This window comes from Pandoraea sp. LA3 (assembly GCF_022696215.1).
GTDB classification, from domain to species: Bacteria; Pseudomonadota; Gammaproteobacteria; order Burkholderiales; family Burkholderiaceae; genus Pandoraea; species Pandoraea capi.
This window is the reverse complement of the sequence record NZ_PTPY01000019.1, coordinates 1-57,671: the sequence shown is the minus strand read 5'-3', so window position 1 is coordinate 57,671 and position 57,671 is coordinate 1. Positions and strand designations below refer to the sequence as shown.

The 57,671-nt window shown below is 63.7% G+C and carries 38 protein-coding genes (1 of these 38 running past the window's edge); 16 read left to right on the top strand and 22 right to left on the bottom strand.

Going from position 1 to position 57,671, the window contains the following annotated elements:
* From C5N93_RS03345 to C5N93_RS03335, 3 genes are all read right to left on the bottom strand, one after another.
* Window positions 1-206 carry the beginning of a DUF1501 domain-containing protein gene (locus tag C5N93_RS03345; protein ID WP_242558261.1) on the bottom strand. The gene continues 1,021 nt to the left of window position 1, outside the view, so the window shows 206 of its 1,227 coding nt (coding positions 1-206); it begins with the start codon at window positions 204-206; its stop codon lies off the left edge, out of view.
* 98 nt (window positions 207-304) lie between these two features.
* A complete protein-coding gene (locus C5N93_RS03340; RefSeq protein ID WP_242558260.1) occupies window positions 305-1,978 on the bottom strand; it encodes a DUF1800 domain-containing protein in 1,674 nt (557 codons plus the stop codon).
* A 92-nt stretch (window positions 1,979-2,070) separates the two neighbouring features.
* Window positions 2,071-2,397 (bottom strand): hypothetical protein, encoded by a 327-nt coding sequence (locus C5N93_RS03335; RefSeq protein ID WP_242558266.1) that lies wholly within the window; start codon window positions 2,395-2,397, stop codon window positions 2,071-2,073.
* A gap of 169 nt (window positions 2,398-2,566) precedes the next feature.
* On the opposite strand from C5N93_RS03335, the gene ompR reads away from it, so the two are divergent.
* The 4 genes from ompR to C5N93_RS03315 all read left to right on the top strand — a co-directional run bounded on the left by ompR (window position 2,567) and on the right by C5N93_RS03315 (window position 6,189).
* Window positions 2,567-3,292, top strand: coding sequence for a two-component system response regulator OmpR (ompR, locus tag C5N93_RS03330; RefSeq protein ID WP_010808867.1), 726 nt, complete (start codon window positions 2,567-2,569; stop codon window positions 3,290-3,292).
* 180 nt (window positions 3,293-3,472) lie between these two features.
* Complete coding sequence (locus C5N93_RS03325) at window positions 3,473-4,813, top strand: ATP-binding protein (RefSeq protein WP_139133111.1); 1,341 nt, start codon at window positions 3,473-3,475, stop codon at window positions 4,811-4,813.
* A gap of 240 nt (window positions 4,814-5,053) precedes the next feature.
* Entirely contained in the window at window positions 5,054-5,602 is a 549-nt protein-coding gene (locus C5N93_RS03320) for a peroxiredoxin (RefSeq protein ID WP_242558259.1), read from the top strand.
* A 59-nt stretch (window positions 5,603-5,661) separates the two neighbouring features.
* Complete coding sequence (locus tag C5N93_RS03315; RefSeq protein ID WP_242558258.1) at window positions 5,662-6,189, top strand: carboxymuconolactone decarboxylase family protein; 528 nt, start codon at window positions 5,662-5,664, stop codon at window positions 6,187-6,189.
* 276 nt (window positions 6,190-6,465) lie between these two features.
* Here C5N93_RS03315 and ispF read toward each other — a convergent pair whose 3' ends face one another.
* Window positions 6,466-6,987 carry a 2-C-methyl-D-erythritol 2,4-cyclodiphosphate synthase gene (gene ispF, locus C5N93_RS03310; protein WP_150720483.1) on the bottom strand — a complete coding sequence of 174 codons (522 nt, stop codon included), beginning with the start codon at window positions 6,985-6,987 and terminating at the stop codon, window positions 6,466-6,468.
* 79 nt (window positions 6,988-7,066) lie between these two features.
* The gene (gene ispD, locus C5N93_RS03305; protein WP_242558257.1) at window positions 7,067-7,789 is read right to left on the bottom strand and encodes a 2-C-methyl-D-erythritol 4-phosphate cytidylyltransferase; all 723 of its coding nucleotides are present in this window, start codon (window positions 7,787-7,789) and stop codon (window positions 7,067-7,069) included.
* Between the two features lie 109 nt (window positions 7,790-7,898).
* Between ispD and mfd the strand changes: the two genes are divergently transcribed.
* The 5 genes from mfd to C5N93_RS03280 all read left to right on the top strand — a co-directional run bounded on the left by mfd (window position 7,899) and on the right by C5N93_RS03280 (window position 16,646).
* A complete protein-coding gene (gene mfd, locus C5N93_RS03300) occupies window positions 7,899-11,363 on the top strand; it encodes a transcription-repair coupling factor (protein ID WP_242558256.1) in 3,465 nt (1,154 codons plus the stop codon).
* 345 nt (window positions 11,364-11,708) lie between these two features.
* Window positions 11,709-12,923, top strand: coding sequence for an acetylornithine deacetylase (gene argE / locus C5N93_RS03295; protein WP_150720486.1), 1,215 nt, complete (start codon window positions 11,709-11,711; stop codon window positions 12,921-12,923).
* Window positions 12,924-13,179: 256 nt separating this feature from the next.
* The gene (locus tag C5N93_RS03290; protein WP_242558255.1) at window positions 13,180-14,466 is read left to right on the top strand and encodes an MFS transporter; all 1,287 of its coding nucleotides are present in this window, start codon (window positions 13,180-13,182) and stop codon (window positions 14,464-14,466) included.
* 109 nt (window positions 14,467-14,575) lie between these two features.
* Entirely contained in the window at window positions 14,576-15,604 is a 1,029-nt protein-coding gene (locus C5N93_RS03285) for a threonine/serine dehydratase (protein ID WP_069341156.1), read from the top strand.
* Window positions 15,605-15,620: 16 nt separating this feature from the next.
* A complete protein-coding gene (locus C5N93_RS03280; RefSeq protein WP_242558254.1) occupies window positions 15,621-16,646 on the top strand; it encodes an ornithine cyclodeaminase family protein in 1,026 nt (341 codons plus the stop codon).
* Between the two features lie 6 nt (window positions 16,647-16,652).
* Here the strand turns inward: C5N93_RS03280 and C5N93_RS03275 are convergent, their stop codons facing one another.
* Both C5N93_RS03275 and C5N93_RS03270 read right to left on the bottom strand, forming a co-directional pair.
* Window positions 16,653-22,490 carry a hypothetical protein gene (locus C5N93_RS03275; protein ID WP_242558253.1) on the bottom strand — a complete coding sequence of 1,946 codons (5,838 nt, stop codon included), beginning with the start codon at window positions 22,488-22,490 and terminating at the stop codon, window positions 16,653-16,655.
* A gap of 138 nt (window positions 22,491-22,628) precedes the next feature.
* The gene (locus C5N93_RS03270; protein ID WP_242558252.1) at window positions 22,629-27,776 is read right to left on the bottom strand and encodes a hypothetical protein; all 5,148 of its coding nucleotides are present in this window, start codon (window positions 27,774-27,776) and stop codon (window positions 22,629-22,631) included.
* A gap of 248 nt (window positions 27,777-28,024) precedes the next feature.
* Between C5N93_RS03270 and C5N93_RS03265 the strand changes: the two genes are divergently transcribed.
* Together C5N93_RS03265 and C5N93_RS03260 are read left to right on the top strand one after the other, a co-directional pair.
* A complete protein-coding gene (locus C5N93_RS03265; protein ID WP_242558251.1) occupies window positions 28,025-28,591 on the top strand; it encodes an isochorismatase family protein in 567 nt (188 codons plus the stop codon).
* 59 nt (window positions 28,592-28,650) lie between these two features.
* A complete protein-coding gene (locus tag C5N93_RS03260; RefSeq protein ID WP_242558250.1) occupies window positions 28,651-29,658 on the top strand; it encodes a helix-turn-helix domain-containing protein in 1,008 nt (335 codons plus the stop codon).
* Between the two features lie 90 nt (window positions 29,659-29,748).
* Here C5N93_RS03260 and C5N93_RS03255 read toward each other — a convergent pair whose 3' ends face one another.
* Window positions 29,749-35,727, bottom strand: a complete 5,979-nt coding sequence (locus C5N93_RS03255) for a hypothetical protein (protein WP_242558249.1) — start codon at window positions 35,725-35,727, stop codon at window positions 29,749-29,751.
* Between the two features lie 449 nt (window positions 35,728-36,176).
* On the opposite strand from C5N93_RS03255, the gene serB reads away from it, so the two are divergent.
* The gene (gene serB / locus C5N93_RS03250) at window positions 36,177-36,998 is read left to right on the top strand and encodes a phosphoserine phosphatase SerB (protein WP_242558248.1); all 822 of its coding nucleotides are present in this window, start codon (window positions 36,177-36,179) and stop codon (window positions 36,996-36,998) included.
* Window positions 36,999-37,145: 147 nt separating this feature from the next.
* On the opposite strand, the gene C5N93_RS03245 is transcribed toward serB, so the two are convergent.
* The 8 genes from C5N93_RS03245 to phaC all read right to left on the bottom strand — a co-directional run bounded on the left by C5N93_RS03245 (window position 37,146) and on the right by phaC (window position 47,162).
* Complete coding sequence (locus C5N93_RS03245) at window positions 37,146-38,363, bottom strand: cystathionine beta-lyase (RefSeq protein ID WP_242558247.1); 1,218 nt, start codon at window positions 38,361-38,363, stop codon at window positions 37,146-37,148.
* A gap of 52 nt (window positions 38,364-38,415) precedes the next feature.
* Window positions 38,416-39,597: a beta-ketothiolase BktB gene (gene bktB, locus C5N93_RS03240; RefSeq protein ID WP_242558246.1), complete on the bottom strand. Its 1,182-nt coding sequence runs from the start codon at window positions 39,595-39,597 to the stop codon at window positions 38,416-38,418.
* A gap of 185 nt (window positions 39,598-39,782) precedes the next feature.
* A complete protein-coding gene (locus tag C5N93_RS03235; RefSeq protein WP_242558245.1) occupies window positions 39,783-40,727 on the bottom strand; it encodes a sugar kinase in 945 nt (314 codons plus the stop codon).
* Window positions 40,727-42,094 carry a 30S ribosomal protein S12 methylthiotransferase RimO gene (gene rimO / locus C5N93_RS03230; protein ID WP_150720495.1) on the bottom strand — a complete coding sequence of 456 codons (1,368 nt, stop codon included), beginning with the start codon at window positions 42,092-42,094 and terminating at the stop codon, window positions 40,727-40,729. The genes C5N93_RS03235 and rimO overlap by 1 nt, the downstream gene beginning before the upstream one ends.
* Before the next feature lie 246 nt (window positions 42,095-42,340).
* Window positions 42,341-42,928 carry a polyhydroxyalkanoate synthesis repressor PhaR gene (gene phaR, locus C5N93_RS03225; RefSeq protein ID WP_069341147.1) on the bottom strand — a complete coding sequence of 196 codons (588 nt, stop codon included), beginning with the start codon at window positions 42,926-42,928 and terminating at the stop codon, window positions 42,341-42,343.
* A gap of 162 nt (window positions 42,929-43,090) precedes the next feature.
* Window positions 43,091-43,831, bottom strand: a complete 741-nt coding sequence (locus tag C5N93_RS03220) for a 3-ketoacyl-ACP reductase (RefSeq protein ID WP_069341146.1) — start codon at window positions 43,829-43,831, stop codon at window positions 43,091-43,093.
* A 193-nt stretch (window positions 43,832-44,024) separates the two neighbouring features.
* Window positions 44,025-45,206: an acetyl-CoA C-acetyltransferase gene (locus tag C5N93_RS03215; RefSeq protein WP_242558244.1), complete on the bottom strand. Its 1,182-nt coding sequence runs from the start codon at window positions 45,204-45,206 to the stop codon at window positions 44,025-44,027.
* A gap of 96 nt (window positions 45,207-45,302) precedes the next feature.
* Complete coding sequence (gene phaC, locus C5N93_RS03210) at window positions 45,303-47,162, bottom strand: class I poly(R)-hydroxyalkanoic acid synthase (protein ID WP_242558243.1); 1,860 nt, start codon at window positions 47,160-47,162, stop codon at window positions 45,303-45,305.
* Between the two features lie 214 nt (window positions 47,163-47,376).
* Here phaC and C5N93_RS03205 point away from each other — a divergent pair, with 214 nt between their 5' ends.
* Window positions 47,377-47,559, top strand: coding sequence for a hypothetical protein (locus C5N93_RS03205; protein ID WP_069341144.1), 183 nt, complete (start codon window positions 47,377-47,379; stop codon window positions 47,557-47,559).
* A gap of 116 nt (window positions 47,560-47,675) precedes the next feature.
* Here C5N93_RS03205 and pgeF read toward each other — a convergent pair whose 3' ends face one another.
* Both pgeF and C5N93_RS03195 read right to left on the bottom strand, forming a co-directional pair.
* Window positions 47,676-48,497 carry a peptidoglycan editing factor PgeF gene (gene pgeF / locus C5N93_RS03200; protein ID WP_242558242.1) on the bottom strand — a complete coding sequence of 274 codons (822 nt, stop codon included), beginning with the start codon at window positions 48,495-48,497 and terminating at the stop codon, window positions 47,676-47,678.
* Window positions 48,478-49,491 carry an RluA family pseudouridine synthase gene (locus C5N93_RS03195; RefSeq protein ID WP_242558241.1) on the bottom strand — a complete coding sequence of 338 codons (1,014 nt, stop codon included), beginning with the start codon at window positions 49,489-49,491 and terminating at the stop codon, window positions 48,478-48,480. The genes pgeF and C5N93_RS03195 overlap by 20 nt, the downstream gene beginning before the upstream one ends.
* Before the next feature lie 156 nt (window positions 49,492-49,647).
* On the opposite strand from C5N93_RS03195, the gene C5N93_RS03190 reads away from it, so the two are divergent.
* Window positions 49,648-50,475 (top strand): outer membrane protein assembly factor BamD, encoded by an 828-nt coding sequence (locus tag C5N93_RS03190; RefSeq protein ID WP_242558240.1) that lies wholly within the window; start codon window positions 49,648-49,650, stop codon window positions 50,473-50,475.
* A gap of 121 nt (window positions 50,476-50,596) precedes the next feature.
* The gene (locus C5N93_RS03185) at window positions 50,597-51,316 is read left to right on the top strand and encodes a glutamine amidotransferase (RefSeq protein WP_242558239.1); all 720 of its coding nucleotides are present in this window, start codon (window positions 50,597-50,599) and stop codon (window positions 51,314-51,316) included.
* 106 nt (window positions 51,317-51,422) lie between these two features.
* Here C5N93_RS03185 and C5N93_RS03180 read toward each other — a convergent pair whose 3' ends face one another.
* From C5N93_RS03180 to C5N93_RS03170, 3 genes are all read right to left on the bottom strand, one after another.
* Window positions 51,423-53,645, bottom strand: a complete 2,223-nt coding sequence (locus tag C5N93_RS03180) for an ATP-dependent DNA helicase (RefSeq protein ID WP_242558238.1) — start codon at window positions 53,643-53,645, stop codon at window positions 51,423-51,425.
* A 140-nt stretch (window positions 53,646-53,785) separates the two neighbouring features.
* Complete coding sequence (locus tag C5N93_RS03175; RefSeq protein ID WP_069341138.1) at window positions 53,786-53,989, bottom strand: YdcH family protein; 204 nt, start codon at window positions 53,987-53,989, stop codon at window positions 53,786-53,788.
* Window positions 53,990-54,081: 92 nt separating this feature from the next.
* On the bottom strand, window positions 54,082-54,891 hold the full coding sequence (locus C5N93_RS03170; RefSeq protein ID WP_242558237.1) for a hypothetical protein: 810 nt from the start codon (window positions 54,889-54,891) through the stop codon (window positions 54,082-54,084).
* A gap of 204 nt (window positions 54,892-55,095) precedes the next feature.
* Between C5N93_RS03170 and C5N93_RS03165 the strand changes: the two genes are divergently transcribed.
* Window positions 55,096-57,453 carry a Tex family protein gene (locus C5N93_RS03165; RefSeq protein WP_242558236.1) on the top strand — a complete coding sequence of 786 codons (2,358 nt, stop codon included), beginning with the start codon at window positions 55,096-55,098 and terminating at the stop codon, window positions 57,451-57,453.
* A gap of 107 nt (window positions 57,454-57,560) precedes the next feature.
* Here the strand turns inward: C5N93_RS03165 and C5N93_RS03160 are convergent.
* Window positions 57,561-57,671, bottom strand: a 111-nt coding sequence (locus tag C5N93_RS03160) for an integrase core domain-containing protein (RefSeq protein WP_242558265.1), incomplete at its 5' end; no start/stop codon positions are given.

The following is a 57,671-nucleotide window of genomic DNA, read 5'->3' as shown; positions in this document are numbered from 1 at the left end:
GCGTACATCGGGTCGGCATAAGGGATGACAGTGTTCAACCCGTCGTTGCCCCCCTTCAATTCGATGAGGATCAGCAGGTTGTCGTAATGGCTCCCCACACCCGGCATGCCGCCGGACAGGCTTCGCGCCGCCGCCAACACCGGCGTCGGGGTCAGCCACGCCGCCCCAAGGCCACCGGCGAACGTCAGAAAATCGCGTCGTTGCATCTCACACCTCTCATGACTTACCCCGCATCACCTCGCCGCCCAACATCCGGTCTTGACGCAAGGCTGCCCTGCGAGAAAGTCGTCCATAGGCACCTCCCTCACTTCAACTGATACGCCGGATCCATCAGCAATGCCTGCAAAAAGGACGCACTGTTGACGCCCGCGGCTTGCGGCGTCGCCGGCGCAAACGGCAATACCCCACGCTGCAATGCCTCGCGCGACGCCTCGTCCGGAACATCGACCGGCCCAAGCCCGTAGGGTTGCAGCCAGCGAGACAGATCGAAGCGCACGCCCGCCACGGTTCGCGGCATCGGCTTGCCCGCACCGAACGCCGTGCGCTGAACGCCCGGGCGCGTCGTCGATGAGAGCGAAGACGACAGCGACATCGCCGACGCCCCACCGGCATTCGCCTTCTCGGTCGCACGGAACATGCGCTCGACGAACTGTTTGCGCGCCAGCAACGTCGTGCTGTCGATCCAGGCATCGCCGCCCGGCCACCCCTTCACATTGGGCGGACGGAAGATGTCCTGCCCCAACACACGCATCTGCTGCGCCAGCATTTGCGGATCGTCATAACCGATGTCGAACGCGCGCACCGTGTCAGTGACGAACTCGGATGGTGACTTAACCAGCGTGCCGCGATTACGCACGTCCCAAAACACCGGCGTCAGCAACAACGCCCGCATCGCTACCTTGATGTCGTAGCCGCTCGCGCGAAACGCATTGGCGATACGCTCGACCTGAGCGGGATCGGGCGTCGGCGACACGAACTCGCGCCACAATTTGCCCACGACGAAAGTCGCGGTCTCCGGACGCGCCAGCAGAATGTCGAGCATCTGGTCGCCGTCGAAATCGCCCGTCTGATTCAGCACGGTCTTCGTGCCACCGTCATGCACGTTGGCACGCCAGACATACGTCATCGTCGTCCGATCGATGCTCCACCCGGTGTAGGCACGCGCCGCTTCGCGCACGTCCTGCTCGGTGTAATGTCCCTCGCCCAGCGTGAAAAGCTCCATCACTTCGCGCGCGAAATTCTCGTTCGGACGCCCCTTCCGGCTGCCCGCGCCATCCAGATAGATGAGCATCGCCGGATCCTTCGACACCTCGTGCAGCATCACACCGAAGTTGCCCAGCGCGTTGGCGCGCAGCAGCACGTTCTGCCGATACAGCACGCCCGGCTCACGGACCTTGTCGTCACTCGACACGAAGTGGTTGTGCCAGAACATCGTCATGCGCTCGGTCAGTGGCGACGGCGTCGTCGCCATCTCCTGCGCCCACCATCCTGAGAGCGACGCCGCCATCCGGTTTCGCCGCTCATTCAGTGCACGACGTTCGTCGTCCGTCATGGTTTTCGGGGGAGCGCCGTAGAGCGGCGGATCGGCGGACCAGTCGGGAGGCGGGGTCACTGCCTTGTGGCGGGTTTGCGCCAGCAGCCGGTCGACGGCCTGTGCTCGGGTCATCCCGATGAATGGCGCCAACTCGCGAGCGTCCGGAGCATAGCCCGTGCGCGTGAGCAGAAAACGGGCATCGTCGGCGGTCAGTTCACGAGACGATGGATCCACAGTCGGTTTTGCGGACTTCGACGCCCTGACATGGGATGGGCTCGAAGCACGTGAGACGTTGGGAGCATGGGCGTCTGCCGCCTGAGCCAGAGGCGCCCCCAAGACCAGCGCCAGTCCGACAGTGGCAGCCACGCCCGAGCGGCGTCGCTTTTCAAAGGCACAAAAAAAGCCAGCGTCGGCAGAGGCTGGCGGATGTCGTTTCGGCTTCATGGCACGCTCGCGTCAAAATGAGATCACTGGCGTTTTCGGGGAAGCGTTATGCGTCGGACTTGGACGGCCGGAAGCGCTCGTCGTATCCAGTATCAGTGACTATATAGTTCACGCACGGCGTCCTGAATGTGTTGACGCAGCAATCGCCGGTCTTCCGGCGACATATGACCATTGGGACGGCGGCCGGGCGGCGTATTCGGGAGATCGTCGTTGCGACGGTCGGCCTGCGGATCGGGCTGCGGTGCCTTCTTCGACGGATTGCGCGGCGACGGTGCCGGCGCCGCATGCTGGACGCGCGAGCCACTCGCGCCGTAGGTCTGCGTACTGAAATGCGCTACGGGACGGGCATAGGTCACGCCCAGGTGTCCCCAGAGCATGATTCCCCCGAACAGTAACGTCAACTCAGCAGCCCATCTCATCTTGTGCGTATGTCCTTCATGCCATGCGGCTGTTTTTTGCCCCGGCAGGCGTGCAAGTGTACCCACTGCCTATGGTCAGCGCACAAGCCGTAGGGTAAATTGTGTAACCCTTTGTAACCCGCTTTGGCGGTCTCCTCAGTTCGCAACATTTCGGGCTAAGATACGTGGCATGGAAAACAAAAACTCTCCCAAAATTCTGGTTGTCGACGACGATCCGCGCCTGCGCGACCTGCTTCGTCGTTACCTCGGGGAACAGGGTTTCAATGTCTTTGTGGCCGAGAATGCAACGGCTATGAACAAGCTTTGGGTGCGCGAGCGTTTCGATCTACTCGTGCTCGACCTGATGCTCCCCGGTGAAGACGGTCTGTCTATTTGTCGCCGTCTGCGTGGCGCCAACGACCGCACGCCGATCATCATGTTAACGGCCAAAGGCGAGGATGTCGACCGTATCGTCGGCCTCGAGATGGGCGCAGACGACTACCTGCCGAAGCCGTTCAATCCTCGCGAACTCGTCGCGCGCATCCACGCGGTGCTGCGCCGTCAGGCACCGCCCGAACTTCCCGGCGCACCCAGCGAAACCATGGAGACGTTCGAGTTCGGTGACTTCGCCCTGAACCTCGCGACGCGCACGCTCACCAAGAACGGCCAGGAAATCGCGCTCACCACGGGCGAGTTCTCTGTACTGAAAGTCTTCGCACGTCATCCGCGTCAGCCGCTCTCCCGTGAAAAGCTCATGGAGCTCGCACGCGGACGCGAATACGAAGTCTTCGACCGGAGTCTCGACGTGCAGATCTCGCGCTTGCGCAAGCTCATCGAGCCGGATCCGGGCAGCCCCCGATTCATTCAGACGGTCTGGGGTCTCGGCTACGTGTTCATCCCGGACGGCGGCGCGTGATCCGCCGTCATCACGCCTCAAGCTTTGAAACGACGCCGGTCGCGATCCTGTCTCGCACCGGCGTCATGTCTTGCGTCTCATCGTCTCCCATGCCGTTCGACGTGGCTCCCCTGAGCCCCCGCCACACTGCGCTTCGGACGACCCGACACGCTCAAGCCACGCATTAGACGGAGCAACCCCATGCATCCGATACGGATGGTACGCGGGCTGTTCGGCGGTCTGTTCTGGCGTACCTTTTTCCTCATCGCACTGCTCATCGGCGTCAGCCTCGCCGCCTGGTACCAGAGCTTTCGCGTGATCGAACGCGAGCCCCGCGCGCAACGCGTCGCGCAACAGCTCGTCTCCATCGTCAAGCTCACGCGCACCGCCCTGCTCTACTCGGAGCCGGACCTGCGACGCGCGCTGCTCCAGGATCTGGAGAGCAACGAAGGCATTCGCGTGTACCCTCGCGAGCCGGCCGACGCCGTCGAGAAACCGCCCGCCGGCGTCGTGCAGGACCTGATCGTGCGCGACGTCCAGCGACGACTCGGCACCGACACAGTCATCGCCGCCGCCGTCAACGACATTCCGGCCATGTGGATCAGCTTCAAGATCGATGAAGACGACTACTGGGTCGCCATCGAACAAGACCGGATCGACACGGCCACCGGTCTTCAGCTATTCAGTTGGGGGACGTTCGCCCTCGCGCTCTCGCTCATTGGCGCGGCATTCATCACTGCGCTCGTGAACCGGCCGTTCGCAAGGCTCGCGCACGCCGCGCGCGCCATCGGCGAAGGCCAGCGCCCCGACCCCTTGCCCGAACGCGGCATGGGAGAAGCGGCCGAAGCCAACCGCAGCTTCAACCAGATGGTGGAGGAACTCGATCGCCTCGAAGCCGACCGCGCGTTGATGCTCGCAGGTATTTCGCACGACCTGCGCACGCCGCTCGCCCGCCTGCGACTGGAAACGGAGATGAGTCCGTCGGATGAAACGGTCAAGCGCGACATGATCAGCGACATCGAGCAAATGGACGAAATCATCGGCCGCTTCCTCGATTACGCCCGCCCTGCGTCGCGCACGCCCCAGTCGATCGATCTCTCGGACATCGCGCGCGATACCGCCGCGAATTTCGAGGGACGCGAAGACATCAACCTGAGCGTCGAACTCGCCGATACGGCACCGGTGCTCGCCGAGCGGACCGACCTGAAACGCCTGCTCACGAACCTGATCGAGAATGCCCGCAAGTACGGCCGCGATGCGCAAACCGACATCGCCAACGTCCATGTCACGACGCGAGTGCTGGGCGAGCGCGTGGAAATGCGCGTGCGCGACACCGGCCCCGGCATTCCCGAAGAACAGCTGCATCTCGTGTTCCGCCCGTTCTATCGCGTGGACACCGCGCGCACGAAAGCGGACGGCACCGGCCTCGGCATGGCAATCGTCCAGCGCATTGCCACCCGTTACAAGGGTCACGCCTCGCTGCGCAACGTTCGCCCCGGCTCAGGGCTTGAAATCATCGTGTCATTTCCGCTTGCTAAATAAGTGTTTGATGTGAGCGAGCGAAATATTGGCTATGCTCAAGGTTTCGCGTCACGCCGTGCCGCAAAATCCTATCGACGGGATTTGTTTTAACTATCCCCCGCATAAAATAAAGCTATTGCTATCATAGTATCGATAGCGTATACTGCTTTGGTTGACCGGGATCGCGTGATCCCGGTCAGTTGCTAGTTGCGATGCCATGCGGCGTCACAACATAAACCGCACTAAATTTAGGAGTAATCGATGAAGACTGTCGGCGATAAACTCGAAGCGTTCTCGGTCGAAGCGGCCAAGCCTGGTTTCAACAACCACGAAGAAAACGGCGTGTCGGCTTTCGAAACGATCACGGAAGCGTCGTTCCCGGGCAAGTGGAAGATCATTTACTTCTACCCGAAGGACTTCACGTTCGTGTGCCCGACCGAAATCGTGGAATTCGGCAAGCTGGCCAACGACTTCGCAGATCGCGACGCAGTGCTGCTCGGCGGCTCGGGCGACAACGAGTTCGTGAAGCTGGCATGGCGCCGTGAGCACAAGGATCTGAACAAGCTGAACCACTACTCGTTCGGCGACACGACCGGTGTTCTGATCGACCAACTGGGCGTGCGTGACAAGGCGGCTGGCGTGGCTCTGCGTGCAACGTTCATCGTTGACCCGGACAACGTCATCCAGCACGTTTCGGTGAACAACCTGAACGTCGGCCGTAGCCCGGAAGAAGTGCTGCGTATTCTGGACGGCCTGCAAACGGACGAACTCTGCCCGTGCAACCGCGCGGTCGGCGGTGCAACGCTGTAAGCGTCGTCTCGAAGCCCGCGAAAGCGGGCTTTTTCAGTCCAAAGCAATAGGAGAAATTTATGGAATTCCTCACCGCGATTAAGGCGCAGATTCCTGACTACGCCAAGGACATTCGCCTCAACCTCGACGGCACCATCGCCCGCTCCTCGCTGGAAGGCAACGATGCCATGGGCGTGGCGCTGGCCGCTGCCTTCGCCGCCAAGAGCCAGCCGATCGTCAAGGCGATCCGCGAAGCCGGCGTGCTGGCCCCGGAAGAGCTTGAAGGCGCGTTGACCGCTGCCGCGCTCATGGGCATGAACAACACGTGGTATCCGTATCTGGAGATGGCGGACAACGCCGAGCTCAAGAACGAGAAGGCTCAGCTTCGCATGAACGGCTATGCCACGCGTGGCGGTGTCGATCAGCGTCGTTTCGAGATGTACGCGCTCGCCGCGTCCATCGTCGGCAAGTGCCACTTCTGCGTGAAGTCGCACGCGCATCTGCTCAGCGCCGAACACGGCATGAGCACCGCGCAACTGCGTGACGTGGGCCGCATCGCGGCTGTCGTCAACGCTGCCGCGCAGGTTATCGCCGCCGAAGCGGCATAAGCGATATAGGCGGCATGAGCCGTAAGGCCGCATAAGCCGCATAAGCCGCCACGACACAGCAGGCGTTAGCCGGATTGCCTCAAGCGACCTGGACACCGCTCGCGAGACGATGACGGCATAAGCGGTCATCAAGCAAAACGGCGCTACCGGACGAATGAACTGCCCCCCAAGTTTTGGACATAAATCCAACCCTTGGGGGGCAGTTCACGAATCCGATAGCGCCGTTTTTGCGTGGCTTAATGCAGGGCGTTGGGTACACCTCGACGCCCCTGCCGATCAGCGACCGATCAGCAACGCAGCCGCTTGTGCTTCGATCCCTTCCTGTCGGCCGAGATAGCCGAGCTTCTCGTTCGTCTTCGCCTTCACGTTGACCTGACCGACGCTCACCCCGAGCGCATCGGCAATCGACTGCGTCATCGCGGCGATATGCGGCGCGAGCTTCGGCGCCTGCGCGATCACCGTGCAATCGACATTCACGAGCTCGTAGCCTTGCTCGCGAACGCGGCGCATCGCCTCCTTGAGCAGCACGACACTGTTCGCGCCCTTGAACGTCGGATCGGTGTCGGGGAAATGACGACCGATGTCGCCCAGCGCCGCCGCACCGAGGACTGCGTCGGTAATGGCGTGCAGCAGAACGTCGGCGTCCGAGTGGCCCAGCAGACCGCGCTCGAACGGAATCGTCACACCGCCCATGACGAGCGGACGGCCCGGCACGAGCGCATGCACGTCGTAGCCCTGACCGATGCGCAGCTTGGACAATGAGGCAAGGGATACGGGAGAAACAGCTTGTTCAGTCATGTGGAGTCGCCAAAAGCGGAAATACGAAGCGCCGGGCCTAGCGAACCCGGCTTTGCAGAACGATCAGGCGGTCAAGCGCTCAGGCCGGCTTGGCCGTGCCGAGAAATGCCTCGGCGAGCGCGAAATCCTCGGGATACGTCACCTTGAAGTTACGCAGACTGCCGCGCACGAGCTTGGGCGCATGGCCGATACGCTCGATGGCGCTGGCTTCATCCGTGACTTCGGCGCCAGCCGCCAGCGCGTCTTCCAGCGCGTGACGCAGCATGCCAAGACGGAACATCTGCGGCGTTTGCGCCTGCCACAGGCCATCGCGCGACTCGGTGACCCGAATGGCCGCTAGCCCGCTCTTCTCGACCGGCGACTGCTCACGCTTGAGCGTATCGGCCACCGGCAACGCGAGAATACCGCCGACAGGATCGGCGCGCAGTGCACCCACGAGGGTGCGAATCAGCTCGGGCGTGATGCCGGGGCGCGCTGCATCATGCACCAGCACCCAGTCGCTATCCTGTGCACCGAACTCGGTGAGCGCCTGAAGGCCGCCCAGCACCGAGGCGTGACGCGACGCCCCGCCGCAGCGACGCACCGCGAAACGCAGCGTGCCGAAGCGCCGTCCGTCGAAGTGACTGTCGTCCGGCGCCAGCACCAGCACGGTCTTCGCGAACTCGGAGCACGCGTCGAACGCTGCGAGCGCGTAGTGAAGCATGGGACGTCCGCCGACGGTTCGGTATTGCTTGGGCACGTCGGCCCCGGCGCGTACGCCGGCCCCGGCACACGGGATCACGGCAAAAAGTCGGTCGCTCACGATAAAACGCAGGTAAGGAGAAAGCAGGGATTTTATAATAGACACCGACTGTCACGGGGCCCCACGCAAATGGAGCCCCGTGCTTTGCCATTTCTGCAACGTTTTTCCTATGTCCGCCGCCAACGCCTTATCCCGTAATACCGTGCCTGTGCCGCTCGTGAAAGCGGGACAGCGTTACGCTTTCGCCGGCTCCCACGCGTCAAGCGACGCGCTGCTGATCGCCCGCTATTTCGAAGCCAACCGCGAGCGCCTGCCGCTGCTGGCCGTCGTGTGCGCTCAGGCCACCGATGCACTGCGCCTTCAGCAGGAGCTCAAGTGGTGCGCCCCGGAAGCCCGTGTGCGTCTGCTCCCCGATTGGGAAACGCTCCCTTACGACACTTTCTCGCCGCACCAGGATCTGGTCTCCGAGCGTCTCGCCACACTCCACGATTTGGGCGAGAAGCGCTGCGATATCGTGCTGGTCCCCGCGACCACCGCGCTCTACCGCATGGCCCCGGCGAGCTTCATGGCCGCCTACACGTTCTTCTTCACACAAGGCGAACGGCTCGACGAGGCCCGGCTGAAGTCGCAGCTCACGCTCGCCGGCTACGAACATGTCAGTCAGGTCATGCGCCCCGGCGAGTACTGCGTGCGCGGTGGCCTGATCGACCTCTACCCGATGGGCTCGGCCCTGCCGTACCGCCTCGACCTGTTCGACGACACCATCGACAGCATTCGTGCCTTCGACCCCGATACGCAGCGCAGTCTGTATCCGGTCAAGGAAGTGCGCTTGCTGCCCGGTCGTGAGTTCCCGTTCGACGAACCCGCCCGCACGGCCTTCCGTGGCCGCTGGCGCGAGGTCTTCGAGGGCGATCCGAGCCGCAGCCCGATCTACAAGGACATCGGCAGCGGCGTACCCTCCGCCGGGATCGAGTACTACCTGCCGCTGTTCTTCGAAGAGACGGCAACGCTCTTCCACTATCTGCCGGCCGATGCCCAGCTCGTGTTCGTCGGGGATCTGGACACGGCGATCAATCGCTTCTGGAACGACACGCGCCAGCGCTACAACTTCCTGTCGCATGACCGTGAGCGTCCGGTGCTGCCGCCCGAGCAACTGTTCCTGCTCGATCAGGACTTTTTCGCGCTCGCCAAGCCGTTTGCGCGTCTCACGCTCCCCACGCCGGGCGACGGCCGTTGGGCCATCCCCCTGCCGTCGCTGGCCATTAACCGCCGCGCCGACGACCCGCTCGCCGCCCTGCGCGCGTATCTGGCGCGCACGCCCGCTCGCGTGCTGCTGTGTGCCGACTCGGCCGGTCGCCGCGAGACGCTGCTGCAACTGCTGCACGACAACGACCTGCGCCCGGCGAGCGTCGAATCGTTCGAAGACTTTCTGACGTCGGACAAACGCTTCTGCATTGGTGTCGCACCGCTGGCCGCCGGCTTCCTGCTGCCGACCGAGGACTTGGCGTTCGTCACAGAGAACGAGTTGTACGAGGGCCTTGCGCGTCGCGCAGGCAAGCGTCGTCAGGAACAGGCGACGTCTGTCGACTCGATGGTCCGCGATCTCGCCGAACTGAAAGTGGGTGACCCGGTCGTGCACAGCCAGCACGGCATCGGACGCTATCAAGGCCTCGTCAGCATGGACCTCGGCGAAGGCGAAACCGAATTCCTGCATCTCGAATACTCGGGCGACAGCAAGCTTTACGTGCCGGTCTCGCAACTGCATCTCATCTCGCGCTACAGCGGCTCGGACCCCGACACAGCACCGCTGCACTCGCTGGGCTCGGGACAATGGGAGAAGGCCAAACGCAAGGCGGCCCAGCAGATCCGCGACACCGCCGCCGAATTGCTCAATCTCTATGCCCGCCGGGCCGCGCGTTCGGGCTACGCCTTCGAGCTGTCGCCGCGCGATTACGAGAAGTTCGCGGACAGCTTCGGCTTCGAAGAAACGCCGGATCAGGCAGCGGCCATCGCTGCCGTAATGGGCGACATGACGAGCGGCCGCCCGATGGACCGTCTGGTGTGCGGGGACGTCGGCTTCGGCAAGACCGAAGTCGCCCTGCGCGCGGCCTTCATCGCCGTGCTCGACGGCAAGCAGGTCGCCATCCTCGCGCCGACCACCCTGCTCGCCGAGCAACACGCCCAGACCTTCTCCGACCGCTTTGCCGACTGGCCGGTGCGCATTGCCGAACTCTCGCGCTTCAAGACCACGAAGGAAGTGAACGCCAGCGTGAAGGCCATCAACGAGGGGCAGGTCGACATCGTCATCGGCACGCACAAGCTGCTCTCGAACGACATTCAGTTCCAGCGGCTCGGCCTCGTGATCATCGACGAAGAGCACCGCTTCGGTGTGCGCCAGAAAGAGGCGCTCAAAGCGCTACGCGCCGAAGTGGACATGCTCACGCTCACCGCCACGCCGATCCCGCGTACGCTCGGCATGGCGCTCGAAGGGCTGCGCGACTTCTCGGTGATCGCGACTGCCCCGCAGAAACGTCTCGCGATCAAGACGTTCGTGCGACGCGAGGAAGACGGCGTGATCCGCGAAGCCATGCTGCGCGAGCTCAAGCGCGGCGGGCAGGTGTACTTCCTGCATAACGAAGTGGAGACGATCGAGAATCGCAAGGCACAACTCGAAGCGCTGGTGCCGGAAGCACGCATCGTCGTCGCGCACGGCCAGATGCATGAGCGCGACCTCGAACGCGTGATGCGCGACTTCGTGACCCAGCGCGCCAACGTGCTGCTGTGTACGACCATCATCGAGACCGGTATCGACGTGCCGACCGCCAACACGATCCTGATGCACCGCGCCGACAAGTTCGGTCTCGCGCAGTTGCACCAGTTGCGTGGGCGCGTCGGCCGCTCGCATCACCAGGCGTATGCCTACCTGCTCGTGCATGATCCCAAGTCGCTCACAAAGCAGGCGCAACGACGCCTCGAAGCCATTCAGCAAATGGAAGAACTGGGTGCGGGCTTCTACCTCGCGATGCACGATCTGGAAATTCGCGGCGCGGGCGAAGTGCTGGGCGACAAGCAGTCGGGCGAGATCCATGAGATCGGCTTCCAGCTCTACACCGATATGCTGGCCGATGCCGTAAGCGCCCTGAAGGCGGGACGCGAGCCCGACCTCACCGCACCGCTCGCCGCGACCACGGAAATCAACCTGCACGTGCCCGCCATCCTGCCGAGCGACTATTGCGGTGATGTTCAGGAGCGCCTCTCGCTGTACAAGCGGCTGGCCAACGGCACGCATACCGACGCCATCGACACGATTCAGGAAGAACTCGTCGACCGCTTCGGCAAGCTGCCGCAGCAAGCACAGGCCCTCATCGAAACGCACCGCCTGCGTCTGCTCGCCAAGCCGCTGGGTATCATCAAGATCGACGCCAGCGAGGAGGCCATCGCGCTGCAATTCGAACCGACGCCCGCTGTCGATCCGATGCGCATCATCGAACTCGTGCAGAAGCATCGTCACATCAAGCTCGCCGGTCAGGACAAGCTGCGCATCGAGGTCAAGCATGCGCAACTGACCGACCGCGTGCGTGCCATCAAGGAGACGCTGCGCGCGCTCGGTTCACCGGGAGCGAAGGCGGCTTGAGGCTTCAGACGTGAGGCCGGATAGCCCGACATGCCTACCGATGCCCGGCACACAAGCACGCCGCGCGGCGTGCTCGTGTGCCGCGAAACATCACCATGAAGCGGCAATAAAACCGGCAAGAAGTCGTGTGCAGTGCAGCAATTCCTGATCTCCCCGCGTTCTCGCACGCCCGGGCAAACCCGCGCCCGGCGTGCCTTTTCCTAGGACTTCCCCCGTCCTTTCCCGCGAGGCAAGAATGGTTGTTCACACAACCTTTTACCTCTAAATTATTTTTGAGTAACATTTCCCCGTAGCAATACGTAAGAGACGTATTACACGTATGACGAAAGATTCCCGGAGATTCGAATGACAAGCGCTTCCCAAGCTATCGCCCCGCAGGCCACCCACGAGGCCCAACCGGCATCGGTCGACTGGATCACGAAGCTGGTCAGCATCGACACCACGAGCCGCGAATCGAACCTCGGCCTGATCGAGACGGTGCGCGACAGTCTCAAACACGCCGGTGTCGAGCCGTGGCTGTCTTATGACGCCACCAAACGCAAAGCCAACCTGTTCGTCACGCTGCCGGCGGCAGACGGCAACACCCAGGGCGGCATCGTCCTCTCGGGCCACACCGATGTCGTGCCGGTCGACGGCCAGGCGTGGGACACCGATCCGTTCAAGCCCGTCATTCGCGACGGCAATCTGTACGGCCGCGGCACGTGCGACATGAAGGGCTTCATCGGCTCGGTCATGACGATGCTGCCGGAGATGCGCGACGCCAGGCTCAAGACGCCGTTCCACTTCGCCTTTTCGTACGACGAAGAAATCGGCTGCGTGGGCGCACCGGTGATGCTCGCCGAGTTGCGTGAGCGCGGTATCCGCCCGGACGGCTGTATCGTCGGCGAGCCGACCAGCATGCGCGTGATCGTCGCCCACAAGGGCATCAACGCCTACCAGTGCTGCGTGCGCGGCCATGCGGCGCACTCGTCGCTCACGCCGAAGGGCTCGAACGCCATCGAATACGCAGCGCGTCTGATCTGCTACATCCGCGATCTGGCCGATCACTTCAAGCAGAACGGTCCGTTCGACGAACTGTTCGACGTGCCGTTCACCACGGCACAGACGGGCACGATCTCGGGCGGCATCGCCCTGAACACGATTCCGGCGCTGTGCGAATTCGTCTTCGAATACCGCAACCTGCCGGGCGTGGATGCGGAAGGCATCTTCCAGCGTATCCAGGATTACGCCGTCAACGAGCTGGTGCCGAAGATGCAGAAGGAACACCCGAACGCCGGCATCGAGTTCAAGAAGGTCGCCGCCGCGCCTGCGCTGGACGCCTCGGAGCAGGACGCCATCACCCAACTGGTGCGTGCCCTGACCAAGGACACCGACAAGCGCAAGGTGGCATACGGCACCGAAGCCGGGCAGTTCCAACTGGCCGGTGTGCCGTCGATCGTGTGTGGCCCGGGCAACATCGAACAGGCGCACAAGCCCAACGAATTCGTCTCGCTCGAACAGATCGCCCAGTGCGAATCGTTCCTGCGCAAGCTGATTCGCAGCAACACCGTCGGCGCCTGATCGTGACGACCGTGACGTCTGTGACGTCCGGCCTGACTCGATCCGGACCGGACGCTCTCGTGACGTGACGAAACCCTCTGCGGGCCGTATTCCGTTTGCCGGATGCGGCCCGTTGCCTTCGCGGCAGCAAGTGCCTCACCGGATTCACCCGCAACATCGGCATTCCGCAGTACCAGACGCCTCAACAAAGGCGCACAGGACATTCATCCGCAAGATAACAAGCACATACGTCTGACAGGTTCTGGAGATCTCGCCAATGAGCGCAAGCGCATCCCCCAACGCGGCGGCCCCCCTCGCCCGCACTTCCCCGCACGCCTGGCGTGTGATCGTATCGGCCTCGATCGGTAACGCGCTCGAATGGTTCGATCTGGTGGTGTACGGCTTTTTCGCCGTGACCATCGCCAAGCTGTTTTTCCCGACGGGCAACGATACGGTCTCCCTGCTGCTCACGCTGGGCACGTTCGGTGTGTCGTTCTTCATGCGTCCGCTGGGTGCCATCGTGATCGGCGCCTACGCCGACCGCGCAGGACGCAAGGCCGCGCTCACGCTGTCGATTCTGCTGATGATGGTCGGCACGCTGCTCATCGCGCTCATGCCGACGTACTCGACCATCGGCGTGCTCGCGCCGGTGGGCATCGTGATCGCCCGCATGGTGCAGGGCTTTTCGGCCGGCGGCGAGTTCGGTAGCGCGACGGCATTCCTGGCCGAGCATGCGCCGCAGCGCCGTGGCTTCTTCTCCAGCTGGCAGGTCGCCTCGCAAGGCCTGACCACGCTGCTGGCCGCCGGTTTCGGCGCGCTGCTCACCGGCAACCTGTCGGCTGAAGCCATGGCGTCGTGGGGCTGGCGCGTGCCGTTCTTCTTCGGTCTGCTCATCGGCCCGGTGGCGTACTACATCCGCCGCCGTCTGGACGAGACGCCCGAATTCCTCGACATCGAGCCGACGCAAAGCCCGCTGCGCGACACGTTCGCCAGCCAGAAGGAACGCCTGCTGCTCGCCATCGGCGTGGTCGTGATGGCGACCGTCGCCACGTACCTCGTGCTCTACATGCCGACGTATGCCGTCAAGCAACTCGGCCTGCCGTCCTCGGCCGCCTTCTCGGCCGTGCTGCTCACGGGCGTGGTGCAACTGATCGTGGCGCCGATCGTCGGCCACTGGTCGGATACGCACGGTCGCATCAAGCCGATGCTCGCCGCTGCCGTGGCGCTGCTGGTGCTCGTCTATCCGATGTTCCGCTTCCTCGACGCGAACCCGACGTTCGGCTCGTTGATGGTGTTCCAGATCGTGCTGGGCCTGTTGATGACGACGTACTTCGGCGCGCTGCCCGCCCTGCTCACGGAGCTGTTCCCCGTGCAAGTGCGCACGACCGGTCTTTCGCTCGGCTACAACATCGCCGCGACCGTGTTCGGCGGCTTCGCACCGTTTATCATCACGTGGTTGATCGGCGCAACGGGCAACAAGCTCGCCCCGAGCTTCTACCTGATCTTCGCCGCGATCATCAGCATTACCGCGCTTCTGCGCAGCCGCAAGCTCGGCCTGCGCTGAGTCTTGCCTTCCGGGCAGCGCATGGGGCCACCCCAGCCCTGCCCGGCATTACACGCGCATTCGCCTCGCAATTGCCACGCATTTGCCAAATTACGGAGACACAGTCCAAGTGACGCAATCGACCCCCGAGCTGCACGCCGAGACCATCGACGGCCAACCGGTTCCGACGAAAGACGCCATCGCCGCGCTGCACGAGACGCTCAAGCCCTACGCGCGCCAGACCCCGGTCTTCACGCGCCACGACTTCCCCACGCTCGGCAACACCGAGGTAACGTTCAAGTACGAGTTGCTGCAGGCGTCGGGCACGTTCAAGGCCCGTGGCGCGTTCTCGAACCTGCTCTCGCTCGACGACGCCCAACGCAAGGCGGGTGTCACGTGCGTGTCCGCCGGCAACCACGCGGTGGCTGTCGCCTACGCGGCACAAGCCATGGGCGTCGGCGCCAAGACGGTCATGCTCAAGACCGCCAGCCCTGCGCGTTCGTCGCTGTGCCGTGAGTATGGCGCGGACCTGATTCTGGCGGAGAACGTCCACGAGGCGTTCGATATCGTCAAGCGGGTGGAACAGGAGGAAGGCCGCTATTTCGTGCACCCGTTCAACGGCTATCGCACGATTCTCGGCACCGCCACGCTCGGTTACGAATGGATGCAACAAGCCCCGAATCTCGATGCGGTGATCGTGCCCATCGGCGGTGGCGGACTGATCGCCGGCGTGGCCACTGCAATCAAGCTGTTTGCCCCGCATGTGAAGGTGTACGGCGTGGAGCCGGCCGGCGCCGACGCCATGGCGCAGAGCTTCGCGCAAGGCGGCCCGATCAAGATGGGCCCGATGACAGGCATTGCCGATAGCCTGATGGCCCCGCATACCGAGCTGTACGGCTACACCCTGTGCCGCCGTCATATCGACGAACTGGTGACCGTCACGGACGATCAGATGCGCGCCGGCATGCTCACGCTGTTCCGTCAGTTGAAGCTGGCCGTGGAACCGGCATGTGCTGCGGCAACCGCAGCGCTGATGGGCCCGCTGCGCGACAAGCTCATGGGCAAACGCGTGGGCGTGCTGCTGTGCGGGACGAATACCGACACAGCAACGTTCAACCGTCACATCGAAGCGGCGCTTGCCGCCGAAGCCAACGGCTGACGATCCAGGATTTCGCATGTCCACCTCCGCTTCCTCGCCGCCCGTCCTGCTGCTCGACGCCCCCCAGATCGCCGCGCTGATGCCCGTCGCCGATGCGATTCCCGTGATGTCCGACATGTTCGGCGCCCTCGCCCGCGAGCAGATTCACCTGCCGCTACGTCAGATCATCCGCCCGCCGGAGACGCTCGGCGCCAAGGGACTGCTGGGGATGATGCCCGCGTTTCTCGGCAGCGGCGCCGGCGCAATGTCCGTCTATGGCGCGAAGGTCGGCACATTCTTCCCGGGTAACAGCACGCTCGGCAAAGACCCGCATCAGGGATGCGTGCTGCTGATGAGCGGCGAGACGGGCGAACTGCTCGCCGTGATGAACGCCGCGGAGATCACCGGCATTCGCACGGCGGCCGTCACGGGTTTGGCGACACGTCTGCTCGCCCGTCACGATGCCTCGCGCCTCGCGCTCATCGGCGCCGGCCATCAGGCGCACTGGCACCTCGCGGCGCTCGCGGCGGCGCGGCCGCTCCAGCACGTTCGCGTCGCCAGTCGCTCGCTTGCCACGGCGCAAGCTTTTGTCGACAAGGAACAACCCAACTACGCGTTCCGCCTCGAAGCGGCCCCAAGCGTGGAAGCCGCGGTGTGCGATGCCGACATCGTGGTCACGGTGACGAATTCGACCGACCCGGTACTGCGCGCCGAATGGATTGCGCCCGGCACGCACGTAAATCTGGTCGGCAGCAGCACGCCGCGCCATCGCGAGGCGGACACCATGCTGATGGCGCGCGCGCAACTGTTCGTCGACCGCCGGGAGTCGACCGTCAACGAGTCGGGCGATTATCTGGCCGCCGCTGCCGAGGGCCGCATCGGCCCGGAGGATCTGCTCGCGGAACTCGGTGAACTGGTGATCCGCACCCATCCGGGGCGGACCGACGCCGAGGCCGTCACGCTCTTCAAATCGCTCGGCATGGGCGCTCAGGACGTGGCATTGGCGGCCGCGCTTTACCAACGCGCACAAGCGGCGAATACCGGCACGCGCGCCAGCCTCTGAGGACCGCTAGATCGAATGACGCCGGGCAGTCCGGCGATTCGGATGCCATCCGGGGGCCGGCGCGCTGTCCCACGCCGGGTACTGGATCAATTGGGTTGCCTCGCGCCGGTCGTAAGGACGCACGCCGGGCAAACGCTCATACTCCGGCAGCGCGGTGAGCATACTGGAAACGTCGTCGAACTCCCGGTACTTGATGCACCGCTTGCCCCCATGCGCCCGGTACGTGGCAAGCCATTGCGCCTCACTCTGCACGTCTCCCACACGCGACACGGCCCCGCCCAATAGCCGGCTCATGAACAGATCGACGACAAAGCGCTGGGCCTTTTCGGTGCCCTCGGGTGGCGCTTGCTCCGCGAACATCGAAGGCGGTGTCTGTCCGGTCAGCGTCAACGACATCGCTGGAATGACCTGATCCGGCGTCGACCAGCTCAGTACGACGCGGTACTTGATCCGCACCACGCCAAAGGGCATGAGCAAGCGCGCCATCGCGATCAGCAGCGACGCCTTGTCGCCCGCGAAACCGCGATACTCATCAACGGAGTTGCGCTGAATCTCGGCATCGATCATCGGATGACGCTTCATCGCCGTCAGAATGCCGATGTCCTTCACCGGCAGGCTTTGCGGCAACGCGACGGATGTCTCGGAGAACACGCCGGGGGCACCCGGTTCGATCCATAGCTCGACGGGTGTTCCATCGCTCAACGCAACACCAGACGCCGTGAAATTCAGAAGGTCGTTGCCGGACAGCAGATCCAGACGCCGGTATGCCGTGGGCGACGTCGTCGTGCCGTTGCGGCGAAACCATGCCGCCACCCTGCCGCCGCCAAGACTCAACATGGCGTGGTGCAAACCGTCCTGTGTCTCGTCGATCGGCGCGTCGCTACGCAGCAATATCTCGTAGCCTGCCGGTAGATCCTGCATCTCGCGTACGCTCTGAATACGACGCGCATCCTCATCGGCGTCCTGCCGGCTCACGCCGGGCAGCACATCGTCGCTAACCGCCGTGCGCGCCGGGCCGAAACGGCCCGCGCGGAGCGACTCGCTCGACGACAGCATCGCCTGACCGAAACGGTCGTTACCGACGCCGAACTCGACAAGATCCGCGATGGCGTCATGAATGAGGCGGACGGCATAACGCTGGCGGCTTTGCATGATGTGACCGGATACCAGCGTCACAAGTTGGGCGATGTCCATTTCCGTCGGTGCATAGGCGTTGAAAAGTTGCGCCTCGACCCCACGAACGGCATTGCCCAGGTAGTAGGCAAACGGCAAGGTCGGCGTGCCGTGCCAATGGCTGGCGTTCTCGCTGCGAAAAATATGTTCGACAGGCACGGTGTCCCGGTCGCCCGGTGAATCGCTACGTCGGACGAGATCGACGACGCTCGCGACGTTCGCTCCAGAAATGCGCTGTGCCGCTGCGGCGACGAGATACAGCAAATCGTGATTGCGCGCCACCGGGTCGCAGTATGGCGCCCCTTGCCGGGCACACGTGATCTGCTCCGTCATCCACACGTGGGCTCGTGCGGCGAGCACCTTGAAGCCTTGCGCCGGCTGCTGAAACTCGAAGTCCAGTGGGGGGCAACCCATCGCATCTGTGATGTTGCGCGTCGGCATGCATGCGATCGACGCGGCGTCCGAATTGCTCAGATGGCGGCAAAGAAGGTGACCGATGTCGGGATGCGTCCCGATATGAGCGACGTCGTCCCCATAAAGCACTTCCCCCGTCGTTAATGAAAGCAGCAGGTACGCACGGTCGTCGCGCATGGCGGTAATGCCCGGCACGCCAATACCGTCTGCCTGAATCGTCGCCACACGGGATTTTTGCTGAAGCCGCCCCAGAACCAGGCGCTGCTGCGCCGTCGGCAAACGCCCCAGATGCCAGAGCAACAACCCGATCTCCACGCGCGCGAGGACGTCAGCGAAGGCGGTCTCGAATCGAGGTGTCCAATGCTTCGCCAGCGCGGATCTCAGTCGGGCCGCATCGGAGAGTTGCCCGGTTATCCCGCTGTCCGTTGGCACCGGAACAGGCATCGGACCCCGCGTGCTGTTTGCCGACATTGCCGACGCCACCTCGCTCGCATTGCCATTACGCAACGCTCGCCACTGCTGAACCAGTGCCTCCCAATTCGGGGCGTCCGGGTCGGTACGCTTGCGCCATCGAACCGGTGGGCGGGTAACCCGTTCCTCGCTGGCGATCACCTTGGGCTGCACACGCGTTGCCGAGGAATCCGGAACCCGATCGCCCAATCTCGGCCGGAACGTCTCCACTTCGCTTCGACGCAATTCGAGCACCGGGATCGCATCTTCGAGCGACTCCACCCACATATCGAGGACATAGTCGTCGCACATCACTCGCCCGTCCGATTGAAACGTCAATGTGCTGCGATCGTCCCCAAAGATATCCAGCATGTCGAAACCACCGTGCGGCAGAAGCATCACCGTGTCGTCGACGCTTTGTCCGGCGATCGTGCCAATGCCGCACGTGACACCCGCGTACAGGACCCGCCCGTCGGCCCACGCAAGGGCTACGGCATACCCCGCAGGCAAACGCGTCAGCAAGTCGGACGAAGTGACACGACGCGCCCCTCGACCCAGGAAATCCTTGACACCGACCGTCTGTGCCTGTGATGCATTGCACTGCGCCACGGTCATACCCAGCCCAGACTTCAACTTGTTCACAACGATCCAGGGCGGCGTTTGCGGTGTCGACGCAACTCGCCGGTCTGTCAGTGCACGTGCGCTCGCAGCCAATTGCTGGCGTGCGTCTGCGACGGTCACGGGCGAGTCGGCCCAACGTTTAAGGTGGGCAATCACGTGCTTTGCGGCAGCCGTCCCCGAGATGGCGATGGACCGCCCCACCTTCATGAAGGGGTCGGCCGCAGGCACCTGACCGATTGCCATCAACACGGTCGCAAACCCCATGTCTGCGTGGATTGCGCGCAATTCTTTGAGCGTGGCAGTCTCCGCGCTCTCCAGCAATAGGGTTATCTGCATTGCGGTGGCACCGATGTAGCCGAGTCTGAACGCCCAGTCAGGCAACATCGCCGATGCCGGGAGCACACCGTTGACGATGGGAAACCATGCGCTCCAGCTCTGCACCATCGCCTTGCGAAACTGCTGCCAGTCTCGACGCGCCCTGAGTTCCGGCGTCACGATCTGCATATCGAGATCCTGGCGCATCTTCCGAACTTCCGCCGCCCAGAGCGCAGCCTCCGGTTCAGGGCGGCTCGTGAAGGCAAAGTCGGCACGCCAGATCGACGTGAATGGCGGAGTACTTAGCCTCAGCGGCGGTCTGACGGACGAATTTCCCCGTCGGCAGTTCACCGACGGCCGACAAACCGGGCCGATAGCAAACTGCAGGTGATTGATCCGCAACGGATCGTTCAGGCGTTCGGCGTCGAGCATCGACAGGTGATCGCGCATGAAGTCCCGCCATGCCGGCTCCGACTCGACCTCCCGACGCCACCAGAACCAGGTTCGGCGCTTGAGGGACACTAACAGCGCTGTCGCGCTTGCCTCGTGTCTGAGTGCAACGATGCCCGGCACGATTTCCCCCTGAAACGAAAGCAACTCAAACTTGAGCGAGCGCTCCAGTTCCTCACGCGGCGGCAGGGTGTACTTCGGCGATACCCAGAACGCGGCGTGGGGTGAACCCGGCGATCTGGCTCGGGAATGGGTCGCGATGAAGATCAACCGGACATATCGGGAAAATGCGGCGATCGATGCCGGTGAACGGCTCAGTGCGTCGATGCGGTCGAGATCGAGCCGATGCAACGCCGCACGGAACTTGTCGGTATTCACGACGTTGAGTTGCGCTTGCGTGCGGGTATTGGGCGGCGTGTTTGCGGTAGTCGCCAGACGAATCGCCGTGACCTGACGGGACCCGCCGACCGACATCGACTCCTCGTAGTAGTGATGTCCGAGCGCAATCTGCATCAGGCTGAACGTGCGCCGGGACCGCATGCCTGCGCCCGAGGCACTGCCAGCGGACGCCGGCAGATAACTCACTTCCTGATACATCACTTCGACGCGAGCATCCCAGTCCACCACTTCCGCTGCCGTGCCGACGAATGCGTCGTAGCCGCCTTGCACGAGCCGCTTCATGTAGGCCAGGGTGCGATCCTGGTACGTGCGCAAGGCCGAGGTACTGCGCGTGTCGTTGTCCCACGCCACCCATTCGGACAGCGTCACCATCTGCTCGAGTGTCAGCGTCGAGCGGACATCGACCCATGCATCGGGGCTCACCGTAACGTTGTGCAACGCCGATGCCGGGGTTGTCGACAACGGTCGAACGGGCGGCGGGGGCGGCGTCGCGAAAAAACCGCGATCGGCCGGATCACGCCGGTCGGCAACGGGCAAGGCCAGCGGCACGGAGAAGCTTGCCGCATCGCTGGCGTGGTCGCTTCCGTCTGCGCCGCTGCTACCAAACTGATGGACCAGATACATCAAGACGCCCATCAGCATGGTGCCTGCAACGACGAACCCTACGTGAGGATCACGGCAAGTACGAAGCACGGCCCCGCATATCGAAGCCGCAAGAGACACCTCCAACTCCGACGGCCAGGACGACGGCGACGCGGTGAGAGATGCCGTCTGCGGCACCGCGCGGTATTCCAGCGAATCGACCGCCGAGACCCCGCCCCATACGCGCGACGATGGAGGCGTCTCGCGGTCCATGGGATCCATGCGATCGAGTAACGCGTACCAATCGGCCACACGAAGCGAGAACGGGCGGGTGGTGATTTCCATGGACGTACGCGTGAGGAAACCGACGTTATGCAGCAAGTGCAAACCGGCTTCCCATGCGCTGCCGGTAGTGAACCGGTCGAGCGACTGGGCGTTGCGATCCCGGCCGATCGCTTCGCGCTCGATCTCCCGAATGTCCAGGTGTTCGATCGTCTCGTCGGGTGAGCACCCCGATCCAACGTGCAACGCCTGCTGTAAGACCGCCGCCAGCACCACGACATTGAGCCGGGCGTCGCACCCCTGAAGCCGGTCGCAAAGGCGATGGATCTGATCCACTGTCAGCTCGGGCAAAACGTTGGAAAACCATGCGGCGAGACGAACACGCTCCGTTGGATCCGGGCCATGCGGCACCGACCAGAGCATCACGCCCGCCGCTGCCGCCTCCATCGCACCGGCCAGCAACGGCGCGGCCGGCCATGCGAGCGCCATCCCTGCGCCGCCGGCGAGCAAGGTGCCTGCGAGCGTCAACGCCTGCATCGGTGACAGCCGGACCTGAGACTGTGTGCGACCGTCATCCAGCACGACCGACAATGCGGCGGCAGCGGCACCCGGTGTTTCCAGAATCAACGCCGGCAACGCATGCTGCAACGGACCGAGTTGCACGTCCTCGACGCTCGCAACGTCGCATTTCCACGCCGCGGCGCACAGCGCGTGGCACAACCCGCCGAAGCGTTGCGTCTGCGGCGACCAATCGGGGCAACCCTCACGCCAGACACCGAAACGCCGCCCGTCGAAGCACAGCGGGCTGGCGTCGTCGAACTGACGGATCCAGTCACCTTGTATGTCCGGTAGATAGCGCGCCAACGCCGTGCCAATCGCGGCGGCCGACGATTCGAGCGTGGCGCCCCCCTGCGCAATTGCCGATCTCGCGTCGATGTCCAGCAACTGGCAGGTGAGCGCCGCAGCGACCGGTCCCCAGACCGTCGACGTTACGATGTTCCGATAGACGATTTGCGTCTGCCAGTCCAACCCGCGCAGCAATGCGGCATCGATCTCCCCCTGCGCGGCGAATTGTTCGAGCACGCGCGATTCCGGCGCCCGTGGTTCGTCCTTTATGCGAACGTTGTCCTTGAACCAGGGCTGCGGTCTGATCTCCACAAATCACTCCTCGACGAGACAGGGATGACGCATCTTCTGGTGGCATACGCGAGCGCCGCCCCAAGATTTCGCCCTCACCTTCGCATTTGGGGCAATACCTGATCAGGTCTCGCCCCGTTCATCGCCAGCCGACATCGCCTATCGAACACGCCGAAATCCTTCATCGGACGCGCCGGGCTCCACCCACATCTCGACCGATGTGCCGTCCGCCAGTGTCGCGCCGGCGTCCGTCACGTTTAGACAGCTGTTGTCCGATAGCAAGTCCAGACGCGTATATGTCGGAGACTCCGGATACGTTGTCGAACGCGATACGCCAGCGCCGGGGTCGCACCACGCGGCAACGACGCCTTGCCCCAGACTCAGCATCTGCGCGTGTACGCCCGTTTTCGTCTCGTCGAGCGTCTCATTAGTAGCGTTGGCGGTCAGCAGGATTCGATAGCCTGGCGGCAACTGGCGCATGTCGTCTTTTCCCGCAATTCGGCGGTACACGTCGGCCTCGTGTCGCAGAACGTGGCCGGAGAGCACAGGTAACAAGTCGTCGCTCACCGCATCGAACGCCGGATCGAAACGGCCGCCCTGAAGCGCATCGGCAGCCGCAGCCATCGCCGTGCAGAACGTATCGTTGCCGGCACCGGACTCGATCAGATCGGCCAGTTCACGACGCGCCACGTGTACGGCAAAACGTTGTTGGCTGCGGATCACATGATTTGATACGCGTTGCCGAAGGGAATCGGTAGGGTGCGTCGTGTTGTCGCGTCCAAAAGCGCGCTGCGTCGCGCCTGTCACCGACTCGCCCAGATAGTGGGCAAACGGGAGGCCCGGCGTTTCACGGGCATCGTCGCACTCTGCGCTGCGCAAGAAATGGGCCTTGGGCGAGCCCCCTCGATCGGTTGGCGACGCCAGCCTTCGCGCGAGATTGACGATGACCGGCTCATCTGTGCCGGGGCGGTGTGAGGCAGCCGCCTCGATCAGATACGTCAGTTCGTGGCGCCGCTCGACAGGTGCACAGCCCGGTCCGGCCAGACCGACGCACGCGAGTTGATCCGAGCACCACGCACGGGTTCGATTCACAAGCTCGGTGAAGTCCTGCGTCGGCGCTTGAAAGATGATTTCGTAAGGCGCTCGTCCTGACGGCAGCGGTGCGCTGTCCCCCAATACCGATGCCAGTCTGGTGGCATCGGCATCGCTCAGGTGCCGCAGCAGGAACTGCCGCATCGGTGCGTTCGTGGCAATCCCGGTGCCCCCTTCCCAGCAAACTTCGCCGGTCGTCAGCGACACCAGCAAAAATGCCTGTGCATTTCCGAGCGCCGCCACACCTGGAATATCCACATCATCGAGGCTCAACGTGCCCACCTCCGTCTCATCACGCAGACGCGCAAGCATCAGGTCCTGCTGAGCCTGCGGTACCCGCAGAAAGTGCCATAGGAGCAGCCCCGTCTCCACGCGAGCGAACACATTCCGAAGTGCGGCATCGAAGTCCGACGTCCAATGTGCAAGCAATATCGCTGTGGAGATCGGCGTATCGGTCGTCACCGCCGGGTCCGGACGAGCGCGCCATTGCGCGACGACCGTGTCCCACCTGGGTAGGCTCGGATCGTCGAAGGGATCGAGATTGCGACGCGGCGCACGGGTCACGATTTTCGACGCGTCACCCGTGCCGTTGGTAGCCTGCCGTGAAGCGAAGAAATAGCCGGCGACCTGCGATCGGACACGGATGAGATCCGCTTCGCTAACCCTCATCTCCGGTAGCGCGTCGGCAGGCGATTCCACCCAGATACGGAACAACTGACCGTCACATTCGGCCAGATCGTCGGCCAGAAACGCAATGGCATCGTGATCCTTGCCGAGCAAATCCACCACATCGAATCGATGGTGAGGCAACAACGAGACCGAAGCATCGGTACAACTTCCCACAATCGTTCCGCTGCCCCCTGTCACGCCTGCAAAAAAGAGCGCGTCACCGAGCGTGACGAACGCAACGGAATAGCCCGCAGGCAATTGCGTGAGCACGTCGAACGATTCAACGAGCATGGCTCCCGTGCCCAGGAAATGTAATACGGAGATCGGCGCGCCCCGAGATTGAGAGGCGCGCATATCCAGCGTATCGCCCGAAATACCCAGTCGGGTTCGCAGCCGTTGGATTTCCGTCCACGGTGTTTTGCGTTGCGTCGCCGACATCGGACTCACGCGTAGCGCCTTTGTCTGCTCGGCCATCTGTTCGCGCAGACTTCCGTAGCCGGCGCCCTTGTGCATCAGCGTCAACATCGGTCGGACGATTTGCCGCCCGGCCTGACCGATGCACCCTGACATGGCCCGAGCGATTTTTGTGAGAGGCGCCGAAGCGGGAATCTGATTGATCAGCATCATGAACATGCCGAACCGCTGGTTCGAATGAATGGCCTCGAGTTGCCTGAGCGTGGCGTACTCCGCCTTTTCCGACTGCACGTATAGATAGCTTGCGGTAGCGCCTGCATAGCTGAATCTGAACGACCAGTCGACCGCCGCTGCGGCCCCCCGAAACATTCCACCGACAATGGGAAACAGCACCATCGAACTTTGCAGCATTGCAATTCGCAGATCGTCCCAATCGCGACGCTTGCGCAGCGCCGGCGTCACGACCTGCGTGTCGAGGTTTTCGCGCATTCGGTCGACTTCGGCTGCCCAAAGGGCCGCCTCGATATCCGGCGCCCTGACGAAGGCGAAATCCGTTCGCCACGGCGCCCTGAACCTGTGGATGCCCAACGACAAGTCGTACAGGCTCGGCTTCGGTTGCCCGCAACGATCGATCGGCCGACACACAGTGCCGATGGAAAAATACCGTGGCGTGAGATATAGCGCACTGTCCAGCGAGGCAACCTCACGCATCGACAGGTGGTCTTTCATGAAAGCGCGCCAGTCCTCGCGCGATTCCACGTCCTTGCTCCACCAGTACCATTCCTGCCGCTTGATTGAGAGCAACAGCGCAGTACCACTCGGCGCGTGCGTCAACGACACAAGGCCGGGCACAATCTTCCCTTCGTAGGTCAATAGTTGAAGTTCAAGCTGTTCCTCCAGCAATGCCGGCGACGCAGACCAACCGCGCGGTGCGACCCATGTCGGGCCTGCCGCCGTTCCCAACGCCCTGGCCCGGAAGATCATGGCGGCCACAACCGCGCGAACGTATTGCGAGAATGCGGAGATCGCTTCCTTCGATACCCGCAATGCGCTGATTCGGCTCACATCCTTCGCGTGTAGCGCCGCGCGAAACGCATCGGTGTTGACCATGCTCAGATGCGTTCTCGTTCGCTCGTAGCTGTCGGTGCCATTCACACTCACGACTCTGACGGCTTTGACCGTGCGCGATCCGCCAACCGTCAACGACTCTTCGTAAAAATGATGGCCGAGCGCAACTTGCAGCAGGCTGTACTCTCGCCGGGATTTGAGGCCCGAGCCCACGTTGCCGCCGACAGGAAAAAAGCCCGCCTCCTGATACCTCACCTCAATGCGAGCGTCCCAGTCGACGCCGCCCGGGCCGCCGCCTGACGCCGGCAGCGTCTCGTAGACCTCTTGCGCCAGTTGCTGGGTGTACTTCACCGCGCGCTCGCGGTAAGTGTGAAATTGCGTGACGTTGCCGACCCCGCTGTCCCAGCTTATCCATTTGTGCATCAGCACGATTTCTTCGAGATTCAGCGAAGCCCGAACGTCGAGCTGTTTGCTATCGGATATCCGGGAGGGTATGTCGGAGGCGTTTTTCGGAGTCGCGGACAACCGATCGGACACTGACTGATTACCTGCGTCATCGAGCCACGCCTGCACGAATTGCCCCGGGTCGTCGGGCGCGGGGGGAACCCTTTCGTACGTCCCGTGCTCAGCCGCCGACACGCCTTGCCAGCTTCCTGCGCCCTTCACAGGCGCCTGCCATGCAGCCTGCCTTCGCATCCTCAACAGCCATGCTTGCGGCGACTCGTGCTGCAAGGATGGAATCGGGGCTCGTGACGACAATCGGGCGGTGTCCAGAGGCCGACCCTTCGATGGCGGCGCAAGCACCGCTGCGGCGCCGGTCCCCGCCTTTGCCCGCCCGAGACGATCCATCTCTCGCGACGCGACACTCCCGGACAGACGCAGAACGACGGGCGTCTCACGGTCCATACGGTCGAGCGTTTCATACCAGTCCGCCACCCGCATGGCGCGTGGACGAGTGCTGATCTCCTGTGAGGAACGCACCAGCAGCCCGGCATCATGCAACAGGTGGACCGCCGCCTCCAACGCCCGGCCGAGCGTGAAGCGGGCAAGCGGGCGAACTTCGGTGTCGCGTGCAATCGCTTCGTCCACCATTTGCTGGACATCCAGTTCGTCGATCACGTCGGTGGGCGAGCGGCCCATGCCGTCCCTCAGCTGACGCCGTAGCGCCGCCACCAGGACGACGACATTGAGCCGGGCATCGCACCCCTGAATCCGGTCGCAAAGACGGTGAAGCTGACACGCCGTCAGTTCGGGCAGCAGGTTGGAAAACCACGCGGCAAGGCGAATTCGCTCCGTTGGATCAGGGCCATGCGACACTGAGCACAGCATGACGCCGGCGGCGGCGGCCTCCAGCCCGCCCGCCAGCCAGGGCATGGCGGGCCACGCCAGCGCCATGCCCGCGCCGCTGGCAAGCAGCGCACCGCCGATGGCTAACGCACGCAATGGCAAGGGACGGTCCGGCGCCATGGGTTGCCCCGCATTGAGCACCGTCTCAAGTGCGGCGACGGCAATCTCCGGATGCCGGATGATGAGCTCCGGCAGCGCGTTCAACAGCGGCAGCACCTCGGTATCCTCAATGCTCGCCACCTCGCAGGACCACGCAGCGGCGCATAACACGTGACAGATGCCACCGAACGCCTGGCATTCCGGCGACCAGTCGGGACGACCATCGCACCACACGCCGAAGCGGTGCCCGTCGTAGCAGATAGCGCCGGCATCGTCGAATTGACGAACCCAGTCGCCGTCAAGGCCCTGCATGCCCAGTGCAAGCGCCTCGCATATCTGTGTCGCGCCGATGTCGAGGCACGCCCCACCCTGATCGGCAGCCGCATCGCCATCGATGCTCAACAGCGCACAGGTGAGCGCCGCCGCCACAGGTCCCCACTCACCTGAAGGCATGAGGTTGCGGTACACGATTTGAGCCTGCCAGCCCAAACCGGCGAGGGCTAACGGGAGCCTCCCGCCATCCCTCGCGAAGGGTTCGAGCACGCTTGACTCCGACACATGCGGTTGCGCGACCAACTGCGGCTCGGCGCTCACCCAACTCAGCGATCTGATTTCCACGCGTCTGTCCTTGACGTCACAGGAACGCCCCATCTTCACGTGCCCGATTGCGTCATCGCCGCAAGATATCGCTCAGAATCCGCCGTTTGGGAACACGCACCGCCGAAGACGACGGCGCAGCGAGCGCGCCGGCGATCGCTTCGGATACATGTCTGAATCCGTCCCATTCTGGTCGTCCAATGGACTATCGGGATGGCGCCCGTGCCCGTACGATGTCACCATCGTCACTCACTCCACGGAGTCATCTCATGTCGCAAAATCCGCAAGCCCAAACGTCGCGCACCGCCCTGCTCGTCATCGACGCCCAGGAATCGTTCCGTCAACGCCCGTACTGGCGCGAAGACGATCTGGCGGTCTATTTCGACCGTCAGCAGGCGCTGATCGACGGCGCCGTCGCACGCGGCGTGCTCGTGGTGCAGGTGTTTCACATCGATGGCGGGGTGTTCTCGCGCGATTCCGGCTTCGTGCGTACGCTCGAAGAACTGCGCCTCGACCCGGTCTTTACGGTGGACAAGGTCAAGCACAGCGCGCTGGCGGGTTCGACCCTCGGCGCCTGGCTGGTAGAGCATGGGATTACGCGCCTGATCGTCTCCGGCATCCGCACGGAACAGTGCTGCGAGACCACGACGCGCGCGGCCTCGGACGCCGGCTACGACGTCGACTTCGTGACGGAAGCCACGCTCACGTTCCCGATGCAGCACCCACGCACCGGTCGCGAGCTGTCCACCGCTGAACTCAAGGAGCGCACGGAAACGGTACTGGTCGACCGTTTCGCGCGCATCGTGACGGTTGAGGAAGCGCTCGCGGCGGTGTAACGTCGCACTGTTGCTGCCCCTCCGAATCCGTCCGAATCCGTCCTGACTGTTTGCCCGCGATGCCAAGACTTCAACCCGTCTATCTGCTGGTCATGCCGAACACGCTGCTGCTCGACGTCGCAGCCCCGGCCGAAGCGTTGCGCATCGCGAATCATCAGCAGGACGACGTGCGCTTCGTGCTGCATTACGTCGGCACGCAGCCCTCGGTCGCCACGTCGATCGGCTTGCGCCTGTCGCCGCTCGACGTGTTGCCCGACACCGTGCCCGACGACGCCTGGGTGGTCGTAACAGGCACCGTCGAGAAACCGCTGCCGCTGCCGCCGTCGGACAGCGCGGTCCATCCGGCACCCTCTGACGAGCATCATGACGCCGATGCATGCGCCATCGCGTGGCTTCGGCGCATCGTGCGTCCGACGCATCAACTCGCCTGCATCTGTACGGGTGCCCTGCTCGCGGCCCGCGCGGGGTTGCTCGACGCGCTGACCTGCACCACGCACCACGGCAGTTGCGACGAACTGCGCTCGCTCGCGCCCGGCGCTCGCGTGGCCGACAACCGTCTGTACGTGCGCGACGGCAACGTGTGGACCAGCGCCGGTGTGACGACGGGCCTCGATCTGATGCTCACGCTCATCGCCAACGCCACCAGCCCACTGTGCGCTGCGGCAGTGGCGCGCCAGATGGTCGTCTACGCGCGGCGCGCCGGCGCCGACCCGCAACTCTCGCCGTGGCTCGAAGGACGCAATCACCTGCACCCCGCCCTGCACCGCGTGCAGGACGCCATCGCCGCCGACCCCGCGCAGGACTGGACGCTTTCCGCCATGGCGGACATCGCCTGCACGAGCGAGCGGCACGTGACGCGCCTGTTCCGCGAGCATGCCGGCGTCGCCCCCATCGATTACCTGCACCGGCTGCGCATTGCCCTCGCACGCGAGATGCTGGGTAACAGCCATCTCGATCTCGAACACATCGCCCAGCGTGCCGGCTTCGGGTCGAGCCGTCATCTGCGACGCGTCTGGCACAAGTTCGACGCCTTGCCGCCTAGCCATGCGCGCCGAATTGCGGGTTGACTCGGGCCAATCGCGCGCAGCGACGAGCGACGCGTCCCGACGATCCCTTTACGCCGGAACCTGCCTGTCGACACGGTTCACTCACTTGCGTTATCTACGCCATTCAGGCATGTGGAGCATCACCCCGGCCGGCCTGAAATCCCCGGCCAATGCGCCGGGAGGCGCGGTGTACCCCCATGCTGTTTCGAGCGCGTCGTTCAGCGACGTGAAGTCGATGTACTTGATGCAGAGATTCGCTCCATGGCGGGTGTGCTGGTCCTGCCAGTCGGCCTCGCTCATGACGCGACCGTCGCTGAGCGCCAGCAACGCACCGCGAAGCGTCTGCCGTGTAAAGAAATCGGCGATCACACGGTCGACATCCCCCGAGCTGACCCATAACGCCGGCGGCTTGCCCGTCACGGCCAACGACAGTTTCGGCCGATACTGATCGGGCGACGACCACGCCACCGTCACTCGATACCGGAGATCGGTCACGCCATAGGTGTCGAACGTTGTCGCAACCGCCTCGATCATGAGCGCCAGCCGGTCGTCGATCTTCAGATCGCGCGCGCCCACCCGTTCGGGCTGCAACGCGGTCACCGCCGGGTGCGAATGCAACGCGCTTTCGCATTGCGTCGCGCTGACCTGACCGGCATTCAGTTGCGGTGCGGCGGGCTCGGCGTAGATCCCCGGCGTATCGCTAAGCACGCAGAGATCGACATCGACGCCGAAGTATCGCCATACCCCACGCGCCTCTGACCAGTCCAATAGGGGGGTGCCGTGCCTGAAATAGATGGAATTCAGCTGAAAGCGTGCCGCCCCGGGCTTCTCCAACGCGCGCGCTTCCACGATCCGCCCGTCGCCGAGGCTGAGCATGTCGTCGTAAGTCCCGTCGTCATACGTCGCGGAATCGTTGCGCCCGGTCGACGCAGGACGAATCAATATCCGGTAGCCGCGAGGCACGCTGGCAAGCGCGTCAGGGCCATGTAACGCGATCAGTTGCAACGCCACCGGTTGTCGCAGGCAGAGTCCGGGACGGCCCGGCACCTGATGCCGCAGCGACGCTATCGCCGCACCGAACCGGCCGTCTTCCAGTTCGACGCCTGCCGCTAGCAGCGCCGTGGCAAAGTCCGAGTCGTTGATTCCCCACTCGATCAGGCGGGCCACGTCGCCGCTCACGCGGTGCTGGACGCGGCACTGCCGGATCCGTTCGACGAACGCTTGCGCAAACGCCGTGGCGCCGCTCAGCGACTCGCCCGTGGGCGATCGACGAAATATATCGCCGGAGAATTCGCGGATCGCCGTACCGATGTCATAGGCCCACCCCAGACCGGGCGACGTTTGCGCGCGATCCACCACCTCGTTCAGATAGATCGCCTCCTGGCTCAGGCGCACGTCGTCGGTGGCCGTGCCTCCGATCGTTGCGCGCAAGGTTTGCGCATCCTTGCGTGGCAACATCGCGGCCACATGCCCCACGAGGTCGACGATGCCCGCGCCGAGCGTCTGGTTGCGCGCTGCCGCATCACGCACCCGGTCGCGAAGATCGTCGATGATCGGGGCAACATTGCCCTCGTCCAGCGATTGCCCGAACGTGACACGCATCGCCTGCCCGGTGACGTTCGCGTGGGGGGAAAGAAACGCGCGCAATGCCGTCGTCTCATCCTCTGCAGCGAGCGGAACCGCTTCACCCGAGGTCAGCGACAACAACATCCGGCATCGCGCATCACCGAGACCGACCACGCACGGCAGACGCTCACCGCCCACCGTCACCGTCCGAAACTGCGTCGTGTTCTTGAGTGCGGCCAGCATCAGGGCGCCATGATCCGCGGACATTTGCGGCAGGTGCCACAGCACCAGCCCCTGCATGACACGCTCGACAAACTGCGTGAAGGCCGCCTTGACCGGGGGGGCGTTCCAGCGCGCGACGATCTCCTGCGAGGACAATCGGGGGACGTGAACGTCCCGACCGAGCAAAGCACCGACGCTCGGCGGCGGCACCGCAGTCGCACTCGACGACCGACTGTCGAAACCGTCACGCCCCCGCAAGCGGCCATTCTGCAAATACCACCCGTCCACGAACGCATCCCAGTGGTCATGGGCACGCTTCGCCCGAGAGCGCGACGCCAGATGCTCCGCATTCGGTTGCGGTTTGAAAGATCCACTCACGGTCGGATTCGACGAAGCGTGCGACTCCGGAGGAGGCGCCGTGGAGGTAGACGTCGACGTCGTGGTTCCGCGCAGGGATTGAAGCCGCTGGGCCGCCTTTTTCGCAGTGTCCGACCAGGCGGGCAGCCGGTCAGTAAGGGATTCGACATACAGCGTGCCCTCTCGATCGTCATAGCGGCACTGCCCATCTGTCAGGAACGTGAAACGGGCGATGTCGATCCGATCGATGGTGTAGGTCGCAGACGGTGTCTCATGCGCATTGCCAGACGCTCCGAACACCGCCCGGTCCCCATTCATCACACCGGCGAAGCCTATCGTGTCGCCAGTCAGCGCCAGCGCAATGCAATAGCCGCGCGGAATTCTCGACAACTGATCGATGGAGACCACCCGGGCAGCAGCACTTCCCAGAAAAGCCTCGATGCGGTTGTCTTCAGACGTCAGCCCCCGGGTCACCGCACCGCCAGTGCGCAGATCGTACCGTGACTTGATGGCACTCAATTCCACCCACACCGGTTGTGCGACAGGTGTCCCGGCGCCATTTGCATCGGTGCTACGAGAGACCATGGCATCGGCAAATTTCCCGCGCCGTCGGCTGATCTTGGGCCATCCCGCCATGAAAGTATCGATCGAGCGCGAGATGTCGCGCATGTTGTCGAGATTTTCGAGCATCCAGTCCGTAACGGCATCGATCGGTTGCAGATGCGGATTGCGAAACAACGACGACATGGATGCCGACACCGACATCTCTCGCTGAATCCGCCTCAATTCGTCCACATCCGCTCGCTGGGCGCGCGCGGCGAGCGTTGCATAGTTCGCGCCATATGGGTCGAGTTCGCAGGCCAGCGTCACGAGGGTGCCGGCCCGATCCGTATCGCCAAACGCCGTTGCGGTTGCCGGGCCGGTGAACTTCAGCGAGTCCAGGATTTTTTGTCGCAGGCTACTGACCTGAAACGTTGCGCGTCTGGCATTGTTGACGATCATCAGTTCGCGGTCGCTATCCGCCCGTGCGACCTTGGCAAACCAGAGCTCCCGCTCCGGCGATGGACACGACACGAAGGAAAACGACGGTTCGAGCGATACCTGGCTGTATGAGGCGAGCGTGGCGTTTGACGGCGACTGACGCGGAGATGGCCCGCTGATGCCGGCACGCGACGCCTGACATGGCCGGTTGGTCAGCACGACCGGATCGATCCGAAACTTGAGCGGACTCCACCGCGCACAGCGTTCCAGATGCTGGCGCTGCGTTTTCGACAGATGACACTCGATGAATCGCTGGAAGGCGTCGGTCGACTCGGCTTCCGGGCTCCAGTGAAAAGCCATGGCGTGCGCGATCGAGATCAGCAGCACCGCGCTACCGGCGGGCTGCGTGACACAAACCAGATCCGGCACGATGGCGCCCTCGTATGCCAACAGGCGAACGGCGCCATAACCCGCCCGGAACTTGCGCCGCTGCCCCTGCCCCGCGCGCGCCGGGTGCCATGGGTGATTGACGCTGCTCACGCGGCTGCCCGGGGGCGCCTGACGCTCCCAGGCATCGGTCGTCGCGTTGACGAGCACCCCCATGTACACGCGACGCACATACGCCTCGTAGTCATCGATCAACAGCGGATTGTTTCGCTGGCGCTCGAGTTCGTCCGCCAGATGTGTGTTCAAGGCATCGCGGAATATGTCGTCGTCGATCCGCGTCAGCATGGCTTCGTGTTTGGGGTCGACGGCCTTCAACGCCACGATCTCGCTGATCCCCGACGGGGTTTTGAACTCACGCAGGAAGTGATGCCCCAACGCCACATCGAACAGGGTGAAGGTCTGCGACTCCGTCTTGCCCCACCCCATTGCAAAGCGGCTGGGTTCGGGCGAACGCCCCCAGAACCTGAACGTCACCTCGACTTCGCCTCCCCATGGCATCGTCGGCTTACCGGAGGAGGCCTCGGCGTCATGCGGGCCGCGTTGTACCTGCGTGAGCGCAGGCCCCGGCAGCCGACCCAGCACGGCCTCCATCTGACGGCACAGATGCGCTTGCGCTCGCCCCGCGTAACCGTCCATCGAGACGTTTCGCAGCCGGCCGATCTCCGTCGCTTCGATGATTTGAAGCATCTGATCGAGCGTGGGAGATTCGCCGGTCGAGATCACGTTCGACGTCTTGTTTGCCGACTGTGGTTCGTTGACCAGCGAGGGCTTCGCGTGATGCAACGGCCGGTTGACGAGCGGCAGGGAGCGCAGTTCATCCGTCTCAAGCGTCTCTGTTTCGGTCTCTGGCCAAAAAAAGCGTTGAAAACTCGAGAGACCGAACCCGATGATCAACCCGATAAACGTTCCACCTGCTACGTACCTGCCTTTGCCCGACGCTGCCACGGCAACCGACGTCGAAGCGGCTTGCGCTGTGACTGCGAGCAGCTCGGCCTGCTCTGGCGAGTCCGGGGCGGCAGATGTCGCAGCGACGGGCGCCATGAACTCCACCGGGTTCAATGACATGGCTGACATGGCGTCCGAGCCAACGACCACGCGCTGCTCGACAATGTCGCGCAGCATGTCGCGCCGCTCAGGGGTGAGCAAATCCGGCAGCGGCAGGTCGTCGGTGTTCATCATGAACGTTCGGTTGACGGGGGATGCCTGTCGCGGAGGCGGTGGCACGAATGGCGTCGCGGCGAGACGACGCGGTGCGCTCGCCTGCGCCAGAACATCCTGCGCTTCGCACCATTGCGCCCATCGCTCGCTGCGACGAAGCGCTCGCGCCTCAAGGATCGTGTCCTCCCATGGCGTCAGAATTTTCGCGGCATAGGCGAGCTGAATGGCGACTTCCAACGCTTCGGCAGCCCCTGAGCGCTTGAAGCGAAACCCGCGCTGCTCGCGCTCACGCGCTTCCCGGTAGAGAGCGTCGACGTCCAGGCCTGCAATGATTTTGCCGATGGGCAGATTTCGAACGTTGGCATCGAGACAACGCTGCACGGCCGACGCGACATCGCGCACATCGAGTTGCGCGAACTGTGGGCCGAGTCGCAGGACCAACGCCCGCAACTCGGACGCCGACAGCGATGGCAACAAACGAGGAAACGCGCTCAGGTATTGCGCCCGTTGGAACGCGGTCGACCTTTCAGCACCGGGCAGCGCCGCATACGTGCAAACGGTGGCGGCCAGTTCCAGCGCGCCTGCTGCGAAGGCTGCGGCCAAGGGGGCATACGCCGTCAATGTCCCGTAGAGGGAGGGCTGCGAATCGTGCGCCACATCGCTACCGGCGGTGCCATTGCGCAGCGATGCACCATCGTCCGTCTGCGTGGGCGCGCCGGAAAGCAAGGCGCCACTTCCGAATCCGACAGCCGTCCCCAGCGCCGCACCGACCGCGAGAAGCCTCCCGCACGCACGTCCGATGTCCCGTAATGGGCTCGGCGGACACCCACGAAACTCAGGGGCATCGCCCACCAATAGCGTCTGCCAGGCCGCGACGGCAAATGCCGGATCCGACAGCACAAGCCGCGACATGAGCGAGCGCCACGTTGAAGCGTCTCCCACGTCGACATCCGTCATATTCCGGGCATCGGCGCACGCGGCCAGCGCATGCCAGAGACCGTGACAGGGCATCGACGTCCGCGCCCATGCGTGACGACCGTTCCGGCTGATGCCGAAGCGCTGACCGTCATGGATCAGTTCGACCGAGTCGGCGTCGGATTCGGTGTCCCGACACGACGTACCGCATACGTCGGCAAGCCAGTCCATCATCAGGCGCACACCGCTCTGAACCGCCGGATGCGCCTGCGAGTCCGCACGATCCAGCAAATGGAATGCCAGCGACGACGACACGGGCCCCCATGTGGCGTCTGGCGTGCACACCAACGCGTGCACGACCCTTGCACGCCAGTCCAGTGTCGCGAGGATTGGCGACGCCTCCACCTGAACATCTGCGGTTTGTGATGCGCCTTCGATCTGCACGTTGCCGTCCGCCTCGCCCCTTTGCGGCGAGTCGACGAGGGCTGGCTCGGATTCACGTCTGCGACACTGCCTTTCGGATGATTGGGTTGATGCTGAGGTTTGGCTCGATTGCCATGCAAGTGCCAATGGCCCTCGGTACGAAGCGATCTGCATGTGTCCTCCTGCTGAAAACGTTAGGTATCAGCTCCCTGCGGGCAGATACTCCCGCCGACGTCAACACCATCGAGTTCACTTTTCGCTCAAACCAAGGGCAATGGGAAAGCGGCTGCCGGGTTCGCAACCCTGTAAAATGCGGTTCCATTCGCACGCGGCGCCCGCCAAACGGGCGGTTGGCGCGTGGCATTTGCGCAGTCGCTTATTTACATTTCCAGATGGCTCACGACCTCGTCATATTGGGACCTCATGTCCCCACCGGTCCCGATTCGGGCACCGCAACGCCTTCGGCAGACATGTCTGTGCCGGTGCCGCCAGCCGCCATTCAGGCCCTGGCCCCGAACGCTACGATCGAAACCGCTCGCGGCGTTGCACGTGTGCGTGATGTCATCGACTCGCCTGCGTTGCGAAGCGCCATCGGCGCGCTTTCGCAGCAGTACGGTGTCGATGTCGCCATCGTCGACAGCGAGCGCCGTCTGTCCGATTTCAAGCTCGTCGCCATGGACATGGACTCGACGCTCATCACGATCGAGTGCATCGACGAAATCGCGGATTACTGCGGCCTGAAAGCGGAAGTCTCCGCCATCACCGAAGCCGCCATGCGTGGCGAAATCAAGGACTTCAACGAAAGCCTGACGCGCCGCGTCGCCTTGCTCAAGGGGCTCGATGCCAGTGCACTGGAGAAGGTCTTCGAGGAGCGCCTGCAACTCTCGCCGGGCGCCGAGACGATGCTGCGCGGCGTTCAATCGCTGGGCATACGCACGCTGTTGGTGTCAGGCGGATTCACGTTCTTCACGGAGCGCCTCAAGGCGCGTCTGAACCTCGACGTCACGCGCGCGAATACGCTCGAAATCGTCGACGGCAAGCTGACCGGGCGGGTGCTCGGCGAGATCGTCAATGCAGAAGTGAAGGCGCGCACGGTGACCGAAGTCGCCGCGCAGTTTGGCGCGACGCCCGCGCAGGCGATCGTCATGGGTGACGGATCGAACGATCTTCAGATGATGGCCATCGCGGGCCTGTCGGTCGCGTTCCGGGCGAAGCCGGTGGTGCGGGAGAAGGCGTCCGTCGCGTTCAACTACGTCGGGCTGGACGGACTGCTGTCGCTGTTCCGGGCCTGAGCCGAGGGCATCAGGCGACATGCACGCCGTCGCGTGGCGAGCGGCCTCGGCGAACGAGGCCGCGACACCGTGGTGCCGTGATGCCGCAGCCGGATCACGGCATGGCCGACGTAGTTTGGCCGGTGCAGGTTGACCGACGAGTGGAGATCAGCCGCCGAGATGCGCCTTCAGGCTGGCTTCGATATCGGCTTGCAGATCGCGCACGTCTTCGAGTCCCACGTAGAAGCGCACGAGCACGCCCTTGTGCGGCCATGGCGTCTCGGTGCGCATCGAAGGCACTCGATACGGCACCACGAGGCTCTGCGCCCCGCCCCAACTGAAACCGATCTTGAACAGGCGCAGCGCTTCGATGAAAGCGTCGATCTGTGCCTGCGTGTAGCGCTCGTCGAACACCACCGAAAACAGACCGCCAGCGCCCGTGAAGTCGCGCCGGAAATACTGATACCCGGGGCAATCTTCGAACGCCGGGTGCAGCACCGCCGCGATCTCATGGCGCGTGCCCAGCCAGGTCGCTAGCGTCATCGCTGAACGGTCATGGGCCTCGAAGCGCAACTGCATGTTCGGCAGGCTGCGCAGCACCAGACTGCAATCGTCGGCCGATACCCCGACGCCCATGCGCATGCGCGCCTGCTTGAGGCGATGGTGAATGTCGTCTTCGATGGTCACGACGCCGCCCATCAGAATGTCGCTACCGCCCGACTGGTACTTCGTCAGTGCCTGCACGGAGATGTCTACCCCGTGATCGAACGGACGGAACGCGAGTCCGGCCGAGTACGTATTGTCGATGGCTGTGAGCACCCCGCGCTCGCGCGCCACACGGGCAATCGCCGGAATGTCCGGCACTTCCATCGTCACCGAACCCGGCGCTTCGAGCCAGATCAGCTTCGTATTCGGCTGGATCAGCGCACCGATTCCATCGCCGATCATAGGATCGTAGTAGCGCACCGTGATGCCCCACGACGCCGCAAGCCAGTCGCCATGCTCGCGATTCGGGCCGTAGGCGTTATCGGGAATCAGAACGTCGTCGCCTTGCTTGACGAGACCGAAGTAGACATTGGAGATGGCCGCGAGACCCGATGGAAACAACAGGCAATGCTTGCCGCCTTCGAGCGCAGCGAGACGTCGCATCAACTCCATCGAGGTGGGCGTCGCGTGCAAGCCGTAGCGCCACTGGCTGTCGTTCTTCCAGTCGAGCGCGCGCATGGCGGCCAGATCGGGGAAAATCACCGTCGACGCACGTGCCACCGGCACCGGCATGGCGGAGAAGCCCGCCGGCAATTGTGTGTCGGTGTGCAGAATATTGGTTTGCCAGTGCCAGCCGTTGGCTTCGGGCTTGTCGAAGGGCTTGCGGTTGTCTTGCGTCATCACGGCTCCGGAAAGACTTGGGCCGGCAACGACGCCGGCCCCCGGGAGTAACTTACACGCGCTCGAACACGGCTGCAATGCCCTGACCGCCGCCGATGCACATGGTGACCAGCGCATAGCGACCGCCGATACGCTGCAACTCATGCAGCGCCTTGACCGTGATCAGCGCGCCCGTCGCGCCGATCGGGTGGCCCAGCGAGATACCGGAGCCATTCGGGTTCACCTTCGCCGGATCGAAGCCGAGGTCGCGCGTGACGGCACACGCCTGCGCGGCGAACGCTTCGTTCGCTTCCACAATGTCGATATCCTCGACCTTGAGGCCCGCGCGCTCCAGCGCCTTGCGCGATGCCGGCACCGGACCGATCCCCATGTAGTTCGGATCGACGCCCGCGTGCGCATAGCTCACCAGCCGCGCGAGCGGCTTCGCGCCACGACGCTCGGCCTCGGCGCGCTCCATGAGAATGAGCGCCGCCGCCGCATCGTTCAGACCGGACGCATTGCCTGCCGTCACGGTGCCATCTTTCTCGAACACCGGTCGCAGCTTCGCCATGTCTTCCAGGCTGACGTCGGCACGCACGTGCTCGTCAGTCGTGAAGGCCACGTCGCCCTTCTTCGACTTCAACGTGATCGGCACGATCTGATCGTTGAAGTAGCCAGCGGCCATCGCCCGCGCCGCGCGATGATGCGATTCCACCGCCAGCCGGTCCTGATCCTCACGCGTGATGCCCCACTTCTTCGCGATGTTCTCCGCCGTCACGCCCATGTGGATGTTGGCGAACGGATCGTGCAGCGCACCGAGCATCATGTCGACGAGACGCGACTCGCCCATGCGCGTGCCCCAGCGAGCGCCCGGCATCACGTACGGCGCACGGCTCATGCTTTCCGCGCCGCCGGCCATCGCCACGTCGGTGTCGCCCAGCAGGATCGATTGCGCGGCGGACACCACGGCTTGCAGGCCCGAGCCGCACAGACGGTTGACCGTCATCGCCGGGGCATGCTGACTCACGCCCGCCTCGATGGAGGCCACGCGCGCCAGATACATGTCTTTGGGTTCGGTATGGATGACGTTGCCGAACACGACGTGTCCGACGTCTTCACCGCCGACCTTGGCACGGGCCATGGCCTCGCGGGCGACGATGGCGCCGAGCTGCGTCGGTGCGAAATCCTTCAGGCTGCCGCCAAAATCACCAATCGCGGTACGTACGCCGCTCACGATCACGACTTCTCGTTGCATGTCTCTCCTCCGGGTGGATATCGGTTTGCAACGAGTATAGCGCCGTAGGGGTTACCGCGATGGCAGGCTCATTGGAGGGAAACTTCGATGATGACGCTTGCGCGGACGGCGGTCGTTTCGATCGACGTCCGGCAGGAAGACAGGAAGATATGCGAGGAGGACGCGCGAGCGCGCGTCCCGAAACTTCAGGCCGCCAGTTGCTGGAGCACCTGTTCGGCGTATGGCACCGGGGCGACCGCGCCGTAGCCGGTCGTCGACAGCGCCGCGCACACGTTGGCGTAACGCGCAGCCGTGAACGGATCGTCGCCGAGCGCCAGACGGGCAATGAACGCCCCGCCGAAGCAGTCGCCAGCGCCGGTGGCATCGACCGCCTGCACCGGGTACGGTGCGACGATACGACGCTCCTGCGGCGTGGCCACGTAGCAGCCCTCACGCCCCAGCTTCAGCGCCACGACCTTCACACCGTGGGAGAGCAGTTCGTCGAGAATGGCATCGCGATCTTCGAGACCGGTGACGGCCGTCACGTCGTCCCAGCTCGGCAGACAGACGTCGGTCAGGCTGAATGCCTCGCGCATCGTGGCACGCGCACGTGCCAGCGGCCACAGCTTGAGGCGCAGATTGGTATCGAAGGACACCTGTCCGCCGGCGGCGCGAATCTTCGACATCGCGTCGAACGCGGCGTCGCAAGCGTTCACGCTGATCGCCAGACTGATGCCCGACAGATGCAGGAATTTCGCACCGCCGAGCGCTTCGTCCGGCACACCCTGCACACGGTAACGGCTTGCAGCCGAACCGGCGCGAAGATAGTCGAAGTGGTGCCCGTTCTCGTCGTGCGACACGAAGTAGACGCCGGTCGGCGCCTGCGCGTCGACACGCACGCATTGCGTATCCACGTTCTCGTCTCGCCACAGATCGAGCAGCATACGGCCGAACAGATCGTCACCCACGGCGCTCACGAACCCCGTGCTCACGCCCTGACGCCGCGCGGCAATGGCAAAGTTCGACGTATCGCCGCCAAACCCTTGAAGATACTGACGCGCATCCGTAGGCGACTGGTTGAATTCGATCATCGCCTCGCCCATCGCGAGGACTTGCGGCGTTGACGTCACGTTCCGATCCACTTGCGTCATCAGACCACCTCGCCCCACAGATCGTGGCCATCGGCGCCCGTCACTTCGACATTCACGAACTCACCGACCTTGAGGCGCTTAGCCGCCTTGGGCGTGGGTTCGATGTACACGAGACCGTCGATTTCCGGCGCATCGGCGGCCGAGCGGGCGATGCCGCCGTCCTGATTGATTTCGTCGACGATGACCTGAATCGTCTTGCCAATCTTGCGCTGCTGGCGTTCGGCGGAAATTTCCTCGGCCACTTCCATGAAGCGGGCACGACGTTCTTCGCGCACTTCGTCCGGTAGCGCGCCGGGCAGTTCGTTGGCGCGGGCGCCTTCGACCGGCGAGTAAGCGAAGCAGCCCACGCGATCCAGTTCCGCTTCACGCAGGAAGTCCAGCAGGTATTCGAACTCGGCTTCCGTCTCGCCCGGGAACCCGGCGATGAAGGTGCTGCGGATCGTGAGATCCGGGCACATCTTGCGCCACGCCTGAATGCGTTCGAGGTTCTTCTCGCCCGACGCCGGACGCTTCATGCGCTTGAGCACGTCCGGATGGGCGTGTTGCAGCGGCACGTCGAGATACGGGAGGATGTGCCCTTCGGCCATCAGCGGAATGATTTCGTCGACGTGCGGATACGGATAGACGTAATGCAGACGCACCCACGCGCCGTACTGCTTCGCCAGTTCGCCCAGCGCCGTGACCAGTTCGGTCATGCGGGTCTTGAGCGGACGTCCGGCCCAGAAGCCGGTGCGGTACTTCACGTCCACCCCGTAGGCGCTGGTGTCCTGCGAGATCACGAGCAGCTCTTTGACGCCGGCCTTGAACAGGTTCTCGGCCTCGAGCATCACTTCCGCCACTGGACGCGAGTCGAGATCGCCCCGCATCGACGGGATGATGCAGAACGTGCAGCGATGGTTGCAGCCTTCGGAAATCTTCAGGTAGGCGTAATGGCGCGGGGTGAGCTTGATCCCGGCGGGCGGCACGAGATCGGTGAACGGGTCGTGCGGCTTCGGCAGATGCGTGTGCACCGCGCTCATCACTTCGCCCACGGCGTGCGGGCCGGTCACGGCCAGCACCTTCGGGTGCACGGCGCTCACGATGTCCTGACCGGCGGCGTCTTTCTTCGCGCCGAGGCAACCGGTGACGATCACCTTGCCGTTCTCGGCGAGCGCTTCGCCAATGGCGTCGAGACTTTCCTGAACGGCGTCGTCGATGAAGCCGCAGGTATTGACCACAACGAGATCGGCACCGTCATAGGTACCGGCGATGTCGTAACCTTCGGCGCGCAATTGGGTCAGAATCTGCTCGGAGTCGACCAGGGCCTTGGGGCAGCCGAGCGAAACGAAGCCGACCTTGGGGGTGCCGGCGGGCGATGGGCGGGACATGGGGCGAATCCTGATCTAATGAATACGTGTAACGATTGAACGGCAATGCGCAGTGCGTCTGTCGGCATCGCGTCACATCGCGTCAATTAACCGCGCATTTTACCCTGATCGCCCCCGGTTCGTTCCAACTATCGCGCGAACGCGTCGAACGGCGGTGTCACCAGGGAAAAAGACGGGTTAGCAAGGCGATGCCTCTGCGGTGTGCGCCCCATGTCACACCGCAGGGTCAGCCAACGAAGCGTTGGCTCAGGGCTTCTTGTTCGGGTCCCGGCCCGGCGCACCGGGCGCGCCCGGACCACCCGGGAACGGGAACGTGTTGAACATGTTCTTCGCCTGGCTCTGCATCTGTTCCTGCATCTGCACGAACAGGTTCTTCGACTGTTCGATGTAGTTGGTCATCATGCCCTGCATCATCGGCGCCTGCATGTTCATGAATTGCGCCCAGACGTCCGGGTTGAAGGCCGCACCTTCGTAGATGCCCTTCGACTGATCGGCCAGCTTGTTCTGAATCTCGATGAAGGTCTGGATGTTCTTCTCGAGGTAGGTGCCCATCATCCCCTGCAGCGCGTGGCCGTAGAAACGGATGATCTGGGCGAGCATGGCGCTCGAGAACATCGGCACACCGCCGGTTTCTTCTTCCAGAATGATTTGCAGCAAAATGCTGCGAGTCAGGTCCTCGCCCGTCTTGGCGTCGACGACCTTGAACTCCTCGGTCTCGAGCACCAGTTGCTTCACATCGGCAAGGGTGATGTACGTACTGGTTTGGGTATCGTACAGACGCCGGTTCGGATACTTTTTGATCAGGCGCTCGTCAGTCTTCTTGCTCGCGGTCATGCGGTGGGTTTCCTGCGTTTTTGAAGGACTACCCCGACCGGCGGTCGGGGTTAATCACATATTATCGATTCTAGGACGTTTGCTGCTATGCGGCAAAGCCCTAACCCGCAACGGGGCGCCGTGCTTTGTTTCGGCCCGCACCGGCACCCGCCCCGTCACCGCTTAGCCCATGTGCAGGCCGCCGTTGAGCGAGAAGTCCGCGCCCGTCGAGAAGCCCGAATCCTCCGAAGCCAGCCAGGCCACGATCGAACCGATCTCGCCCGGTTCGCCCAGACGCTTGACCGGAATCGTCGCCACGATCTTGTCGAGCACGTCCTGACGGATCGAGCGGACCATATCCGTGCCGATATACCCCGGCGACACGGTATTGACCGTCACGCCCTTGGTCGCCACTTCCTGCGCCAGCGCCATGGTGAAACCGTGGATACCGGCCTTGGCGGTCGAGTAGTTCGTCTGGCCGAACTGGCCCTTCTGACCGTTCACCGACGAGATGTTGATGATGCGGCCCCAGCCACGCTCGCACATGCCTTCGATCACTTGCTTCGTGACGTTGAACAGGCTCGTGAGGTTCGTGTCGATGACGGCATCCCAGTCTTCACGCGTCATCTTGCGGAAGACGATGTCGCGCGTGATACCGGCGTTGTTCACCAACACGTCGACTTCACCGACTTCGGACTTGACCTTGTCGAACGCAGCCTTCGTCGACTCCCAATCGCCGACGTTGCCTTCCGAGGCGACGAAATCGAAGCCCAGCGCCTTCTGGTCTTCCAGCCACTTCACGCGGCGCGGCGAATTCGGACCACAGCCCGCCACGACCTTGAAGCCATCTTTGTACAGCCGCTGGCAAATGGACGTACCGATACCGCCCATCCCGCCTGTCACATATGCAATGCGTTGAGTCATGGAACGCTTCCCCCAAAATAACGGCTGATTGCCGCCTGTTGCGACTGCCAATTGACCGACGCGCAGGCCGCGCGTTCCCACGCGAGCCTTTCGTCTCCTGACGACTTCCTCAGTGCGAGCCCGTGCGCGTTGCACACACGGGCGGCACTGCTTCTTCTGCGGTTCTGATGACCCACACGAAACGCGAGTGGACTCAGACGCGTTCCACCGCCAGCGCCACGCCCATACCGCCGCCGATACACAGCGACGCCAGACCGCGACGCGCGTCACGACGCGCCATTTCATGCAGCAGCGTGACGAGAATACGGCAACCGGACGCCCCGATCGGGTGACCGATGGCGATAGCGCCGCCGTTCACGTTGATCTTCGAGGTGTCCCAGCCCATTTGCTTGTTCACGGCCAATGCCTGCGCCGCGAACGCTTCGTTGATTTCCATCAGATCCAGATCGCTCGCCTTCCAGCCCGCGCGGGAGAGGCAGCGTTGCGATGCCGGGACCGGGCCGATGCCCATCACCGACGGATCGACGCCGGCGTTCGCGTACGCCACGATGCGTGCGAGCGGCGTGAGACCCAGTTGCTCGGCACGCTTGGCCGACATCACGACCACGGCTGCGGCACCGTCGTTGATGCCCGAAGCGTTGGCGGCAGTCACGGTGCCGTCCTTCGAGAAGGCCGGTTTGAGGCCGGAGAGCGACTCGGCCGTCACGCCATGACGCACGAACTCGTCGGTCTTGAAGATCACCGGATCGCCCTTGCGCTGCGGGATCGACACCGGCACGATTTCCTGATCGAAACGTCCGGCCTTCTGTGCCGCTTCGGCCTTGTTCTGCGACGCGGCGGCAAATTCGTCCTGCATCTCGCGCGTGATGCCGTACTCCTTGGCGACGTTCTCCGCCGTGATACCCATGTGGTACTGGTTGTACACGTCCCACAGGCCGTCGACGATCATCGTATCGATAAGCTTGGCATCGCCCATGCGGAAGCCGTCGCGCGAGCCCGGCAGCACGTGCGGCGCGGCGCTCATGTTCTCCTGACCGCCGGCCACGACAATGTCGGCTTCACCGGAGGTGATCGCATTGGCGGCCAGCATCACGGCCTTCAGGCCCGAGCCGCACACCTTGTTGATCGTCATCGCAGGTACCATCGTCGGCAGCCCGGCCTTGATCGAGGCCTGACGCGCCACATTCTGCCCCGAGCCGGCCGTCAGCACCTGCCCCATGATGACTTCGCTGATGTCTTCGCCCTTGAGCTTTGCGCGCTTGAGGACTTCGTCGATCACGATCGCCCCCAGATCCGGCGCCGCCACCTTGGCCAGCGAACCGCCAAACTTACCGACTGCCGTACGGGCAGCCGACACAATCACGATATCCGTCATGTCTCATTCCTCTTTTTTCAATGGGTTCGAACCAGGGGGGATGCCCGTCGCGCAGACCATCGTTCGCGCGACCACACACAACAGGGCGCCCTATGCTCAGGCCTTCGCCTTCACATAGCGGCCGGGCGCCGGTTCGATGGGTGCATAAGCAACATTACCATACGCATTTTGCGCCTTAACGCGTTTTCCGGCGTAGCCTGCGAGCCATTCGCTCCAGTCGCTCCACCAGCTTCCCGGGTGCTCCGTCGCACCCGCCAGCCAATCGCTCGCCTCGACGCCAACGTCGTCGTTGCGCCAATAGCTGCGCTTTTTCTTCACGGGAGGATTGACGACCCCCGCAATGTGGCCCGAAGCGCCGAGCACGAAACGGCGCTCGCCACTGAGCAACGGCAGCGACCGGAACGCCGACGTCCACGGCACGATGTGGTCTTCGCGTGAACCGAACACGTAGGCCGGCGCATCGATCGCGCTCAGATCCACCGGCACGCCGCACGTCTGGATCGCCCCCGGCTGCTTCAGTTCGTTCTGCAAATAAAGGTGGCGCAGATACCAGCAGAACATCGGTCCGGGCAGGTTCGTGCCGTCACCGTTCCAGTAAAGCAGGTCGAACGGCTGCGGCGCGTTGCCCTTCAGATAGCTGTCGACCACGTAGTTCCAGACCAGATCGTTCGGACGCAGGAACGAGAACGTGTTCGCCAGCTCGACGCCGCGCATCAACCCCGGCGGTTGGCCGAGGCCGCCGCCGATCGTCTGCTCGCGGAATTGCACATGCGGCTCGTCGACAAATACATCGAGCACGCCGGTATCGGAGAAATCCAGCAGCGTCGTGAGCAATGTCACGCTCGCGACCGGCGACTTGCGCCCCGTCTGCCCCTTCGCGGCCAATACCGCCAGTGCAGCGGCCAGCAGTGTGCCGCCCACGCAGAAGCCAAGCGCGTTGATCTGCGCCTGACCGCTGATTTCGCGCACGACATCGATGGCGGCAATCGGCCCCTCACCCACGTAGTCGTCCCACGTCTTGTGCGCGAGCGACATGTCGGGGTTGCGCCAGGACACGACGAACACCGTGTGCCCCTGCTCCACGGCGTAGCGGATCAGCGAGTTTTCGGGTTGAAGATCGAGGATGTAGTACTTGTTGATGCACGGCGGCACCACGAGCAACGGACGCTGATGCACCGTCGGCGTGAGCGCCTTGTACTGGATGAGCTGGATCAGCTCGTTCTCGAAGACCACGGCGCCTTCGGTCGTCGCGACGTTACGCCCGACTTCGAACGCGGCTTCATCGGTCTGCGAGACCTTGCCCTTGCCCATGTCGACCAGCAGATGCTGCATGCCGGCGAGCAGGCTGTCGCCGTGCGTCTGTACGAGACGTTGCTGCGCGTCCGGATTGGTCGCGATGAAGTTCGCGGGCGAACTCGCCGCCACCCACTGCTCGACCGCAAAGCGAATGCGCTCGCGCGTTTTCGCATCGGCATCGACCAGTTCGGCCATGCGCATCAGAAAGCGACCGTTGAGCAGATAAAGCGCAGCGGGTAACGCATAGAACGGATTGCGCCAGCCGTCTCCCGAGAAACGACGGTCGCCCAACGGGGGCGCATTGTCGAGGCCGGGTTGATTGAAGCTGGCGACAAGTTCGGAAAATTCACGGGCGTAATCCGACTGAAGCTCGTTCAGTCGCGCCGGATCAACGTGCAACGACGTCGGCTGCGGCAACGCACCCGGCTTACCGAAAAGATCGAATTGCTGGAAAAGCGCCGCGAACGGATTCGCGGCAGCCGCTGCACCATTCGCAGCGAAGGATGACGGGCCGGCAGCCCCCGGCAAAGCGCCGAACATTTGTTGGGCGGCCTTGAACCACTGCGACATGTCCTGAGCGGAGAGCGAAGCGGAGGGAAACTGCTGGGCAAACGAGGCGGCAAACGAGGCCGGATCGAAGTTGGCACTGGCGCGATTCATGGTAGCCTGAGTGTCACGTCCGTTGCGTTCAGGGCCGGCGCCCGAAACGCGGCGGCGTGCTTCGCTTTATGAGCGATGCGCTCCGCCTGTGAAGCATTCTTGCGTGCGCGCGCAGGCGTGTCAATCCTTGCGAAGAACGTCACGAGCGCGGCGCGTCTCTTTGACTTCGCATTGTCCCGGTGCCGCCCCTACTTTTGAATGCGCGTTTGTCCCGATGCTAATCATTCTTCTCGGCTGGCTTTACGTCATTGGCATGGTCGCCATCACCGCACCGTCGGCCTGGCTGGGCATCGCGATCTTTCTCTTCGGCGGCATCGGTCCCGCCCTGCTCGTTCTCTATCTGTCGGGAAGTCGCGCGCGGCGTGCACGCGCGCTGCGACGCGATGACGCACAATGAACGCTCCGGATGCGCAGGTTCGGTGATGACCCGCGCTGGACAACGGGCCGCCGCATGATCGGCGTGACACGGGACAGCGTCGACGAATCTTCACTGATTCGGACGAATTCCGCCGATCAGGCCTCACGCCACACCAGCGCCGCCATCCGCCCTGTCGTGCGATCACGGCGATAGGAGTAGAAGCGCGCCGGATCGCTGACCGTACACCATCGCCCGCCCGACACATTCGTCACGCCTTCGCGCGCCAATCGCACCCGGGCCAGCGCACACAGATCCGCCAGCGACTTACCCACGGCGGGATCGCCGTGCGGGACAAACGCCGCCAGCGTGGCATCACGCTCCTGCGGCGTGGCGGCGTCCAGGAACGCCTGCCGCACCTCCGGCCCCACTTCGAACGCCGTCGGCCCGATGCAGGGGCCAAGCCATGCGATCACCGGCGCCGGCGTGTCGGTTTGCGACAGCCGCGTACGCAATGCCTGTACCGTCTGCTCGATGACACCCGCACACAGCCCACGCCAGCCCGCGTGGGCAGCCGCCACCGCTTGCCCCTGCGCGTCGCACAACAGGACCGGCAGACAGTCCGCCACCATGACGGTGCTCGCGAGACCCACGGCATTCGTGGCGCTGGCGTCAGCCTGCAAGGGGTCACCCGATTGCACGGCGTCCAGCGCGGCTTGCGCATCGACCACGCGCGGGCCGTGCACCTGCGCCACCCATGCCGACGCCACGCCGGTTCGCGTCGCGAGCAAGGCGCGGTTGGTCCGGACGGCCTCGGGATCGTCGTCTGCCTTGAAACCGAGATTGAAGGTCGCTTGCGGCCCTTCGCTGACACCCCCGGCACGCGTGGTGAACACCGCGCGAACCTGATTCGGCGCGGGCCAGTCGGGGACGATCCAGTCCGCAGGTATCGTGTCTTGCTCAGGCAGGGAAGAAGTCATCGAGCGAATCGGGGAGCGTTGTAAAGTCGAATTCGAGACCCAGCGCGGTCATGAGTTCACGCATATCGTCCGGCAAGGGGGCTTGCCAGTGCATGGCGCTGTCGTCTTCGGGATGAATCAGGCCGAGCCGCCAGGCATGAAGCGCCTGACGCGCGAAACCGCCCGGCAATGCCGGACGCTGGTGACGGGGCTTATATAGCGGATCGCCCAGCAGCGAATGCCCAAGATGGGAAAGATGAACGCGGATCTGGTGCGTACGCCCCGTATCCAGCGAGCAAAGCACCAAGGAAACCGGGGAATTCTCCCATTCTGCACTGGCGACCGTCACCACGCGGGTGCGCGCGGGCTTGCCGCCCTGCCCCTGCACCACGGCCATGCGGGTGCGCTCACGCGGGTCGCGCCCGATGGGCGCGTCGACAACCGTGCGCAGCGGCGCGCGCCCCCAGACAAGTGCCGCGTAATGGCGCTTCACGGACCGGGCCTGCAACTGGCGCACCAGGTCGGTCTGCGCCACCAGCGTACGCGCCACGACCATCAGGCCGGACGTCTCCTTGTCCAGCCGGTGGACGATGCCCGCGCGCGGCAGATCGGCGGCCGCTTGCCCATACCGATGCAGCAGCCCATTGAGCAACGTGCCGGACCAGTTGCCCGCCGCCGGATGGACGACGAGGCCCGCAGGCTTGTTGAAGACGGCGAGTGTCGCGTCTTCGTATACGGCGTCGAGCGGCACCGCTTCCGGCGCGAACGCGAGTTGCTCCGGCAATGCCGCGGGCGTGATGAGGACGGTCTCGCCGCCCGCCACTTTCTGACGCACTTTGGCGAGTTCGCCGTCGAGCGTGACACGGCCGTCTTCGACCCAGGCTTGCAGACGACTACGGGAATATTCGGGAAAACAGGATGCCAGCGCCTTGTCCAGCCGCTCGCCGGCGAGCGAATCGGGCAGTATGGCGGTCAGCGGCGTTGCGGTGGATACGGTAGATACGGCAGAAGTCACCCCTGCTGGGGCGTGATCGGCGCGGCTTGAGAAAGCCTCCGGAAGCGACTCGAGGTCGTCGTCCGACGAATCCTCTGCATTTTCCGTGGCAAATGAGGCGGTTACGCTATAATCCGGCACTATTGAACGGGTCATCGAGAAGTGAAGCCAACGAGCATGCAAGCCCTGAAACTTGTCAAACATCTGACGCTGGCCGCCATCGTGGTCGGCAGCATGGCCGCCTGCGGCATTCTGCCGGAGAAGGTCGACGAAACGGCCAGCTGGTCGACGAACAAATTATACTCGGAAGCGAAGGACAGCTTCGATAGCGGCGACTACACCAAGGCCGCCAAATACTACGAGTTGCTCGAAGGTCGCGACCCGTTCGGCCCGCACGCCCAACAAGCCCAGATCAACACGGCCTACTCCTATTACAAGGACAATGAGCCGGCGCAGGCCCTCACGGCCGTCGAGCGCTTCATCCGTCTGCATCCGGACAGCCCGTCGATCGATTACGCCTATTACCTCAAGGGCCTGATCAACTTCAACGACGACCTCGGTCTGTTCGGCCGCTTCTCCGGGCAGGATCTCAGCGAACGCGATCCGAAGGCCTTGCGTGCGGCCTATGACAGCTTCAAGTACCTCGTCGAGCATTATCCGAACAGCAAGTACGCGAACGACGCCGCCCTGCGCATGCGCTACGCCGTGAACGCCATGGCCGCGCACGAAGTGCACGCCGCCGAGTACTACTATCGCCGTGGCGCTTACCTCGCTGCCGTGAACCGTGCACAGAGCGCCTTGCAGGATTTTGACCAGGCACCGGCGCTCGAAGACGCGCTCGGCATCATGATCAAGTCGTACGACAAACTCGGCATGACCGAGTTGCGTGACGATGCGCGTCGTGTGATGGAAAAGACCTACCCGAACAGCGGCTACCTCACGGTCGGCCGCCGCATCGACAACAACCCGAGCGACAAGAAGTCGTGGTGGCAGATCTGGCGTTAAGCCGTCTCGGTTGTCGAATGGCATTCGTCGAAAAGCCCTCGCGCAAGCGGGGGCTTTTTGTTTTTGCATGTCCACATGACGGCCCGATGGCCGCGCTTCTCAGGCATCAGGAGTTGGTTTCGTGAATCCCTCGTCCACCACCGGCAAGACGCTGCTGGCCCTGCGTCACGTCCACTTTGAAGACCTCGGCACGTTGGCGCCGTATTTCACACAACGCGGTTACGCCATCGAGTATGTCGACGCGCCGCTCGCCGACCTGCGCACCGTCGACGCGCGCTCACCGGACTTGCTCGTCGTGCTCGGCGGTCCTATCGGCGCCTTCGACGACCCGCTGCATCCGTTCATCGCGGACGAACTCGCGCTGGTCAAGGCGCGCCTCGCCGCCGGCAAACCCATCCTCGGCATCTGCCTCGGCGCGCAATTGATGGCGCGGGCGTTGGGCGCAAAGGTGTACCCGCTGGGCGTGAAGGAAATCGGCTACGCCCCGCTCACGCTGACGGACGCGGGTCTGTCGTCGCCCCTCGCGGCACTGGGCGACGCGAGCGTGCTCCACTGGCATGGCGACCAGTTCGACATTCCGCCGGGGGCGGTGCATCTGGCACGTACGGCCGTTGGCGAAAATCAGGCCTTCGCGCTGGGCACGCACGCGCTGGGACTGCAATTTCATCTGGAAGCCGACGCCGCACGTATCGAATCGTGGCTCGTCGGGCATGCGTGCGAACTCGGCGCCGCGAAGATCGATCCCGTGGGGCTGCGCAACGATGCCCGGCAGCACCACGCCCGATTGTCCGAAGTCGCTCCGGCCGTCATCGGCCGCTGGCTGGACGCCATGCCCGGTTGATAGCCGACGGATGCCCAACAGACATCGCAGGGCAACGCAACGAAAAAGCCAGACGTTTCACCGTCTGGCTTTTTTCATTCCGCGCCGAGCGTAGGAGTCGTGTGACTCAATCGCCCGCCTCGGCCGCGATCTCATCGAAGAATCCGCGCACGATCGGCAATTCCCGCGTACGTTTGAATGGCGGGAGGCTCTGCCAGATTCGCCGCCCATAGGGCTTGTCGACGAGACGCGGATCGCAAATCATCAGCACCCCGCGATCGGCTTCCGAACGAATCAAACGCCCCGCCCCCTGCTTCAACGTGATTACCGCCTGCGGCAACTGGTGCACGGCGAACGGGCTCAACCCCTTCTTCGTCAGCGCATCGAGACGCGCGGCAAGCACCGGATCGTCCGGCGGCGCGAACGGCAATTTGTCGATGATGACGAGCGAAAGCGCTTCACCCCGCACGTCCACACCTTCCCAGAAACTCTGACTACCGATGAGGACGGCATTGCCCAGCGCGCGGAACCGGTCGAGCAACTCCGTGCGGCTCGCTTCGCCCTGCACTAGCAGCGGATACGGCCAGCCACGCCGCTCGAACTCTTCGCGCAGACGCTCCGCTGCACGATTGACCGCTCGCAACGTCGTACACAACACGAAGGCCCGACCACCGCTGACTTCGAGCACCGGCAACGCGGCGTCGAGCACGGCGTCCGTAAAGTTCGGTGCCGACGGCTGCGGCAATCCGCGCGGCACGTACAACAAGCTTTGGTTCTGATAGTCGAACGGGCTAGCCAGCGTCAGCGACTTGCCCGCATCGAGTCCCAATTGCGCGGCGTAGTGCATGAAGTTGCCCTTCACGGACAACGTAGCCGACGTGAAAATCCACGCGCGCGGCGCCCCGGCCCGCTGCTTCGCGAAGATCGGCGCAATCGAGAGCGGGGTCTGATGCAATTGCACCGCCTGCGAGAACACTTCAATCCAGCGAACCGTCTCCGGCGGCGTGTAGGTCTTTTCCGATTTACCTTCGCCGTCCACGCCTTCCGCCGCCTTCGCTTCCGCCGTCAGACGCGCCGCTTCCGCCTCGCGCGCCTTCGCTGCCTTTTCGCGTTTGCCGTCGGTCACACGCGGCGCGTCGGGGTCCAGCAGCGGCAGTGGCTGCTCGCCCGGCGACGGCGGCGTCACGCCCAACTGCCAACGCTCCAGTTGCTCATGCAATTCCAGTGCACGACGCAGACACGCACCGAGCGCTTCGGCGCGCTCGGCCTGATGCTGAAGCGTCTCGATCACATCCTGCAACGCGATGTCGACACTCTCGAGCGCCCCGAACAACTCGTGATCGTCCGGCAGTTGCGTCACGGACATCCGTGCGTTGTCCTGACCGAACGTCAAACGCACATCGCGCGCGGCCCGCTCCAGATTCGCGCCGAGCTTGACCCAGTCGGCGGCATCGCGCGCGTGAATCAGGCCTTCCGCGACGCAATCACGCGCCAGTTCAAGCAGTTGCGTGGTCGAGACCGTCTCGCCGAAGAACAGCGTGGCGGTTTCCGGCAACTGATGCGCTTCGTCGAAAATGACGGTATTGGCGCTCGGCAACAATTCCGCCATGCCGGTATCGCGCAGCATCACATCCGCAAAGAACAGATGGTGATTGACGACCACGAGATCGGCCTGCTGCGCTTCCTTGCGCGCGAGCATCACGAAACAGTCCTTGTAACGCGGGCAATCCTGGCCGAGACAGTTATCGCGCGTAGACGTTACCTGCGCCCAGATCGGCGCGTTCTCCGGCACGGATGCCAGTTCCGCCTTGTCGCCGCTATGCGTGATCTGCGCAAATGTCGTGATCTCGCGCAACTGGGCAGCCTCATGACGCGATGCAAAGCGCCCTTCCTGCTGCGCACGCTCCAGATAGTAGTGACACAGATAATTCGAGCGCCCCTTGAGCATGGCCACCGTGACCGGCACGGCAAGCGCCTTGCGCACGGTCGGAATGTCACGCGCAAAGATCTGGTCCTGCAAGTGTTTGGTGCCGGTCGAGATGATCGTCTTGCCGCCCCACAGCATGGCAGGCACCAGATACGCGTAGGTCTTGCCCGTGCCCGTGCCGGCCTCGGCGATCAGCGAGTCGTGCGTATCCATCGCAGCGGCCACGGCACGCGCCATCTCGGTTTGTGGTTCACGCGAGCGATAGCCGTCGATCGCGCGCGCCAGCATGCCGCCATCGCCGAAGATTTCCTCCAGCTCGCGCTCTCGCTTGGGAGCGAGCGGCTTGAGTCCGTGGAACGTTGGCGTGTCAGCGCTTGGGGAGAGATCGGTGGAATCGCTGGATGCGGCGGCGGAATCGGTCAAAACGGCTCTGAAAACTCGAAGGCGCCGCGCATCGCCTCATGGGGATACGCAGCGCCGCAATGAAAAAAGTTACCGCGCGAAGCTCAGGACGAATGTCGCAGATATCACGCGAATTTCCGGTGCATTGCCGGGGCGCTCGCTCAGGCGGGCAGGTCCGGCGTTTGCTGCACTTGCAGCAGGGTGATCGTGTCCTTGATCTTCAGACGGCGCTTCTTGAGCCGGGTGACCTGAAGCTCGTCATACGCCGGTTCCGTCAGCAACTTATCGATCAGATAGTCCAGATCGCGGTGTTCGATCTGCAATTCGATGATGCGACGTCCAACGGAGTGAAGATCGTGCTGCATCGTGACAACTCTCCTGCGACTCTCAAGTGATTCCGGTTCGGCGCCAACCCGCGTTGTGCGTCGCGTTCCGCCCGCCTCCAGCCTGCGCGGGCTTACTGCCCTTCCAAGGCCTTCTGCGCCGGCGAACTCCCCGACTGCGACTCGTTACGCCGCGCGTCCGACTTCTGCTGACGCTCGATGGCTTCCTGCTGCTTCTGGTTGTACTTGCGCACGTTCTCTTCGCGCTCGGCAGCCTTTTGCGCCGCCGACGCTTTCGCCTCGTCGAGCTTCTGCTGCTGCCCCGCCTGCTTGGCGTTGTACGACTCGGTATTCGCCGCACGTTGCGGTGCCTGTCCCGTACGTTCAGTGACGCGCTGCTGATATTCGGCCTGCTTGGCCTCGTAATCCGAGACGTTCTGAGCCCGCTCGGCGGCACGCTGCGGTGCTTCCGCAGCCGTTTGCGCGCGCTTGGCTGCGAGGCGTTCGTCACGCTCCTGCGCGCGCACCTTGCGCTCCTGATCTTCGAGCACCAGCCGCTGGCTACGAATCGCCTTGAGCGCTTCGCGCTGCTCGTCGCGCGCGTTATCGATGCAGTAATTCACGAAGAACTTCGAGGCGCACTCGTACTTCGCCTCTTCGAAACGGTAGTCGACCCACGCGCGCTGACGATCGAGCACCGCCCGGCGGCCGCCAAAATCGTCATCGGCAGGATGCATGTCGAGCTGGTCGTCATAGGCGACGGGCTTGTCGTCCTCGGCTGCGGCAGCCGCAGCGCTGGCCTTGCTGGCAGACGACGGCGTGCGATTCGCCGTGGCATCGAACGGCACCAGGGGAACACGCAGTTGTTCGGTCGTGCGTCCAGCCGCCTCGACGGCCGACAGCCCCTGAGCGAACGACGTCCCCGGCACAACGGCAGCCGTCACGAAACCAAACACGACACCCGCGGCGACGCGCGTAAGGGCCGGACGGTTCGGAAGCTGTCGCAGATTCAGTCGCGAAAACAATTTTTCGAAGGAAATCATGAGGTTGAGCAGAGTGATGCCAAATTTTAGCATTGCCTGCCCGGACGCGCCCGCGGTTTATGGCAAAATGCCCCGCTCCTGGCACTTGGGTAACTCGCAACACTCATGACGCAAAACGTAGCCCTTCAGATCGTTCAACGCATCGCCGACGAACTCAGCGTGCAGCCGCGTCAGGTCGCCGCCGCCGTGCAGCTGCTGGACGAAGGCGCCACCGTGCCCTTCATCGCGCGCTACCGCAAGGAAGTGACCGATAACCTCGATGACACGCAGCTGCGTACGCTCGAAGAGCGTCTGCTGTATCTGCGCGAACTGGAAGATCGCCGTGCGGCGATTCTCGCGAGCATCGAGGAACAAGGCAAGCTGACGGACGAACTGCGCACCGCCATCGTCGCGGCCGACACGAAGCAGACGCTCGAAGACCTTTACCTCCCGTACAAGCCGAAGCGCCGCACCCGCGCGCAAATCGCCCGCGAAGCCGGTCTCGAACCGCTCGCGCAGGCGCTGCTGGCCGATCCGACGCTCGACCCGCAGGTTGAAGCCGCCAAGTTCGTCGACGCCGAGAAAGGCGTTGCCGACGTCAAGGCGGCCCTCGACGGCGCCCGCGACATCCTTTCCGAACAATTCGGCGAGACGGCCGAGCTGCTCGGCAAACTGCGCGACTACCTCTGGACCCAGGGCGTCGTGTCGTCCAAGGTCGTGGAAGGCAAGGAAAGCGAGGAAGGCGAGAAATTCCGCGATTATTACGACTACGCCGAGCCGATCGCGGCCGTGCCGTCGCACCGCGCGCTCGCCCTCTTCCGTGGCCGCAACCTCGGCATTCTGATGGTCAAGCTGGGCCTTGGCGAAGAACTCGACGCCCAGATCCCGCATCCGTGCGAAGGTGTGATCGCCGGTCACTTCGGCATTCGCCAGCAGAACCGCGCGGCCGACAAGTGGCTCGCGGACGTCTGCCGCTGGTGCTGGCGCGTGAAGGTGCAGCCGCACCTCGAATCGGAACTGCTCACGCAGATTCGCGAGAGCGCCGAGAGCGAAGCCATTCGCGTGTTCGCCCGCAACCTCAAGGCACTGCTGCTCGCCGCACCGGCCGGCCCGAAGGGCGTGATCGGTCTGGACCCGGGCCTGCGCACCGGCGTGAAGGTCGCAGTGGTCGACGCGACGGGCAAGCTGCTCGGCACCGACACCATTTACCCGCATGAGCCGCGTCGCGACTGGGACGGCTCGCTCTCCCGACTGTCGAAGATCGCGGCCGCGACGGGCGCTCAACTGGTGAGTATCGGTAACGGTACGGCGTCGCGTGAGACGGACAAGCTGGCGCTGGAACTCATCAAGCGCCATCCGGAACTGAAGCTCCAGAAGATCGTGGTCTCGGAAGCCGGCGCCTCGGTGTACTCGGCGTCGGAGTTCGCAGCAAAGGAATTCCCTGAACTCGACGTCTCGCTGCGTGGCGCCGTCTCGATTGCGCGACGTCTGCAAGATCCGCTGGCCGAACTCGTCAAGATCGAGCCGAAGGCCATCGGCGTGGGGCAGTATCAGCACGACGTGAACCAGCGTGAACTGGCGCGCATGCTCGACGCCGTCGTCGAGGATTGCGTGAACGCGGTCGGCGTGGACGTCAATACCGCCTCGGCGCCGCTGCTCGCGCGCGTGTCGGGCCTGAACAGCACGTTGGCGAAGAACATCGTGGACTTCCGCGACAGCAACGGTCCGTTCGCCAATCGCGAAGCCCTCAGGAAGGTGCCGCGTCTGGGCGACAAGACGTTCGAACAGGCGGCTGGCTTCCTGCGCGTGAACGGTGGCGACAATCCGCTGGATCGCTCGTCGGTGCACCCGGAAGCCTACCCCGTCGTCGAGCGCATTCTCGCCAAAATCAAGAAGTCGATCGGCGATGTGATGGGCAACGGTTCGGTCGTGCGCAGCGTATCGCCCACGGAGTTCGTCGACGAGCGCTTCGGCCTGCCGACGGTGAAGGACATCCTGACCGAACTCGAGAAGCCGGGCCGAGATCCGCGTCCCGAGTTCAAGACGGCAACGTTCCAGGAAGGTGTCGAGAAGCTGACCGACCTGAAGCCGGGCATGCAGCTCGAAGGCGTGGTGACGAACGTTGCCGCTTTCGGTGCGTTCATCGATATCGGCGTGCATCAGGACGGTCTCGTCCACGTCTCGGCCATGTCGACGAAGTTCATCAAGGACCCGCACGAAGTCGTGAAGGCTGGCGATATCGTGAAGGTCAAGGTGCTCGAAGTCGATCCGCGCCGCCAGCGTATCTCGCTCACCATGCGTCTGAACGACGACCTGCCGGTGGCGGGCAGCAGCGACCGCCCGGGTAGTCACGGCGGCGGTGCACCGCGAGGCGGGCACGGCGGTCAGGGCGGCGGTGGCCGTGGCGGCAACGGCGGCGGACGCTCGCGCGAACCGGAAACGGTCAACGCCATGGCAGCGGCCTTCGCCAAACTCAAGCGCTGAGCCCAAGGCACACGGCGGCGGTGACATGCGGGGGGCATCCTTCGCGACGCACCGCCACCGTTGAGCGCATCTGTCAAGTCCTGAAATAGGTTGACAGAAAAAGTCATTCAAAACGCCCGATGCACCGCATCGGGCGTTTTGTATTTCAGGGCCGCATGAGGTCGTTCGTGATTGTAGATGTGCACGGACTGTCTCACCATTTTGACGGCTTGCTTGAG

Bases quoted from the DNA above. Each gene is read 5' to 3' on its own strand.
- pgeF (WP_242558242.1), bottom strand. From the start codon at position 48,497: ATGACTTCTTCCCTGCCTGAGCAAGACACGATACCTGCGGACTGGATC.
- C5N93_RS03215 (WP_242558244.1), bottom strand. From the start codon at position 45,206: ATGACGGATATCGTGATTGTGTCGGCTGCCCGTACGGCAGTCGGTAAG.
- C5N93_RS03335 (WP_242558266.1), bottom strand. From the start codon at position 2,397: ATGAGATGGGCTGCTGAGTTGACGTTACTGTTCGGGGGAATCATGCTC.
- ompR (WP_010808867.1), top strand. From the start codon at position 2,567: ATGGAAAACAAAAACTCTCCCAAAATTCTGGTTGTCGACGACGATCCG.
- phaR (WP_069341147.1), bottom strand. From the start codon at position 42,928: ATGACCGCGAGCAAGAAGACTGACGAGCGCCTGATCAAAAAGTATCCG.
- C5N93_RS03175 (WP_069341138.1), bottom strand. From the start codon at position 53,989: ATGCAGCACGATCTTCACTCCGTTGGACGTCGCATCATCGAATTGCAG.
- mfd (WP_242558256.1), top strand. From the start codon at position 7,899: ATGTCCGCCGCCAACGCCTTATCCCGTAATACCGTGCCTGTGCCGCTC.
- C5N93_RS03320 (WP_242558259.1), top strand. From the start codon at position 5,054: ATGAAGACTGTCGGCGATAAACTCGAAGCGTTCTCGGTCGAAGCGGCC.
- C5N93_RS03280 (WP_242558254.1), top strand. From the start codon at position 15,621: ATGTCCACCTCCGCTTCCTCGCCGCCCGTCCTGCTGCTCGACGCCCCC.
- serB (WP_242558248.1), top strand. From the start codon at position 36,177: ATGTCTGTGCCGGTGCCGCCAGCCGCCATTCAGGCCCTGGCCCCGAAC.
- C5N93_RS03205 (WP_069341144.1), top strand. From the start codon at position 47,377: ATGCTAATCATTCTTCTCGGCTGGCTTTACGTCATTGGCATGGTCGCC.
- C5N93_RS03340 (WP_242558260.1), bottom strand. From the start codon at position 1,978: ATGAAGCCGAAACGACATCCGCCAGCCTCTGCCGACGCTGGCTTTTTT.
- ispF (WP_150720483.1), bottom strand. From the start codon at position 6,987: ATGACTGAACAAGCTGTTTCTCCCGTATCCCTTGCCTCATTGTCCAAG.
- C5N93_RS03235 (WP_242558245.1), bottom strand. From the start codon at position 40,727: ATGACGCAAGTGGATCGGAACGTGACGTCAACGCCGCAAGTCCTCGCG.
- C5N93_RS03165 (WP_242558236.1), top strand. From the start codon at position 55,096: ATGACGCAAAACGTAGCCCTTCAGATCGTTCAACGCATCGCCGACGAA.
- argE (WP_150720486.1), top strand. From the start codon at position 11,709: ATGACAAGCGCTTCCCAAGCTATCGCCCCGCAGGCCACCCACGAGGCC.
- C5N93_RS03260 (WP_242558250.1), top strand. From the start codon at position 28,651: ATGCCAAGACTTCAACCCGTCTATCTGCTGGTCATGCCGAACACGCTG.
- bktB (WP_242558246.1), bottom strand. From the start codon at position 39,597: ATGCAACGAGAAGTCGTGATCGTGAGCGGCGTACGTACCGCGATTGGT.
- C5N93_RS03315 (WP_242558258.1), top strand. From the start codon at position 5,662: ATGGAATTCCTCACCGCGATTAAGGCGCAGATTCCTGACTACGCCAAG.
- C5N93_RS03190 (WP_242558240.1), top strand. From the start codon at position 49,648: ATGCAAGCCCTGAAACTTGTCAAACATCTGACGCTGGCCGCCATCGTG.
- C5N93_RS03290 (WP_242558255.1), top strand. From the start codon at position 13,180: ATGAGCGCAAGCGCATCCCCCAACGCGGCGGCCCCCCTCGCCCGCACT.
- C5N93_RS03220 (WP_069341146.1), bottom strand. From the start codon at position 43,831: ATGACTCAACGCATTGCATATGTGACAGGCGGGATGGGCGGTATCGGT.
- rimO (WP_150720495.1), bottom strand. From the start codon at position 42,094: ATGTCCCGCCCATCGCCCGCCGGCACCCCCAAGGTCGGCTTCGTTTCG.
- C5N93_RS03245 (WP_242558247.1), bottom strand. From the start codon at position 38,363: ATGACGCAAGACAACCGCAAGCCCTTCGACAAGCCCGAAGCCAACGGC.
- C5N93_RS03265 (WP_242558251.1), top strand. From the start codon at position 28,025: ATGTCGCAAAATCCGCAAGCCCAAACGTCGCGCACCGCCCTGCTCGTC.
- C5N93_RS03325 (WP_139133111.1), top strand. From the start codon at position 3,473: ATGCATCCGATACGGATGGTACGCGGGCTGTTCGGCGGTCTGTTCTGG.
- phaC (WP_242558243.1), bottom strand. From the start codon at position 47,162: ATGAATCGCGCCAGTGCCAACTTCGATCCGGCCTCGTTTGCCGCCTCG.